The organism is Labrenzia sp. ATLA3 (genome assembly GCF_057180185.1).
Map to the genome: position 1 here is coordinate 229,864 of NZ_JBXUKV010000010.1, position 48,807 is coordinate 278,670.

The following is a 48,807-nucleotide window of genomic DNA, read 5'->3' on the forward strand; positions in this document are numbered from 1 at the left end:
GCGGCCAAACAATTCTCAAGCGTGCTGGTCACGCAGTTCGGCGAGCCCAGGGGTGTGCCGCCCCTCTCGTTGCATTGCATTCGCAAAATATTGCCGGGCAGTGGACAAGCTGCACAACCGCACCAGACCGGAACACGTCCTGGCTTCGGGCATCGCGCTCAAAAAGGATTGAAGTAAAGGATTGAGAATTGCCATCGCCAGACTGGAAAGCAGCTTGAGTGTCTGACAAGACGTGATTTTTGAGGGGAGAGTTTGCATCTCCCCTCCCCTTAGTGAACGAACTACCGATCCTTTGGCATATAGAGGTCACCGCCGTCTCGATATCTGACCGCCATTTTCTCCATGCCCTCTTTCTGTGCCTCGGCACGGATGTCGTGTGAAATCCGCATGGAGCAGAACTTCGGGCCGCACATGGAGCAGAAGTGAGCGACCTTGTGGGCTTCCTTCGGCAAGGTCTCGTCGTGCATCGAGCGGGCCGTTTCCGGGTCGAGTGACAGGTTGAACTGATCCTCCCAGCGGAATTCGAAGCGGGCGCGCGAGAGCGCGTCGTCGCGGATCTTCGCCGCCGGATGGCCCTTGGCGAGATCAGCAGCATGAGCGGCGATCTTGTAGGTGATCACGCCTGTCTTCACGTCGTCGCGATCTGGAAGGCCGAGATGCTCCTTGGGCGTGACATAGCAGAGCATCGCCGTTCCAAACCAGCCGATCATCGCCGCGCCGATGCCAGACGTGATGTGATCGTAGCCGGGAGCGATGTCGGTCGTCAGCGGGCCGAGCGTGTAGAATGGCGCTTCACCGCACACGTCGAGCTGCTTGTCCATGTTCTCCTTGATCTTGTGCATCGGTACATGCCCGGGACCTTCGATCATGACCTGGCAATCCTTCGCCCAGGCCGTTTTCGTCAGTTCACCAAGCGTTTCCAGCTCGGCGAATTGCGCGGCGTCGTTGGCATCGGCAATCGAGCCCGGCCGCAGACCGTCGCCGAGCGAGAAGGAAACATCATAGGCCCTGGCGATGTCGCAGATTTCTTCGAAATGCTCGTAGAGGAAGCTCTCCTTGTGATGATGCAGGCACCATTTGGCCATGATCGAACCGCCGCGCGAGACGATGCCGGTGACCCGGTTGACGGTCAGCGGAATGTAGTGAAGCCGCACGCCGGCGTGGATGGTGAAATAATCGACTCCCTGCTCTGCCTGTTCGATCAGCGTGTCGCGGAAGATCTCCCAGGTCAGATCCTCGGCAACGCCGCCGACTTTCTCTAGTGCCTGATAGAGCGGCACCGTGCCAATCGGAACCGGCGAATTGCGGATGATCCATTCACGGATGTTGTGGATGTTGCGGCCGGTCGACAGGTCCATGACGGTATCGGCGCCCCAGCGGGTCGCCCAGACCATCTTCTCGACCTCCTCGGCCATCGACGAGGTGACCGCGGAATTGCCGATATTGGCGTTGATCTTCACCAAAAAATTCCGGCCGATGATCATCGGCTCTGCTTCCGGGTGGTTGATGTTCGACGGGATGATCGCCCGGCCGCGGGCAACTTCCTCGCGGACGAAGTCAGGCGTGACGAAATCCGGGATAGCGGCGCCAAAGCTCTCGCCATCACGGCCAGCCTCACCCCTCAGTGCCTTGCGCCCGAGGTTCTCGCGAATAGCGATGAATTCCATTTCCGGGGTAATGATGCCGGCACGTGCATAGGCCATCTGGGTGACCGCCTTTCCGGCCCTGGCGCGGCGTGGTGTCTTGAGGTTCGGGAATCCCGGGGTCAGACGCTCTCCGCTGGCAAAGCCGTTGTCCTCGGGCTTGACCATGCGGCCCTCGTATTCCTCCGTGTCACTGCGGGCGGCGATCCACTCAGTGCGAAGCCGCGGCAGGCCCTTTTCGATGTCGATGGATTGGGCCGGATCGGTGTAGGGACCGGAGGCATCGTAGACTGCCACCGGCGGCTCGCCCGCAGTCGGATGAACCGCGATCTCACGCATGGGCACGCGGATAAACGGATGGATTTCACCCGGTTTGTAAACCTTGGTCGAGGCCGGCAGCGGCTCTTTGGTGATCTCGGACGTGATCGCCTTGACGGGAAAATTCATTTGAGGCTCCAATCTTCAGGTTGGAGACCCAGTTCGAAGCCGGAAAGATGGAAAGACGCCACAACAGCCCGCATCCGGGGCAACGTCAGACTTGCAGCGCTCGCACCGTCCCTACGCCAGTATGAACTGGATCAGGTTCAACGGGTCACTGCGCTGCCGTCTTGAACGGCCCAGCAGAATCTCAGCCCCTTGGCGGGACCCCCCTGGTAACGTTGCCATCGACCGTCAAAATGGGGCCATTGTCAATGCAAAGTGGGACGGTTCGAAGCATTTTTAACAAGACTGGCTACCTCCCTAGAGGTTAGCCAAGCCTGGTGCCGCCACTCGACTTCCTTGGTCAATTCGCGCGATTCAGCCCTTAATCATCTCGGCGTATCTCTTTGAAAAATGTCAAAGGTTCGGCTGGTCACCGCTCACTCAAAAGAGAATGCGGCATCGGCACTTTGTTGAAGAAGCCAGTCTCGAAACAGCAAAGCACCTGGCTTCGGTGGCCTTTGCGCCGGCATGACGAGGAAAATCGTTTCGCCTGATCGATAGACCGACTTTAGCGGATAAACGAGGCGCCCGGCGCGCACATGGTCTTGCACCAGGTGTTTCCATCCAAGCGCAATCCCATGGCCGTGAACTGCCGCTTCAATAGAGGCCAGCGCATCGGTGAAGACGGCATCGAGATCCAATTTTGTCACCGGGACGGAGTGATGCATCATCCACTCTTTCCAACCCAGACGCGTTCGGTGTCGCTCCTCAAAATGCAGAAGCGGGTGCTTGAGAAGCTGTGCCGGCGTTGAAATGGGGCCTCGCTCGCGCAGATACTCCGGGCTGCAAACCGGGAGGATCTCCTCGGTGACGAATTCCCAGGCATGGACGCCGGGCCACTCCCCGCGCCCGAGCCGCGCCGAAAGATCGATATCCTCGACAATGAGATCCTGATCGTCCCGGCTGCTTTCGGCAATGTGGAGCGAAACGTCGGGATACTTTGCCTTGAAACCTTTCAGCCGCGGCAACAGCCAAAGCTGAATGAACGAGGTCGAGAAGGAAACTCGCACCGTGTCCTTTGAAAGCTGACGTCTCAGCGAGGTCAGCACCATATGCAAATGGTCAAACGACTGCTGGATTTCCTTGTAGAACCGCAACCCCTCCGCCGTCAGTTCCAGGCGCTTGTGTTCGCGCCGGAAGAGCTGAAGTCCGGTCGCCTCTTCCAAAAGCTTGATCGTTTTACTGACCGCTGGCTGACTGACATTCAATTCTTCGGCCGCAGCCGTGAAACTGCCACGCCGCGCGGCAGCTTCAAAAACGAAAAGATAATTGGCCGAAGGAACAAGCGAGCGTAACCGATGCATAATTTCAGGTTATGCCAGTTTGCATTTTTTGCAACGTTACAAGCCGGTTTTGCGGTCGGTAATCTCACGTTGAAGCAACCAAAGGAATGACCCCATGCGAACTCATGCTCGTGCTGTCGTAATCGGTGGCGGCTGCGTCGGCGCAGCAATTCTTTATGGCTTGGCAAAACGCGGTTGGACGGATGTGGCTCTTCTCGAAAGAACCCAGTTAACCGCAGGTTCGACCTGGCACGCGGCTGGCCTTATTCCCTCTTACGCGCGCAATATCAATGTCGGCCTGATGATTGCGAAAACGATCGAGATCTATGAGGGTCTTGAAGCCGAAACCGGTCAGCATGTCGGCTGGCACAAGTGCGGCCAGCTTCGCATTGCCAATACAAGCGACCGGCTCGATGAATACAAGAGCTACATGAGCGTCGCCGCCGTACAGGGAATTCGCGCCGAGTTGGTAACCCCTTCCGAAGCCCGCGAACTCTGGCCGCTTCTGGAAAACAACACCGATATGCTGGCCGCGCTTTATCACCCCGATGATGGTCATATCGCGCCGGCTGACGTCACGCAGGCCATGGCGAAAGGGGCACGCGACCTTGGCGCCAAGGTGCATCTCAAAACAGAGGTAAAGAGCTTCGAGCGAACCTCCGGCGGGGAATGGAAAATCCACACAAATAACGGCGAGATCATCTGCGAACACATTATTTGCGCGACCGGGAACTACGCCCGTCAGACAGGTGCCATGCTTGGTCTCGAAATCCCCGCCATTCCCATTCTGCATCAATACTGGATCACGGATAAGGTGCCGGAAATCGTCGAGCGCAAGCGTCAGGGCCTGCCGGAAATGCCAATCCTCCGCGACGAGGGTTTTGAGGGCTATCTCCGGGAAGAAGGCGACGGGCTCATGTTCGGCCCTTACGAAAGAACCGAACACCTGAAGCTCTTTGCCGAAAACGGCGTTCCAGAGTGGTTCGGCGCAGATCTCGTGGAAGAAGACTTCGACGCCGTTGCCTGGAACTGGGAAACAGCCATCGAGATGGTTCCTGCCCTTGGCCGGGTCGGCATCAAGGCCAATGTCCGTGGTCCGTTCCAGATGACTGCTGACGAACTACCGCTGGTCGGGCCCGCCTGGGGCCTTGAGAATGTCTGGCTTGCCGAAGGCGTGCCCGGCGGCATCCTGTGGGGTGGGGCGATCGGCTACTATCTGTCGGAACGCATTGTGGAAGGCGCCAACAGCCTCAACACGTCAGATCTCGATCCACGCCGTTTCGGCGATTACGCCAACAAGGAGTGGACGCGCCAGAAGGTGAAACAAAGCTGGGGCACCCATGCAGAACTTCACTTTCCGGGCCAGGACATGCCGGCCGCGCGCCCTCAAAAGACTGCGCCATCCTATGACATCCTATCGAAAAAGGGCGCGGTCTGGGGAGTTCTTGACGGTTGGGAAATACCGAACTGGTTTGCGCCTGAGGGCGTGGAAGCCAAGGACCAGTATAGCTGGCGCTGGACTGAAAAAGGCAATTTCGTCGGCGAAGAAGTCCACGCCGTTCGTACTGCGGTCGGTCTCGTCGAGATGACACCCATGACGAAATTCGAAGTTTCCGGCCCCGGGGCGGAAATCTGGCTCGACGGTATCCTTGCCAATCGGCTGCCGAAAGCCGGTCGCGTCAACCTCAGCCACCACTTGACCAAGACTGGTGGGGTCCAGGCTGAATATGTGGTTTCGCGTCTCGAAGACGGCAGCTTCTACATGATTTCCACACCGAGTGCCGAGCGCTGGAATTTCGATGAGCTCTCGAAGCTTCTGCCAAACGATGGAAGTGTGCAGTTGCGAAACGTGAGCAACGAGCGCGGATGTTTCACTGTTGTTGGCCCCAAGGCACGCGAGGTTCTGCAAGAACTGACAGAAATGGACCTGTCGAATGATGCCTTTCCGTGGTTCTCGGTCAAATCGGGTACGGTTGGACTTGCAACAGACGTGCGTATGCTCCGCGTGAATTACGAAGGCGAGTTGGGTTGGGAACTTTATCACCCACTTCCCTATCAGCGGCACCTACTGGAAGCGATCCTGACGGCGGGCGAGCCGCACGGCCTGCGGCTGATCGGCTATCATGCGCTGGAATCGCTCAGGCTCGAGAAGTCCTATCGCGCCTTGTATCGCGACATGAACCCCGAACTGACGGCCTGGGAAAGCAACCTTGACCGCTTCATTCGGCTGGAAAAGGCAGACTTCATCGGCAAGGCGGCCCTCGTCCGTCAGAAAGAAGCGGGCATAAGGCAGCGTTCCTTCACCATTGCGATCGATACAGAAGGGGCAAGCGCACTCACCCACGAGGCCGTTTACCACACAGGCAAACTTGTCGGTCGCATCACGTCCGGGAGCTATGCCTATACACTCGGCCATGATGTCGCCTTCGCCCTTCTGCCCGTTGAGCTGGGCGTTATCGGAACAGAACTGGACGTTCCCATTCTGGGTGAAATGCGCAAAGCACGGGTAATTTCTGAGTCCCCTTATGATCCCGGGAACCTTCGCGGCCGCATGTAAGCCTTTTCAACGGAAACAAGAAACTGATGAAGCTTCCAGTGACAGTGAGGCCGTGTCTTTAGATTTGGCTGCTGATGGTAACGTTCAATCGAAGTAGTTGACCCAGCCGATCACTTTGCCGCTGCTGCCCTTTATCTCGTCGTTGAATCGAATTCCCTGCAGCGATCCGATGTTCGGCGCGGCGGACCGTGGAAACCGGTTCTCGACGACATTTTTCACCTGCGCACCGAAGGAGTGCCAGGCCAGTCGACTGATGCATTTGGGTTTGGCGACCTTGGCGCCGCCGGTGCCGCCAATCGCTAATTTCATCAATTTGAAGGTTTGCTTGGCTTCTTCGGCCAACGCTCTTTTCGCTGCACTTCGTGCATTCTTCAGGCATTGGCCGTCGTTGAGTGTCTTTTCGAAAATGATGAGGTTGAGGCCGAAATTCATCAGGGCGATTCCTTTGACGCCCGCGTCATTTCCCAGATACGTAATCCAGTTTACCTCAAGCTTGTGTTCTTTCCTGATCGCATTGTAATTGAGCGGCTGCTCGATCCAGGAATGGATCGCTCCACTTGCTGTGGCGTTGTGATGATTTACGCAATGGTTTGCGGGGTCGTTCGTCTTCCAAACGATAAAGATCAGCTTGCGGTCTCCGTCTGTCTTGTTGCTTATGAAGGCTGCAGCCTCGCGCTTGTGTTTCGGTGGCTTCGATGCCCATGACTTGACGTCAGAGCTGATGAACGCGTTGCCATCAAGCTTCGACATTTTGTAGGGCCGCCACACTGCCTCTTCGCCAGGGTCAACCGGCGCCGGTGAAGGGTTCCCATAGGCACTGACGAACATGTCGTGATAGCTGAGCCATTCCTTCGAAAGTTCGTCAAAATTCTTCATGCCTTTTCTGATCCCGGACGCGCGAAGTTCGGGGTGGTGCCAGTAGAAGACCAGGTCGGCGAGTTTGGAGGGATCGTCGATACCTTGTGAAAGAGCCTGCGAAATTGTCGCAACGATTGCGCTGGGAAAATCAAATAGATTCATGAGAGATCCTTCATGCTCCGCTTCAATCACTTTTCGATTTCTGAATAAATTATTGAAGAAAAGTCCATTACTTAAAAAAGGACGTATTTTTCTATTTTGTATTTTAAGTAAGCGAAAATATCAGCTACTGATACTTTGTAGCGTGCTGGCTTCAGCCTTGGCCATCACGACGGCCCACGCGCGGCGTTGTAGCCGTCGATGATTGCGTCTCTCAGCCCGGCACCGGTATTCCCTTTGCGCGAGTTTGCGATTGCTGCCGCGACATAGCCATTCGGAAAGACGACGACCTCGGCCGTGGCTTGTCCGCCCCAGCGGCTTCCATTGTGGGAGATAGCCCGTCCATCGTTCGTTCGCGGACGACTTGCAAAGACCAGCCGGTCATCACCTGCGGAAAACATGAGCTCGTGGTTGTCGTTGATGACTTCACGGGTTGAAACGATGCGGTGCACGACCTTCGACAAGGCGCGCGTCGAGAGGAACCATCCCCCGATCGCACAAGGGCGGCCGGCCTCGGTCCGGTCGATTCCCGTTTCGTCCATCGGTCCGTCATAGTAATAGGCGCCACGCTCGGGATCGGCGAAGACGTTGCAGCCTCCGATCACGCCAACAGGCTCGAACAGGGTCTTTGCCACGATATCCCGGTATCGATTGTAAGCATGAACCTGGAGATAGCTCTCATAGGTGATCTCTCCTGGGGAGTACGCGTCCTCGATCTGTGCCCATTTTGCCGGAACGAGCGAAGCGGCACTCACGTTCCAGAGCGCAAACGATGTATTGGCGTAGCATCGCTTGGTCACCGGTTCGGGCACACAGGCATTTGACTGTGTTGCGATGTTCTGGGCACGCACGATGTAGGTTTCTGCACCAAGCTGATACCGTTCCCGCAGCGTGTATTTATGGTCCCAGAGTGTCTTGCCGGACTTGGCAAACCCCGCACGATGCTGCAGCAGGTTCCGGATGGTGACGGGTTGCAGGGAGGCATCGAGTTCGCTCTGCCAGCGCCGCGGCAGGTAGTCCTGGAACCGGTCCTCTAGCGAAACACCCTGAAGCGTTTCGGCCCGATGGATGACGGTTGCCGCTGTCAGGACCTTCGACACGGAACCGATGGCTGCCTGGGTACGACCGTTGAACCGCTGTTCTCCGCCGTTTTCGCAAGGTGACCGCGCATAACCGTGGTTGACCTGCGCAATGACGTTGCCGTTCTTTCCACGTAGCGTTACGGCGTAGCCCATATAGCGATCGCTAAGCGCCTGAGCCACAACTGTCGCGAAGGCCGCCGTGTCGAAATTCTGCCTTTCCTGAACCTTGGTGAAAGCCGGTCTTTCTGCGGGAAGGTCACAAGCGCTGGCCGCGACCGGAAGTCCAATGGCAATCGTAGACATCAAAATGAGTTTGAACATGACAATATCCGTTTCCTGAAACATAACGAAACAGGAAAACTGTACGGCCGGCGGCCGGACGGATCATGGGTGAGCACACCTAATTTTCGCGTGCAGACTACTCAATTTCCATGTCAGGTTGATCTTCCGCCGCAACAATCCAGGGTTCGCTTTGAACGCGGAGAAGCACTTCCACCCTGTCCTTCGCCTGAAGTTTGGACAGGATTGACGACACGTGATTTTCGACGGTTCGCCGGGACCGGTTCATCGCATCTGCGATTGCCGCATTGCTGTTGCCCTTAACGAGAAGGCGGAGCACCAGCTGCTCCTTGGCCGTGAGCCCGTATGGGTGTTTGCGCGCAATTCTGTAGGGGCCGCGCCGCAGGGCCGAGAGGCCGCAGGCCCCGTTCCGGGCGCGCATCCAGCGGCGGGCCGCGAGTGCACCCAGGGATTGCAAGAGCGCGTCCGCCTCCTGATGCAAGTGCGCCTCTCCGCTTACCGCAAGCGAACAGGCCGCCAGGTAGTCGGAATTTTCCAACTGGAAGGCCCGGCCGGCATCTTCGGCATTCCCGTCCAGAAACAGTCTGACAGGCTCGGGAAGTTCAAGATCTGCTGTCGTCTCCTCCTCCGGCAGCCCGGCAATCCGGGCCCAAAACATCGCCTCACCGCGCTTGCGGGGGCTCAACAACCTGCGGTCCAGGCCGTTCAGCCAGCTCCAGGCAGATACCGCGGCTTCCGGTGTGCCTTCAAGCACGGCCTGTTCGATCTCGGTGATCTTCATGACGGTCAGATACTGGGGTTCGCCGATCTTCTCCGCAGAGGCAAGCGCATCTGCCAGGGCCTTGCCTGCATCGGCATCTCCCAGTCGCACAAGAGAGCGGGCGAGGACGATCTGCGCCGGCATGCGCATAAGCAATGTCTGGTTTTCCTGCCGAAGCACTCCGCGCGCAATGGTCACGGCCTCTTCAAAGCGCCCCTGTTCCAGGCGCAAATGCGCCTTCCGGCCGACAAGATAATAGGTCCAGGCATCAAGGTCGTGCGCACTGTCGAAACTGATGCCGGCATCGATCAGGTCTTCGGCTCGCTCCAGGGCGCGCATTTCGATGAGGCATTCGGAGAGATTCGTATAAACCCGAGCCGCCTGCTCATCGAACCCGTTCTCCAGCGAGATGCCCAGGCTCTTCCGCAGCAGTTCCTCGCCCTCCGGATTTCCACGGAACAACAGAGCAGAACCGACGGTGTTCAGGGCATGCGCACAGGTTTCGACCTCTTTCAGGGGTTCGGCAAGCATTAAAGCTTCTTGCCCCCACTTCACAGCCTCTGTCATTTCGTCCTGGAGCATATGATATTGAGCGCGCAGGGCATAAGCCTTGGCCCGGGTCCCGTCCACGCTGGAAACGCTGTTTTCGAGGGTCTCGATTGCCTCTTCGATGTAGCGCCGGGCATCCTCGGCTTCGCCCCTGTACCAGTGAAGCCGAGACAGCCACCGGAGGTTTTCCCCGACCCGGTCCTCCCGTCCGGCCTCGCGCCAGAGTTCTACCGCCTTGCGGCGCGCGGCAATCACGTCGGCATCGATACCGAGCGACAGCCCGGCTTCATATGCCCAACGCTCGTTGATCTCGGCAGCCTGCTCAACACCCAGCCGGTCCGCAAGCTTCAGCGCGTGTTCAAGAAAGCGTGCGGCTTCTCTATGCGCCCCGAGATTCGCTGCGTTGTCCGCGGCAAGTGGTGCGTAACGCAGCAGAAGTTCCTCGTTTTCAGCACCGCGGGCGTGATGCACGATCATGTCGAGGTGCGGGGCCAGGTCCGCCTGCTTGCTCAAATGGTCCAGGAAAAACCTGTGGGCCTCGATCCGCCTCGGGTGGCCGAGGCGGTCGTAGAGGGCAAGGCGCGCAATCTCGTGGCGAAAGGAGAGTTTGCGCCCGCTTTCCGTGAGCAAGCCTTTTCCGACGGCCTCTGTCAGCGCGTCGTATCCATCCTCCGGCGGCAAGGCGAGGAGAACATCCAACGGAATGGCACCCGGCCAGCAAGACGCAAATTCCAGCAAACGGAGAACTTCCGCGGATGTGCCAGCAAGTCGTGCGTCGATCGCGTCGCCGATGGTCTGGGGAATATTGCCGCCATCGGTCGACTGCACCAGAAGTTCCGTCAGGAAGAACGGATTACCGCCGGTAATTTCCAGCAGCCGCTCAGGGTCAAGGGATGTCGACCCCGCAAGAGCCTCAACCGCATCGAGGGACAGCGGGGCAAGATTTATCTGTTTTTTCCATGCCGGTCCTATTTCGCCCATCGCCGAGCGAAGAGGGTGGTAACCGGCTACCTGATCGTCGCGAAAGCTGCAAATCAGCAGCAAAGGCAGCATGGCGATCCTGCGGCCGATGAACTTCAGCCAGTCGAGTGTCCGCTCGTCCGCCCAATGCAGATCCTCGATGACAAGCACCACCGGTTCGCCGGCATGCGACAGATGCTCCACAAGTCCCCCGAAAAGCAGTGCTTCCTCATCGGGGGATTGCGCTGCTCCCATGAGACCGGCAGAAATATCGCGAACGGGTCCGAGCGGTCGTGGGGTGACCAGTGGATCGCAAAGGCCGACAGCCTTCCGAGTTGCCGGCCCCAGAGACTGCAGGAACTCGGATATCAGGGATGACTTGCCGACCCCTGCCTCACCGGCGACGAAGACGAGCCGTCCCCCGGACCTCGAAATGGAGTTCCGAGCCTCATCCAGAAACTTCAAATGCTCTTCACGCTCGAGAAGCAACCGACCTACCGGGAGACAGTTTGAAATGCAGGAAGAAATCTAGGCTATCTATATCAAGTCCATCAACGTCAATGTTGCGGAACCTGTAATAAATACCTGAAAATCCGACGTCTTCCTCTTCGTGTCGCCGAGGCCGCCCTGATAGGAGAGACCTTGGAAATCCTTCAATCAGGAGTTCATGACCTCCTCCGGATAGACATCCGGTTTCAACCTCGCAGGAACACAAAGCGGCCAGATAAAAACTTCCAGCTCCCTCACTGGGCCAGTCCATGCAGGGATTTGTGGAGGTGCAACTTGCCCTCCCCTGCCCTGTCGATCATGGCGCGGAAATATCCACCTGGGGACACGATTTGCTCCGGATCGCGCAAGGCTTTCTCCGCGACGACGACAAGACAGGCGGCGGCCAGATATTTCCCTTGCCGCTCCACGGCATTTTGATAGCCGGCAGGACTGAGACCAATCAAAATCCGCAACGCATCTGCGGCTTGGCAAAGCCCTGACCAGTCACAGAACGAGAGCCCGGTTTCATTTTGCACCTGGGTACAGGCTGCCTGAATGAGACCAATTGAAACACCATCGAGGTTAGTCTCGGGAAGTTTGCCTCCCGCTCGCCTTACCGCTTGTTGTTTCGGTGGTTGCTGTTCCGTGCGCTCGCCGCAAGGCTCTTTTTCTAGAGCCATTTCAACGGCAAAGCCGTTGTCAGCAGGAATTTTATTGTCTTGCTCGTTAGAGCAAGTCCGTTCGTTATTACTTCTTAGAGAGTCGGTTTGGGTTGTAATAAATAAAGGGGCGACATGAATGTCACCCGTGCATGACATTTTTGTTTCATTGAGAGATTGTTGGACGGCTATGGCATCCAGATAGATTTGCTCGATTCGTCCCGCACGCTCAAACACATCCCCCTCTGCCCACTCCAGTACGGACTCAATACGCTCAAGGAAGGTGTCGAATTCCGAACCAAAGGCAGCCACCAGGTCGACCACGGCGCGAGAACAGCGCGTGATTGTGCGTTTGGCTTCCTGCTCGGCTTTGAGGCGCCGCTGAAAGGCATCTGCCTGCTGCTTGAAGGCTTCCAGATTGAAACATGCCGGCGTGAAGTCCAGGCCATAGGCCTGCTCGGCTTCCCCTGACCTGCCGCGATAGACAAAACGGCGGCCGGTGGGGCTATCGCGATAGGCGAGAATGCCTGCCTCGACGAGTTTTTTCAGGCAGCGCGTAACGGTGCGCGTCGTTTTTCGAGTGTAGTCCGCAAGACGCTGATTGGAGATGGCGACAACCGGACGTCTGCCGGCCTTGAAATCGTCGCCCTGGACGAGCCCCAGAAGAATATCAAGCACATGATACGCCGTTCCCTCAATGCCAAGAGCAGGCGCAACACGTTTGAGGACAAGAGAAATGTCCTTTTTCAAAACGGCAGGGCGGTCATCCTGGGCGGCCAGATGCGCGCTCGCAAGAACCCCTGCAGAAACCTTGCGAAAACTCGCAATCTGCTGAGCAGTGGACATAAGTCCCCCTTCTCCGGAAGCGACCCAACGCGACCGGACCTATGAATTTTGAATGGGAGACAGGCAAAAGGGCGCAACAAATCGTGTTCTGTTCACAGACAGAACTTGCCACGCGGCCAAAGTGATTCTAGAATCTCAGGTGTGCAGTTGAGATTTTAGGCACTTAGCCTATCTCGAATGAGGACCCGCCCTTGTGGCGGGTTCTTTTCGTTTCAGTCTTCCTCGTTGCTTTCCCCTCCCCTTTCCAGATTCTCGAATTCGGTGATCAACGCCGACATCCGCTCCGCGACGAAATTCGCGAATTTCGGCTCACTCTTGACGTTGATGGTGATTTTCATCGCACTCGGAGATCGCTCGATATTCCCGTAGGAACGCGTGCTCGACTGGATCGGCATTTTCGATGGTTTCGGATTCGCTGTTCTGGCTTTGTCTGCCTTTTCTGCAGCGCGCATCGCCAGCTCGAAGCGCTTGTTCGAATCCGCGTTCGTCCAAATTTCGTGACCAGGCAACCCCCGCACAGCCTCGACAATGGATGCCTTACGGCTGCCTTTCTCAATAAGCTGTCCAAAAGCTTCCCACCTGGTTCGCCCGATTTTTGGCGCCGGTCCGATGGAAATGCAGATATCTCTCGGAACTTGTCCGGCAATCGCAGTCATCTTGGAGATGATCGTCTCGTTCCCCACACCGACGGATTCAGCAATCACCTTTCGGCTGTAACCAGCCTGCGTCAGGGCCTGCGCATACATCGCTTGTTCAATGAAGCTGAGGTTCTTTCGCTCATTGTTCTCCAACCCCTGCGCGACGACGAGCTGCTCGTCCGAAAGGTCTTCAACAAACGCCCTGACCTTGCGGCCCAGAACCTTGGCCGCTTTGTTCCGTCTTGCACCATATGCAAGCTGGTAGGCACCATCGACGTCGGGGTGTGGCCGAACCAGGATTGGCAGTTTCTGTCCGGAAGCCTCCATCGAAGCCACCAAACTTTGAAACTGGGGATCATCCTCCGTCCATTCCATGCGATCCGGAATCAAGGACGCGAGTACGAGATCAGGGTCGAGCTCATGTACCTTTGATTTTTTGAGTTCTTCCCTGAGGCTGAGATTGTCCTTCTCAATGCTTGCAAAGCTTGCCTGCAGCGCCTTGGTTGGAGCCGTTGTCATCGACTTTTCGGTCGATTTTTCGTTCGCCGCCTGCTTGGCAAGCGCTTCGGGATCAACCTGGCCGAACATGCCGGCCAGCTTCTTCGCCCTGGTGGAAGCTTTTGAGCTGGTCATTTGCGGCCCCAGACTTTCAGGATTTCACCGTAAATCTCTTTATTCGCCGCGTTCACAGCTTCGATCGCACGAATATAGGTATCTCGGCTAACGGCCCCGCGTTCCAATTCATACAGTGTCTTGTTCTCAAGACCTGCGTTTGTGATGGCGGTCGTCTCCAGCACGGCAGACGTCAGAACGCTTTCGCCAAACAGTGAACGAAGCAAGGCGGCAATGTTCACCTGAGGCACGTCGTGAGGAACGTGTCGCGTCAGTAGAAAACGGAGGAAGTCATGATCAACTGACGCACCGAAGTGAGCCATCTGTTCGAGCATTTCGTCCAGCATATAGAGAAACTGGTTCATGCTCGCGACGTCTATCATCGCTGACTGAACCGGTATGATGAGACCGGTCGCTGCATACACCGCATTCAACGTCAAATACGACAACTGCGGCGGAGCATCGATCACCACAACATCATACTTGTCCTCCACGCTGCGAAGCGATGTCGCAAGGCGGCGTATGAAGTACTCATCGCCCAGGAAGTTGTTGCTGACAATTGCTGCAGGCGTCTCATAGTCAAAGTACTGAAGCTCGCTCTGACCAGGAACGATATCCAATCCAGCGAAATACGTAGGGCGGATCACTTCCGGGAGAGTGCGCCGCTCTTCATCATACCGCAGCACCGCAAAGACCGTTTCGTTGTCGCCCACCTCCAGAACAGGCTGCACGCCAAGCATCTCAGTCAGGCTGGCCTGCGTGTCCAGATCGATCGCCAACACTCTGAGGCCTTGCAACGCAAGAAACTGAGCCAGGTGCAGTGCGGTTGTCGTCTTGGCGCATCCACCCTTGAAGTTAGCAATAGCGACAACCTGCATCTTGTCGCCATCGCGGCGCTGCGGATCGAAAGACGTCGCCTGCGAAGGACGCCGCTCCGCCAGGAACTTCCGCAATTCATTGATCTGCTCAAGAGAGTATATGCGCCTGTTGCCTTCGGAGCGGTCCGGCATGGGCCCCTCCCCGTCCAAAGACATCTGTCGCAGCGTAGCAGGTGAAATGCCGACAAGATCGGCAACTTCAGATGAAGAAAACGACCGAAGCTGCTTTCGCGCTTCTGGCGGATAGTTCACTTGCCAGTTATTTTTGATTTGCGTGCTGAGCAACGCGGAAAAACGAGAGATTTGCCCTCGCGTGCTGCTGGGATCCAAAGTCTCCTCAACCTCGACGGTTTCGGTCATGTCTTCTAGCTCCGACGCAAAAAACTGCGTTTTAAGGAAAAAAGTGTCGGTTACGAAAAAGAATGAAATAACGATTCCTGTCAATGCGTTTTTGGTTAACCCCTGTTAACTTTCTGAGTCAATTCAGACGGTTAGACTGCACAGCATTTCCAGAAACGGCTTTTCGACGAGCCTGCATCCGGAACACCAATGCGATCTCACAGGATTTGGTCGACACCGCGTGACAGATGTCACGGCCTTAACAAGCTGACAAACAACACTTTTTTTCACGCACCTCGTTACGAGGCCATTTTTGTTGGCCGAAACCCTGCAGATGAAACCTGTCTGAACGCAACAATATCCGGCAGAAAGGCTCGCCCGCTTGTGCACCGATTTGCGTTTGAGGGAACGCGGCTCTTCTCTCAAAATACATGGCGTCAACAAACGATGGCCGTCACGACATCGCCTGACCGGAAGTGATTCTCTCTATTTTAGCCGTCGCCCGGCAGGTGGAGGCAGTCTCATCCAGCAAAGCTTCAATCACTTCCACGTCGCCATATTCAAAGGCGATCGGAACCAGGGCGGCAGGATTTGCAGCTTCTGTGCGTCCATGTCGCCCGAGAAGACCAACGCTGCCTTCTGATGTTTCCGGACCTGAAAGAACGGCGGGTTCAGGATGACGCTTGGAAACTCCAGCTAGTCCCTGACGCGCTCCGTACATATTCCAGAAGACATTCCGCAACCACGGCAACGCCAAGACGGCTCTTGACGTCGCTCCCTTTATGCCGACACTCGACCATGCAAATCTCATTCTGACCACGCCTGTTTTCAAGCAGAGCAGACACTTGAACCGCCTCCCCCCTACCCGGTTCAAATGTGCTGTCGTCCTCAGGCCGGACGAGATGGTCGAGACCATACGAGCCGCGACGTCTGCGGTCGTCACATGGCATTTCCTGGCTCGGCCGAACAGGCGTGTTTTACCGGGTTCGTATAACGCCACTTTTCAAACTTGCTGCTGGTGCCTTTACGGGGGCGCAATCGGCCAGTGTTTGACGCGGGCGAAGTTGCGCTTCGGTGGTCGGCTGGAAGTAATCGGCTACGTCGAGGTCGAGGGGCTCGGCAATCCTGTTGTAGTGCTCCACGCCCGCACCGCAGAAGCCCTGGCTATTGCCGATTGCATTCATCGACTGATCAACAGGGAAGGCTTGCAGGTGAAGCAACTCAGCCTGGAAGCCGCCCATACACCAGTCCCAAAGCACAACGGGCCGCCGGGAAGGACGGAACTCTCGCATATCAGAATGGGGTCAATTGCAACGTGATCTGGGCCCTGGCCCCCGTCCTTGAAGGACCTGTCAAGGCAAGCGCTGTCGAGCGACACTAAACCCGCGCCATGAGTCCATGTTCCTGATGCTTGCAGAGAACCTTGATAGCCACGGAGTGAGCGCTAACGCCAAGGGGAAGGTCGGGGGTCTTGGCAAGTTCATAACGAAGTGCTGTGGACTTGCGGGCGGTCAACTCGGCAAAGAAAGCTTTGGAATGATCCGAACGTCGCCCTTCGTTCGGCGCTGTATCAAGCCACGCTTTGACCGTCGTCTTTGCATCCTTCGGATCGATCCGTTTGTATCGCAATGTTTCCCGGATCAAAATCGGCGGTGTCTATCAGGCCCGCTCAGCCGGTTGTTCCTGGGACACCCGTAAAGGAGCGATTTCTGTTCTAGTCGAACGCACTCGAAACCGGGGCCGCCTTCGAAGGAAAGCGGCCCCGTGTTGTCCGGATACATATTCAGATTCAGCCGGTCCCTCGCCGAGACCTGCTGCTTCTCATCCCACTCAGATATATTCGTCACCGGGAACGCAGACTGCTCTCTCGTCGTCAAACAGAAACTCCGAAATGTGCTTCATCACGTTGACGCGCCCATCATTTGTATGGAACCCCAACTCATTCAGGCCGTCGGTATACTTCTCGAACGTGGGGTCCGGCGTGTGGGGATTGGGCGTAAAAAAGAGCTCCTGATAGCGGAAAACCGGCTTGTATCCGGCAAGCGACAGTCCGATCAGCTCCCGGGCCAGCACCTTCGGAACTTGGTGGTGCTGGTTCCACAGCATTCCAATATTCCGGTTCATGAATTCCTGCCAGGCCCATGTGGGATAATCGATCCGGATGCCCTGGTTCTGGGCCTCCCATTGCCTGGCTTCTTCCTCGCACTCACGCCAGATCGCGGCTTCGCGTGCTTCAAGCGCAATGTGGACTGTCTGATGGCCCGTCGCCGCACCGATGATCAGAGCGTCGTTCAGAATCGGAGTCCAGGCCTTTTCGCTCAGAATGCTTCCGACGCCTTGCACCGCTACCGGGTTTCTTCTTGCCACCTTTTTGTCTGCCCCGTTCTGGCCCTCGCCCCTGCCTCTCCTGCGACGGTATTCTTCCTGCTGTGCAATCCAGACCGTTTGCTGATCCTGAATGCCGTTTGCCGCGGTTATCCCGAAATTGGCGATCAGTTCCTTGCAAGTCCGGATACTGGCCCCCCCGAGAATCGTCATCTTCAACTGATTCCGTGCGGTCGTCTGGTAAAGCCGGAAAGCGGCATCGATATAATAGTCCATGTGATTGGGTTGGTCCCAGCGCGTCCAATGGGCAATCCAGGCATTATCCGCCCTGTAGACGCCTACGAGCGCATTGATCTCTTGTCTGAATTGCTGAAAGTTAAGTGGCATGATCAGGTCTCTTCGAAAAGTTCGGGATGTCCTTGAACCACATGTAAGCCTATGAAGGGAAGGAACCTGTGATCTGCAACACAGCAGACGCAGGCTGTTGGATTATTTAAACAAAACGCCGTTGATGCGCTTTTCATACGTCGAACTTGATGGGCATCACGACGAAGAAGGGAAGGGTGGCCGAACCAATCGTCGCGACGGCAGTTCGGAGAAGTTGGGGCAGACCGGCACGTCGAAAATCAGCTGTGATATCCCACGTGATCATTCTAGGTGGTCGACCCGAAGCTGATCGCCAAACACCCGCACCGTTTCCCGGCTTTTGTCGGCAAGATCTTCTCTACCTTGGCGCGGAGCAAGAGGGAGCGCGAGGTCCGGGACCATCTATGGATCCGACGACACGATACCGGGTGAGGGGCCATGGAACCGTTCGAAACCTGCGATGGGAGCAGCCTAACCCGGCGATCGCGCCGAGCTGGTAGAGAAAATAGATCGATCTGATCCCGTTCTTCGCCTCTCCCGAAAGCGTACGGCGGATCCTCTAAACCCAGAACGCCATCGAGGCGCTGAACTCGAAGCTGCTGTATCTGGTTTTCAATCAGACCGCCGCGGAATGTAAGTAGCTGCATCACAAGTGGTTGGGGGCCGAGACCAAATTCGCCGTCAAATTCGGCAAACGGTTCGTCAGATGGTGAGGGAGACAGGCCTCAAGCACAAATTATCCGACAGTCCGTCACACGACCCGCTCGAGAAATAAAGTCGAAATATACTCTTTGTCTTGGTCTCATTGCACAAATAATAAATGGAATGTAAAACGTTTCATTATGTTTCAGCCGGAATAACTATTGGCGCCTGTCTCAAGAGACACCCTGCCCATAAGGAAAATCATGACCAATACACCAGAAGATGACTTCGTTCAGGATGCTGCCTTTATCGAGCTAACAAGCGATATCGTTTCGGCCTATGTGGCCAACAACACGGTTGCCGCTCCCGAATTGGCAGACCTGATAGCTTCCGTGCACAAGGCGCTGACCTCGTCCGCACAGAAAGCCCAGGAGCCGGAAGTTGTGGAACTCGTTCCCGCGGTGCCGGTCAAGAAATCTGTCGGAAATGATTTCATTATCTGCCTGGAAGACGGAAAGAAATTCAAGTCGCTGAAACGGCACCTTCGGACCCACTACGACCTGACCCCTGAAGACTACCGGGCAAAGTGGAACCTTCCGGCGGATTATCCGATGGTCGCTCCCAACTATGCCGCAGCTCGCTCCGAACTCGCCAAGAAGATGGGCCTCGGGCAACAACGGGCCAAACAGACGCGCAAGCCGCGCAAGAAGTAGCTTTTGGCTTCGAACCGAGGCGCCTGAAGTCGATCCAGGTTCGGTCAAACAAGGGATAGTTCGAGGATCTTGACGTTAATGCTACTGAGTAGCACCTTCTTGCGGAACGAGAACACCCGTGAGCGTTAAGTCCTCCATTTCGTTGACTGAACAGCAGGATGCTTTTGCGCGCGCTCTTGTTGAGTTCCGCGAAACTTCAAGCCTGAGTTCGGCTCTGTAACAGGGGCTGGAGCGTTTGCGCCAGAAAACCGAGCTTGAGTCTCTCGAAACACAAGCTCTCCGTGAGCTCATCGGGCAGAGGATGAATGGTCCTTCTGTCTCTGCTGCAGAAATGGGAAACCGCGTGGAAGCCATGATCGAGCGAAAGCGGCGTGGCCTCCGTGTGGACCCTTGAGTAGTCGACCACCGCTGAGCGCGACTTTGAACTGATCTTCGATCACCTGCTTGATACCATTCCGATCTCGGGGAAGACCGAGAGGAAGCCTTCGAACGCGCGGCCTAGCGCGTCAGATCCATTCGGTTCGCCATCGATCAATACACGGAAACTCCGCTCACAGGCACGCTTCGGACCGCCTTGTGCCATGACCAGCGCTGCGGCATTTGCGGGAGGTCTGGGCGAGGGACCGAACCAGGAGACCGTCCACATCCTTAAGCCCACTCAAAGCAGTGAGTGAAGCAATTCGGCTGTGGCCGGCATGCGCTTCAGACTTGCCAGGATTCTCGTTCGCCACGCCGGACCGGACCCGATCGCCAACTCGTAAGCTTCAATCAGATCGTCGGGTCTGGTTTCGCTCAAGGCTTCGATCAGAAATGCCGCCTGTGCACGGTCCTTGTGGGCTTTAAGGGCATCCGGTCCGCCTTGTCTTCTGTCGGCGACAATCAACTTGTGAACTGCAAAGCGTTCCGGCCGCGGGACTTGCACCAACACTCCGGATCTATACAGAAAGGGAACACGAACTGGCTCGGCAATCAGGTAATTGAGGAAGTGTAAGCTCTGTGCATTGACCCCAAGCGCAGGAAGATCTCGGATCCCCTCATCCTCTTCAAAGGAAGGCGTCAGGAATTCCACCAGAGTCTGGCGGGTTGACTGCCGCCAACGCCAGGTTTTGTCGCTCTCAAGTGTTGGCAGCGGATCAAATTGAAGTTCGGAAAAGACCTCTGCAAGCGGAGGTTCAACCGTATCCGCGAGAGCGAGGGACAAGCGCTCAAAACTCGCAATATCAACATCGTCCGTAGTTGCCGATTGATCAAAGCCAATCCGGAAGCCAAGCTCGCCTTCATAGCAGCGAAAGGCGTGCGTTCCGACGATCGTTCCCCCCAGACGAAAGACACCGGCTTTGGCCATTGCCGAGACAACCTGACCGGACCCTACATCCGCGAACAGATACCCTTCGGCCCGCAGCACACGCATCAACCTGGCGCGCTCGCGATCTGCCTGCTTGGCAGCATCTGCGATTTCTGTTTGCCGGTCCAATCGGTTGCGCAGCTCCGGTGTGTCTTCGCCGATGTATCGATCTACAGTTTTGTTGCCGACGCGGAAGTGATCATACCAGTAGGTTTTCGTACCAACCACTTTGGATCGTGGCACGCCCCGGAGATCCGAAACGGTGCTGTCGATCAACGAACGACGCAGGTCGGTCCAGGCTGCAGTTCCAATTGCACTATGATAAGAGATCGGCATCTTACCCCACATACTTTTTTTCGTGGGGTATAAATAGCATACTTGCTACACCACAGACTATTTTTTGTGGGGTAAATCGCACAGCATGGCCCCCATCAAGATCTGTCCGGATCTTACGGACCTGATGACCTGCCCTCCAAAATCACCCCAGCATTCTGGCCGACCGTCTCCGGCTGCGTCCCGCATCGTTATAGTAGCTTGAGGCCTGGGCGAGGGACCGGTGGCGGGACTGCTGCATGGCGTCCTGAATGGGGATATCGCGATTGGCGGCCTCTGTCAGAAACCCGGAGCGCAGACCATGGGCGGAAAACTCCGCCGGGTCGAGCCCGGCCAGAACGCAGCGGCTTTTCACGATGGCGTTGACCGATTGTGGCGTGAGACCGCGCGCCTTGACATTGCCCCAGCGATCAATCGCCCGGAAAACCGCGCCTTCGCGAAGATCTGCAGCCTCCAGCCAGGTTTTCAGCGCCTCGACCGGACGCCCGATCAGCAGCACCGCATTGTCGTCGGAAGCGTCTTCGGTCTTGGTGCGGCCAAGCCGCAGGCTCGCCGCCGGCAGCAGAGGGCTGTCAGGATCGGCAGGATCCGCAGGCAGGGGTTCTTCCCAGATGATCTGGCTGAGGCGCAAACCGGACAGTTCGGATCGCCGCCGGCCACCGGAGGCGAAGCCTGCCAGCAAAAGCGCCTTGTCGCGCAGATCAGCCAGAGAGGGTGCGGCAAGATCCGAACCGTTGCAGGTCGCAAGCAATCGCTCCAGCAGATCCGCGGTCACTGCCCGCCGGCTTTTTCTAACCTTCGGCCTGCCGGCAACGCGGCTGGCCAGACGCAGGGCCGAGCGCACGTCGGGAGCCGAGAACGCCCCTTCGAGACCGCGCCAGCGATGCAGCGTCGACCAGGAGGCAAGCCGTCTCTGAACGGTCGAATGCGCATGAGGCTGACGGTGCGCGCCGCCTCCCTTTGCCTTCCTGAGAAGCTTCAGATCCTCCAGCGCAAGGGCGACGTCCTCGGGGATACCATGCGCTGGATCAGCTTTTCGCCGCTCCGGATCCCACAGGTGATGGGCAACGAATTTCAGGATCAGCGGCACCGGCGCCGGCCAGGGCAGGGGCTCTCCCGTCGCTGCCAGGCACCAGCCTTCCAGATAGGAACAATCGGAGGTGAGGGCCCTGAGGGAATTTTCGCCAATCCCTTCGCTTGCCAGGTGCCGCAGGGTGGCAATGTCCTCCTCACTGAGCAAGGCGACCAGCTGATCGGTACGATCCGGCCCGGCAAGGGCCGGCAAGATGGCGGCCAGCGCATCCAGGTTTTCGATCTTCCGGCTCAAAGGCTGATCTGAAGCCTCGTCAATGGCGGGCCGCGACGTGAGACGGGAAGCGGGGAGGGGGCTTTCGGGCATCGCTGACAGCTTCATGAGAGGTGGGCACTGACCCGTTTTCTAGCATGGGACGGCCAAGATGTCTAACATTCGATAAGCATTACTTATCACTACTGTATTCACTGTCTTGCCATACATCCATGTAATGATATCTTTTTGCTTGTTGTTTATCGTTAATGAAATATTATCAGCCAATGTCAAGCGCTTACGATCTCCGCAAGTCCCTGACATAACTGGACTGGCCGACCCGCCTGACCGCGCCAGGCACGCGCTGACGCGGGCGGACGAACGGCTGGTTGGCACGCCTGCAAACTGTGTGAGAGGAAGCGACGCGCGACAGCTTTGGCCGCAGCCCTTTCACTTTAAGGCACCGCGATCATCTCTTTCATAGCGTAGGGAAGAATGCCCCCTGCTGCGTAGATCTCCGTCTCGCGTGCGGTTTCCAGACGGCAGAGCAACGGGATCTCCCGTGCAGGGTGGCCATCGGTGGAAGCGATCCTCAAATATCCTCTTGCTTTGGGAGCAAGCCCCTCTTCAAAGACGATATCGAAGATTTCCTCTCCAGTGAGGCCCAGGGTTTCTGTGGTGTATCCATCGGTCAGTTGAAGCGGCAGCACGCCCATGCCAACGAGATTGGACCGATGGATGCGTTCGAAGCTCTCGGCAATTACAGTTTGTACGCCAAGTATGCGGGTTCCCTTTGCCGCCCAGTCTCGAGAGGAGCCATTGCCGTAGTTGCGTCCGGCGATCACGATTTGCGGAACGCCTTCTGCTCGATACTTGGCGGCAGCCTCATGTACAGAGCAAGTGTCGCCGCTTGGAAGATGCCGGGTTATGCCGCCTTCGGTGCCTGGAACCATCAGGTTGCGTATGCGGATATTGGCGAAGGTGCCTCGCATCATGACGTTGTGGTTACCGCGCCGCCCGATGTAGGAGCTGAACCGGTTCTCAGGAACACCAAGCGAAAGAAGATATTGCCCGGCCGCGCTGCTCGCCGGAATGGCAGATCCGGGCGATATGTGGTCGGTCGTAATATCATTCCCGAGAATCAGCAGGGGGCGGGCATTTTCCAGCCTGTAGAAGCTGATATCGCGGACCTCGCCTGTGACGTCATCAAGGAAGGGTGGGCGCAAAAGGTAAGTGCTTTGGTTATCCCAGCGAAAGTCTTCGCCTTCAGGCGCTGTCAGTGCTTCCCAGAATTCGTCTGCTTCCTGCATCCGACCGTATTGTTCCCGGAACTGGTCTGCGGTCACGATCGTCTGCGTCAGTCGGTCAACTTCCTCAGGATCCGGCCATAGATCGGCGAGATAGACCGGGGAACCGTCAGCCCGCTTTCCAAGTGGATCGTTCGCGAGATCTAACCGCACCGTGCCGGCCAGCGAGTAGGCAACAATGAGCGGTGGTGACGCGAGATAAGCTGCCCGAACTAAAGGGTGTGTTCTGCCTTCAAAATTGCGGTTACCGGAGAGAACTGCAGTCACACTAAGGTTCCGGGTGCGAATTTCTTCCTCGATGTCAGCCGCAAGCTGTCCGGAACCACCGGCACAGGTCATGCAGCCATAACCTGTCACCTGAAATCCGAGACGGTCGAGATAGTCCTGCAACCCGGACTTAGCGAGATAGGCGGAAACAACACGCGATCCTGGAGAAAGCGACGTTTTCACCTTGGGGTCAACCGTCAGTCCCGCCGCCACGGCATTTCGAGCAACGAGCCCGGCAGCGACCATCAGTGAAGGGTTTGATGTATTGGTGCAGGATGTGATCGCAGCGATTACGATATCCCCGTCGGACAGTGCGCCAGGTCCGGGTTTTGAACCGTCGGTGCGCGCATCAAGAAAGTCGTCGAAACTGCCGGGAACGTCTTCCAGGTCGAGCCTGTCCTGTGGCCGACGCGGACCAGCCGCGGACGGCTTGATCTGGTCCAGCTCGATTGTGATCACCTGCGCATATTGTGGCGTATCAGCCCCATCCGCCCACATCATCTGAGCTTTTGCATATTTTTCTGCAAGCGCGATATCGTGTTCGTCACGTCCGGTCTGGCGCAGATATTCCATGGTTTTGGCATCGAGCGGCGAGAACCCCATGTTCGCCCCGTATTCCGGTGCCATGTTCCCAAGGGTCGCTCGGTCCGGCACGCTCAGCGAATCCAGCCCGTTGCCATGAAACTCGATGATCTTGCCCACCAGATCGTGCTTGCGCAGTGCCTCTGTCACCGTCAGTACCAGATCCGTGCTCGTGACACCTGGTTGCACGGCGCCGGTCAAGCGGCACCCCACAACATCCGGGAAAGCCATCGAGATCGGCAAGCCAAGCAAGGCGCCGCCGGCTTCAATGCCGCCGACCCCCCAGCCCATGACACCGAGCCCGTTGATCGTCGGTGTGTGGCTGTCCATGCCGACGAGCGTATCCGGATAGGCCCAGAGCGTGTTTTCGACTTTTGCGCTTCGAACAGGCCTTGCCAAGTATTCGAGATTGACTTGATGGACGATGCCCTTGCCGGGTGAAAACAGGCGAAAATTGCGGAAATTGGCTTCCGCCCACTTCAGGAAAGTATAGCGCTCAGCGTTCAGTTCATATTCGAGGACTATGTTGCGTCGCTCGGCATCCGCGGTTCCGGCAAACTGGGTGACCACGGAATGGTCCACCACTAGTTCGGCGGGAATCTTCGGGTTCACTTTGCTCGGGTCACCGCCTCTTTCGGCTACTGCTGACCGCATGGCCGTCAGGTCGGCAAGGAGCGGTACACCTGAAGAGTCCGGCATCAGCACCCGGGCAGGAAAGAACTCGATGTCGCCGACGTCTTCACCTCTTGCAACAGCCGCAACCCGTTCGGCAGCATCCTTAGTTCCATCCATATGACGCAAAAGGTTTTCCAGGAGGACTCGCGTCACGAAAGGAAGGCGCTCAATTACCGCGCCGGGTACGGCTTCCTGAAGACGGGCGAGAGACGCATATCGGTATGTCTTGCCGGCGACGGTCAAGTCTGCGCCGGTGTTCCAGTCTGATGTCATTTGATTATTCCTGGGTATCGGGAGACAGGGCGGCACGGCGTGCGTAACGTGCCTTCAGGACAGCTGCGACGATCGAAAAGACCATCATTGCGAGCAGCAGCATGGAAATCGGTCGCTCCAGCAGATAGCTGCCGAGATGCCCGCCGGAAATCTGAAGGCTGCGCACCATCTCGCCCTCAGCCATCCTTCCCAGAAGCAACCCGATAACCGTTGCCGCCACGGGGTAGGAATGCCGGCGCATCAACCACCCGAGGCAAGCGAAGACTGCAACGGTCAGAACACCGGCAATCGTGCCAGTCACGCCGAAGCCGCCCCAGGCGCACAGGGCAAGGACCGAGGGGACCAGATACCGAAGCGGCACCTTGATCACCATGCCCAGCAGACGCAGCACTAGCAGGCCGACAATGCCGAGAAGCAGAACCTGAACCAGATTGCCGACAATGATGGCGTAGACCAGGTCGCCCTGGTCCCGGATGAAAGCCGGACCACCGACGATGTTGTGGAAAGAGAAGGCCGCCATGAGCACTGCCGTGGCCGCTCCGCCGGGAATGCCAAGCGCCAGAAGCGCCGCCATCGATCCGCCTTCGGAGGATGAATTGGCGGATTCCGCAGCAATCACTCCCTCAGGAAGGCCTGTGCCGAATTCTTCTGTACGTGAAGATGTTCGCCGAACCTCGCCATAGGCAACGAGATTGGCAACGGAAGATCCAACTCCCGGCACTGCACCGATAAGGACGCCAATGGCGCTGCCGCGCAGCAGGACAGAGGGATATTTGAAGGTCGAAAGCATTGCACGAATGATCGGCCTGAAGGCGACAGGCGGAACGTCGTCTCGTGTGCTCAGCGTCTGTCTTTCCCGTATGCGCAGGAGCTCAGAAGCGGCGAAAATGCCGATCATCGCGGGCACCACCTGCACGCCGTCGAGCAGATACGAACTGCCGAAAGTCGCGCGCAGAACACCTGTCGTGGACATGCCGACCTGGCTCAGAATGAGGCCGAGCATCCCCGCAAACAGTCCTTTTGCCATGGACCCTCCGCTCAGCGCCGCGATCAATGTGAGACCCCAGGCGATCACCAGGACCATTTCAAGCGGACCAAGCTTCAGAACCACCACAGCGAGCGGCTGGATGAGAAGGAAAAGAACAACGTAGCCAATGAAGGCTCCGATTACCGACGCGCCGAGGCTGAGACCGAGGGCCTCGTTCTGGCGGCCATTGCAGGCCATTGGGTAACCGTCGAACGCGGTTGCCACGGAAGACGACGAGCCCGGAATGTTCATCAGGATTGCCGTGACCCCACCGCCATAAACCCCGCCGGTGAAAATGGAGGTCAGGAACATGATCGACTGGATAAAGTCCATCGTGAAGGTGAGTGGCAGGAAAAGCGCCATCGCCATTGATACCTGAAGACCCGGGACGGCACCGAAGATCAACCCAATGAGCAGACCTGGGATCACAAAGATCCAGGGACCAATGCCGCTGAACATCAGGTCAAATGCGGATGTAAGTGCGGAGAAGTCGACCATCAGAACACCAGCGTGGGCATGGGGAAGGGAAAAAGTGCGCCAAAGGCACTGGTGACTGTTGCGGTGAAGACCAGGGAAAAGAGCGGTGGCTTCCACAGGGACCGCTCGCCGCAGATCACGATTCCGGGCCAGACGAAGAAGAAGGTCGCGACGTCGAACCCGATGTAGAACATCAATCCGCAAAATCCGCAAAAGAGAGCGAGCAGCAGGAGATCCCCTGCCGTCTTGCGCAGGCTCTCGCCCTGATCCTCTTCTCGTCCCCACTGAGAGAACACGATGACTCCGACCAGAACAATCGCCAGGAGGCTGGCCGGCGCGAGGATGATCAAGTTGTTGAGAGAGAACTTCGCGGCAATTGCACTGCGGTTCATGGCGAACGTGAGGGCCAGCGCAAGGGCAAGAAAGATCGCGTGGGAAGGGGCTAATCGAATGGACATGGGCGACCTGTGGCTGTCGGATGGCTCAGGAGCGGGACGCCGAGGGGGTTCTCCCCCCGGCATCCCTTGATGTTGTCCGAAGTGGCAGATCACTTATTGATCGGCGGAGAAGCGCTTCAGGATTTCGAAGTTGGACTTGACGATTTCCGTCGTGCGTTCGGGGCCGACCCAGTCCGCTCCGATGTCCTGTTCCTTGAGCAGTGCGACAAAGTCCTCGTCCTGCAGGACTTCTTCATAAGCCGCAACAAAGCGGTCGAAGTCTTCCGGATGCTCGGCAGCGAACTTCGCATTGGCCGCGATACCGCGAATGGATCCGAGAAGAGGTCTCAACGTTACGCCTTCGTCCTTGAGCGTTTCATTCAGGGTCGGTGCGTCCCAATCTTCCAGCCGCGTTTCAGAGGCAACCGCCAGAGGACGGATGAACTCGGCAACGGGAAGGCTGCCGGAAGCGCTGATCACGACCAGGTCGACCTGTCCGCCGGCAACCGCGGTCCGCGCCGTGCCGCCACCTTCATACGTGACAACGTTGACGGCGTCGCCCGAAAGGCCAAAGGCTTCAAGCGCAAGCCGAAGATTGATTTCACCGGTTGAGCCGGTAACAACCGATGCACGGTAGCGACCCGGCTCCTCTTTCACGGCCTGCATGAATTCTTGCAGCGTTTTGAACGGCAGATCCTTGTTGACCGCGAACAGATCCACATCCGTCCATTGGCCGTTGATGAAGGCCAGGTCGTCGAGGGTGTAGTCAGGGTCGAATTTCAAAATCGCATTCGAGATGTAAGGGTGAATGGCGGTTGCGAGGAAGGACGACCCGTCGGTCGGCTGGCTCAGGAAATAGGTTGTTCCGACGTGGCCGCCGCCGCCCTTCTGGTTCACCACTCGGATTGGCACTCCGAGTTTGTCTTGCAGCCGCTCGGCTACGAGTCGCATCGAACGGTCGACAGATCCGCCCGCACCGAAGGGGATGACAAACGTGATCTGTCGTGTCGGCCAGGCTTCTTCTGCCTGCGCCATTGTGCCAGTCGCAATCGCCATTGCGAGGGTAAGTGCTCTTAAGGCCGAGCGAAAAGTCTTGGTCATTTTTTGATCCTCCCAGTCACCAGGCCCCGACAATACGAACCCAGATTGTTAACAATAATGACCTTAGCCTCATTTATTTGTGTTTGCAACTAGCTAAAAATGGCACATGAAGCCCCAAAAAACATAGACAATACAAGCCTATTGTGACTAAAATGCAATATCGTCTAGATTTTTCTATCCATCGCCAACGTCAGATTGTTAACAATGAACCAGCAAAGAGACACGGCGTCCTTCATTGCCGATACTTTGAAGTCCGAGATGCTCTCCGGCGAGCTGACGCCGGGTCAAAGACTTGGGGAAGCAGCGCTCGCGGAGAGATTTCGCGTAAGCCGCGGCCCGGTCCGCGATGCGCTTTCGCGTCTCGTCGAAATCGGCATCGCTATTTCGGTGCCCAATGTCGGCACGCGGGTCAGGGAATTCTCTCAGGAAGAAGCAAGGGCTTTGTACGAACTGCGGGAGGCGCTTGAAGCCGAAGCGGCCCGTCTCGCGGCCATCCGCGCCGACGAAACCGGCAAAGCAGCGCTTGTCGCGCTGACAAACATCACGGAAGACCGCTTCACATCCGAGGAAATGCAGGGCACGGACAATGACTTTCATCTAGAGCTTGCCCGACTGTCAGAGAACGGATTGTTGCTACGCCTGTTGTCCGAACAGCTCTATCCGCAGCTCATGCTGCTTCGCATTCACAGCCGCAATGCAAGTGGGCGCCTTCGTAAGGCGATCGGTGAACATCACGGCATTTGCCAGGCCGTGGTGGAGAGCGATCCGGAACTGGCGGACATCCTCATGCGCCGTCACATTCGCAACAGCTGGAAATCCTTCTGTGAGCGGATGGGCTACGCCGACGACACTTCAAACAATACCAAAAAGGGGAATCCGACCAGATGATGAATCACGAGATCAACGCTGCATTTCGCGCGCGCCTGGTGGAAGATCGAGCTCTCCTGCTGCCGGGCGCCGCGAATGCGCTTGCGGCGCGAGTTATCGAGGATTGCGGATTCGAAGCGATTTTCCTGACAGGAGCGGGGCTCACGAACAGCTACTATGGCAAGCCGGATCTCGGCTTCATGGGGCTAAGTGACATCGCGGCGCATACAGCGGCCATCCGTAACGTTTCAACGCTTCCCGTGATCGCCGACGCCGACACGGGATTTGGCAATGCGGTGAATTTGTATCACACCGTCCGGACGCTGGAACTGGCCGGAGCTTCGGCTATCCAGATCGAGGACCAACTCAACCCGAAACGGTGCGGTCATTTTTCGGGTAAGGATGTGGTTGATTTGTCGGAAGCCCGCGACAGGATTCGTGCAGCCGTAGACGCGCGTACAGACCCGAACCTCATGATCCTTGCACGTACCGACGCTCGTGCGACGCTTGGCCTTAACGCCGCTCTGGAGCGTGCCGAGGCATTCATTGAAGACGGTGCGGACATCACGTTTGTCGAGGCGCCCGAAACCATAGAAGAAATACGCGCCATTCCCGCCCGGCTGAAGGATACACCACAGATGCTTAACATCGTGGTTGGCGGCCGGACTCCGGTCCTCGAGTTCGAGGAACTGGAAGCCATGGGCTTTTCTCTTGTTCTGTATGCGAATGTCGCGCTGCAGGCTGCAATACGAGGAATGTGCATGGCTCTTTCTGACCTGAAGAAAAACCGTAAGTTTGAAGACACAGGCGTTATCGCAGGCTTCGAAGAGCGCCAACGCGTGGTGAACAAGGATTACTATGACGCTCTGGAGGCTCGTTACGGGGAATAAGTCTTGCCACTTGTTAGGCAAGCAAAAAGGGGCGTCTACATCATCACGCCCTTCCCATGGCCCGCCAGACCCTCGGCGTCACTGCCGCCGCCGTCGACCGCATGATCCGCCAACTCGGCCCCGCGCTCCCGCGCGAACTCACCGCCCGTGACCGCTACAGGGCCTGGGGTACTCTGTGACTTTTGATTGAGCGAACTGTCTGAGGCCGATCCCAGGGGACTGGGATCAGGCACAGCACCACAGCCTCATTCAGGGCGATACCCGAGCCTGTGTTTTTGCGTTGCCAATTTCTGCTGATGATCCAGAGCCGAAGAAACATCTGCGAAGAGATCAAGCCGAGTTTGCCCCCAACTGCCCAGACGTCCCCAGGTCCGGCGAACGCCAAATCCCCGAACAGGGTTTGCTCAACCGACAGGTGGTAGAACCTGTTAAGGCGATGTCACGGTAACGTCTCGTGAGGAGTGGCTGCGATAGACGCAGGATCATGAGCACTTCGCCAGTCAGTTACAAGCGCCACCGCTTCCACCCCAGATCATCGCCCACGCAGTTTGGCTCTACTTTCGGTTTCCGCTGAGCCTGCGCCTTGTAGAGGAATTGCTCCTGGAGCGGGGCATTGCCGTCTCCTATGAAACGATCCGCCGCTGGGGAAAGAAGTTCGGCCCCGATTATGCGGGTCGCCTTCGCCGCAAGACACCCGGCGGGAACGATGTGTGGCATCTGGACGAGGTGGTCATCACCATTGCTGGCAGAAAACGCTGGCTATGGCAGGCCGTCGATCAGGACGGATATGTGCTTGACGAAATCGTCCAGACGCGCCGCAGCACCAAGGCTGCCAGGCGATTGCTGACCCGACTTCTGAGGAAGCAGGGCATCGCACCGAAGAGGATGATTACGGACAAGTTGCGCTCCTATGGAGCAGCCCGGCGACAGGTCATGCCACACGTCGAACACCGATCTCACAAGGGTCTGAACAACCGAGCCGAGAATTCTCATGTGCCGCCGCGAAAGCGAGAGCCGATGATGCAAGGCTTCCGATCACCGGGAGGCCTTCAGCGCTTCGTCTCTGTCTTCTCCGCTGTCCGTAACCTCTTCGTCCCACCCCGCTCACAACGCTTCGCATTCCAAAACCGCGTTCACCGTATCCAGGCGATCGCAGAGTGGAACGCTGCGGCCGGAGCCATGAGCTGAGATCAATCCTCGAGGCAGAAATCCAACATCCATCCGAATTCAAGTTTAGGTGACATCGCCCAAGCGTGTGCAAACGCTTGGGCAGGCCTCAAACCCGGCCGCCGTTGTCCACCGGTACCAGCATGCAGAAGCACGCTCTCATGAGATCCGGGAAGGCGGCACGTTTACGCCTACGATGCTTACCTTGTCATACGTAGCCCAGAGGCAGAGCGATGGCGCTATTGCGGCGCCACCTCGTTCCTGCGGCGAATACGGATTTCAGTGCGCCGCCGCGTTTCAATGTCTCCTGCTTGACCATACGTCAGTTACTCGCCCGGCAATACCAGCGGAGCACCGGACGTTGGCAATATCGCCGCCGCTATCAATTTGTCTTCGCTTTTGAGGACGTTGACTGTGAACCGGCGAGGGGATCCAACGCCGATCGACGTCGTAAATTATTGAAATTGCATCTGCCAACAGAGTCATTCGGCGGAGCCTAACCACATTTGTGTCAGTGCCGACGAGGTCCAGTTCCCTGGATCGGCAATCGAGCACAGCAAGCCAAGACCACTCCATTATCGTATGCGATATTTGAAAATTGTATGCAAAAACTATTTACAGAATGCAATTCTCTAATCTAGCGTACTGAGCAAAGGAGATCAGATGGCGCATACGCTTCGACAAAAACTCGCGGATCTCATCTTGAACGGGGAACTGAAACCCGGAGACCGTCTCGATGAACACACCCTTGCCGAACGTTTCGGTGTGTCGCGCACACCAATTCGGGAGGCGATTCGCCAACTCGGTGTTTCCGGGTTGATCGAAATCCGACCCCGACGGTCCGCCGTGGTTCGCAGCTTTGATCGTGCTGAACTCAGCGAGGCATTCGAGGCAATGGGGGAAATCGAAGCGCTTTGCGCCTCCCTTGCAGCAGTACGGATGAACGAAGCCGAACGTCTGCGCCTGCGCGCCCTTATCACCGTATCCCAAGACATCAGCGCGCGAACAGACAGGTCCGCCGCCCTGGAGATGGATTTCGAGTTTCACGGACTGCTTCACGATGGCGCGCGCAACTGGATGCTCAAGACCGTGGCAGAGGAAACTCGACTAAGGATCACACCATACAGCGCTGCGCTTTACACCATGGAAAGCTACGGCGCGGACCTGGGACGTCCCCATCGCCAACACACGGCCATCGCCGAGGCGGTGCTTGAACGCGATCCTGAACGGGCGGCCGCTCTGATGCGCGAACATATCGCGCAGTCTCTGATCGCACTCCAGACATTCTTCGACAAGACAGCCACTTTGCCTGCCGGTGAAAAAGAGAAAGACAGTGTTCTATGAGCCATACTTATCAAGGTCCCGGACGCGCGCCAGCACTGGCAACGGGAGCCATGTGTGCCACGTCGCACCCTTTCGGCGCGCGCGCTGCGATGGAGATCCTGGCGCAAGGCGGGAATGCGGTGGATGCGGCTGTCGCTGGTGCAATAGTTCTGGGGTTTTGCGAACCTGCGATGACCGGCTTAGGCGGTGACGTTTTTGCCCTGATTCACGACCCCTCGACTGGTGAAAGCCGTGGTTTAAACGGGTCGGGTCGGGCGCCGGCCGGGCTTCATGCGAAAGAGCTTCGGGCGCAGGGCATGACGGCCATTTCGCTCGACTCTGTCCATTCCGTGACAGTTCCCGGCGCGGTCAATGCCTTTGACCGCCTGATTGCCGAAGAAGGCCAACTCGATCTGGCGACGGTATTAGCGCCGGCGATTCACTATGCCGAAACCGGCGTGCCAGTGTATCGCCGAACAGCCATTGACGGAGCGCAATTCGGCGACCGGCTAAAGGGGGCGGGAAAGCGTCATTTCCTCAACGGCGATCGCAGCTACCGTGAGAGCGAAGTTTTCGCTGCACCGGGCCAAGCCGAAGCGCTGAAGCTGATCGCCAAAGAAGGTGCCAAGGCCTTCTACGAAGGTCCGATCATGGAGGATATCCTCTCAACGCTGCGGGCCGAAGGCGGTCTTCATACGGCAGAAGATTTCGCGAGCACAAAGGCCACTGCCGTCACCCCGATCACCCGGGCCTATCGCGGTCACAACCTTGTCGAGCTGCCACCGAACGGGCAGGGTGCGACTGCCTTGTTGATCGCCGCACTTCTGGAGCGGTTCGATATCGCTGCCCTCGACCCCAACAGCGCGGAGCGCGTCCACCTCGAGGCCGAAGCGACACGGCTCGCCTACGGAGCGCGCAATGTTTTCGTTGGCGACCCGGCGGAAGGCACAATCGACCTCGACGGCATGTTGTCGGACGCAGCCATCAATGCCTTGGCAAACCAGATCAACCCAAAGCGGGCCGGAACGCTGATCCAGCCCCGGACCGAGGCACTTCACAAAGATACGATCTATATCACCGTCGTTGATCACGAGGCACTATGCGTGTCGCTGATCTACTCGATCTTCTGGCCCTACGGATCGGGCTTCGCTTCAGAACGTTTTGGCATTGGTCTGCATAACCGCGGCGCGGGATTCACGCTGGAAGAAGGGCATGTCAACGAACTGGCAGGGGGCAAGCGACCGCTACATACATTGATCCCGGGGCTTTTGGAACAGCCCGGCGTATACGCGATGCCCTTTGGCGTCATGGGCGGCGCATATCAAGCAACGGGCCATGCTCATCTGGTGTCAAACCTGGTCGATTTTGGCATGGACATCCAGGCCGCCATCGACGCGCCTCGGAGCTTTTTGGACATTACGACCGGCACGCTGGAAATCGAAAGCAGTTTTGATCCGGCAGTTGCCGCCAAACTTTCGGAAATGGGCCACACCGTAATCCGCGCCCCGATTGGAATGGGCGGGGCCCAGGCCATTCGCCGCGATGTTGCGACCGGAATGCTGACCGGAGGCAGTGACCCTCGCAAAGACGGTATCGCATTGGGGGTATGAGATGAGTGGACCAAACAGTTCAAATCCTCTCCTTTTCAAAATCGCTGAAATACTCCGCGGTATTGCCGGTTTCGCTGTGCTCTGTCTGCTCGCTGCCCAGATCGTGATCGTCGCCTTGCGCTACGTCTTTTCATTGGGTGCGCCGTGGGCCACGGATCTGCTCACCTATCTGTTCTTCGTCGTCGTTTCGTTCCCCCTCGCGGCTGTGCTTTTGCGGAACGAAAGCGTGCGTGTTGACGTGTTCAGCCCGCGCTTTCCGCCGGCGATGCGCCAGGTGATCGACCGTTTCGCCCTGCTATGCCTCCAGTTTCCGGCAATGGCCTGGGCTTCGTGGAAGGCGGTGCCTATGGTCCAAACCTCATGGCGGGTGTTGGAAAGCTCACCCACACTCGGTGGGTTGCCCGGTTATTTCATCCTCAAGACGATCACCGCGTTAATCTTTGTGACGCTTGCAGTGGTCTCGCTTTTCCTCGGGCTCAGACCGAGGCTTTACCGGGGAGGAGAAGAGACATGAGCGAATCTCTCCTTCTTCTGCTGGGGGTTCTGCTCCTGGGCGGTATCCTGTCCGGTGCACCGGTATCATTTGTCCTGATCGGAGTTCCCACGCTGGTCGCGTTCTTCGGGACAGCGATTGGCGTCTTTGATATCGGGTTTCTAGCAGCATTTCCTTCGCGGGCCTTCAGCATCCTGACCAATGACATCTTCCTGTCGGTGCCGCTTTTCGTCCTCATGGGCGGACTTCTCGAGCGCTCCAATATAGCGAAACGGATGATGCTTACGGCGGGTGCGCTGTTCGGGGACCGCGAAGGCGGGATGGCGTATGCTGTCGTGATCGTCGGTATGCTTCTTGCCGCTTCGACGGGTGTCATCGGTGCGACCATCTTCATGCTCGGCATGATTGCGATGCCGGCAATGCTATCGGCGGGATATTCAAAGTCGTTGGCATCCGGCGTGATCTGTGCCTCCGGATCGCTCGGGCAGATTATCCCGCCCTCGGTCCTGCTCATTCTTTTGACGGATCAGGTATCGTCGGCTTATCAGGCCGGGCGACGGGCGGCAGGCGAATGGGCGGTCGAACCCGTCACCGTCGGGGATCTTTTTGCGGGCGCTTTCATTCCCGGATTGCTCCTGGTCTTCCTCTATATCCTCTATATCTTCGTCAACTCCCTGCGTCGGCCCGAAAGCTGCCCGCCAATTGTGTTGCGCGATGAACAGGGCAACAAGACGCGCCCCAGCTGGCGCGAAGTCATCGACACTCTCGTCCTACCACTGCTGCTGATCGTGATCGTGTTGGGGTCGATCCTTGGCGGTATCGCGACCGCGACAGAAAGCGCCGCACTCGGCGCGGCTGGTGCGCTGGTGATGACCGCAACAAGTCGCGAAGGTCTGGCTCCCTGGCGACAAGCGCTGATGATTTCAGTTCTTCCCGCGGCCATCGCGCTGGTCATGGTCAAGCTGATCGGTGGCACACAGGGGCATCCTCTCGCCGCAGGCGTTGGCGTAGTGGCGTTAGTGCTCCTATGTCTCGGCACTCTCACCGCGCTCCTTCAGGAGTTGCGGCGTGGAGGCATGTGGAAAGTCGCCGTCAACACAGCCACAATGGTGTCGATGCTCACACTCATCGTGTTGGGTGCCACAATGCTGTCATTGGTCTTCCGCGGACTTCACGGCGAAGTGCTGGTCGAGGAATTCCTGCACGGTCTGCCTGGCGGTAATCTGACGGCGGTCCTGGTCGTCATGGCGATTATCTTCTTGCTCGGCTTCGTGATCGAATACGTGGAGATCATCTTTATCGTGGTGCCGGTTGCCGGCCCCCCCCTGATGGCGGCGGGCGTCGATCCAGTGTGGTTCGCGATCCTCATCAGCCTCAACCTTCAAATAAGCTTCCTTACGCCCCCCTTCGGCTACGCGTTGTTTTACTTCCGCCGCGTCGCACCGAAGGACGTGAGGACAATTGATATCTACAAGGGGATCTTGCCGTTCATCTTCTTGCAGATCCTCGCGCTGGTGTTCGTCATCCTGGCCCCTGGTCTAGCGACGTGGTTGCCTAACGCGATCTATCACTGAACGGCACAAGCAACCATCAGGGGATAAACCAAAAATGAAAAGAAGAACCTTTCTAACCGCCGCTGCGGTCGCACCTGCGGCCCTTGCGGCACCCTCCATCGCACGCGCTCAGGCACAGCATAACTGGAAGCTGGTGACTTCGGTGCCGCGAGGCCTGCCGGGACCGGGCGTGTCAGCGCAACGTTGGGCTGACCGCGTCACGCAGATTTCAGAAGGCGCGATCAACGTCCAGGTGTTCGGCGCAGGGGAGCTTGTCGCGCCGTTCGGCACCCAGGAAGCAGTCGAAAGTGGCACTGCCGAGGTCTATCATGGCTCTGGTACGTGGTTCTCGGGCCGCGACATTGCACATGCTTTTTTCACTGCAGCGCCTTATGGCCTGACCTACGATGAGATGCATGCCTGGATGTATTTCGGCGGTGGGCAGGAATTGCTCGACGAATTCACTAATCCTCGCAATCTGAAGATTTTCATCGGCGGCGGTTCCGGCATTCAGACCGCCGGGTGGTTCAAGAAAGAGATCGCCTCCGTCGACGACCTCAAAGGTTTGAACTTCCGCGCAGCCGGGCTTTATGGCGAAGTGCTGCGTAAACTGGGGGTGAACCCGACATCCATCCCACCAGGAGACATCTTTGCCTCCCTGCAAGCGGGAACTCTTGATGGGGCCGAATGGGTCGGACCATCGAACGACCTCGCCTTCGGCCTTCAGAATGTTGCGGGATATATGTATGCGCCGTCGCCAGTCGAAATCTATGGTGGAATCGAATTCGGGATCGGGATGGACGCCTGGAACGCCCTGTCCGACTCGCAACGGCTGATGATCGAAACCGTGACCGAGGCCGAGGCGAACCGCTCCTCCGCCTACACCCTGCATGCAAATCTGCAAGCGTACGAGAAACTGCGCGCCATGCCCCAGTTGTCCATCGGCACCTTCCCTGATGACGTATGGTCGGCGATCGAAGTCGCGTCGAAAGAGGTGATCGAAGAGGTGAAGCAGACCAGCGCATTCCACCGGCGTTTCGTTGACGCTTACTACGCTTATGTCAAGCAGGCGACGGAATACAAACGCTACTATGACACCGACTTCCTGACCAAGCGTCAGAACTTCTTCAGTTGAACACGACGGCCGACCCGCCAGAGAGCGGGTCGGCCCCATAGAATAAAAGAACGGCGCGTATGACAGCCGATCCGATTACTATGCTGCAAGTGTTTTTCTTCCTGCTGGTGGCGAGTGCCTTTGCCGACGTGTTGACCGTGCCCATGGGCATCGGCGGCGGGTCGTTCGGCGTTTCGTTCATGACGCGGCATAGCGTGACAATCCAGCGGGCGGTGGCAAACCGCCACCGGTTTTCGCCTCTCGATCGGCGTACCTGCGGTGATCGGTTTCACTTTCTTTCAGATTGCAGCCCGTCCGCTCTACTCGTTCAGGCTGATCGATATCCCAACCTTTATCATAATCGTCTCGATGACGCTGCTCACAGCACCGAACGGCGCCCACTTGGCCCATTCGCTGCAGCCCGGCTGATTGAAAGGCGTTTGAGGGACGCTCCTCATCGTGGTCGCCCTGAATATGGTCTGCAAAGCGGTCGGTTTCTGATTCCAGAAAGCCTGCCATTGCTACGGAGAAATTTACATGACTACCAACGCCCCCACCTACTCCGGCCCTGATCTTTGCGCCAAGAGCGCCGTCGAGGTGGTCGATCTCCTAAGGCGCGGAGAGGTTTCTCCGGCCGAGCTTATCGACGTCGCCAAGACCCGGCACGCTGAGACTGACGCGGCCATCAACGCAATGCCTACAACCTGTTTTGATCGCGCGCACGCGGCGGCGGAACGGCTGGACAAAACGACAGCGGACCAACGCGGCGCACTGCGAGGCCTGCCGGTCGGCATCAAAGATATGGCCGCGGTGGCGGGTGTGCGCACCACATGGGGGACGCCGGGGCTGACTGACTTCGTGCCGGAAGCCTCCGATCCGCTTGTCGAGCTAATCGAGGTGCGGGGCGGCGTCGTTCTGGGCAAGACCAATACGCCAGAGTTCGGTGCCGGTGCGAACACGTTCAACGCCATTTTCGGTGCGACCCGCAATCCACGGGACACGCGGCTGAACGCCGGCGGTTCGTCCGGTGGCGCGGCCGCGCAACTGGCGGTGGGGCAGTGCTGGCTCAGCCACGGCTCGGACCACGGCGGCAGCCTACGGACCCCCGCTGCATATTGCGGTGTGGTCGGCTTGCGGCCCAGTCCAGGTCTCGTCGCAGGCGGTCCTGCATCTGCCGGATATATCACCGAGGGGGTACAGGGACCAATGGCCCGGTCGGTCACGGATTGTGCGCTCTTTCTGGACACAATGACGGGGTTCGATCCGCTCTACCCGATCTCTTTCCCGCGCGACCCGGCACCCTATCAGAACGCGGTTGCGGGCGCGAACCCCAAAGGCCTACGCATCGGTTACATGGCTGACATGTCCGGGGAAAGTGCCGTCGACCCGGACATGCGGGACCACCTGGGCAATGCCATGGCGCAGATGGCCCGTAGCGGTTCGAAGGTCGACGAAATTCATCTCGATCTATCGGGGATGCGTCGAGCCTATTACGTGCAACGCGGGCTGCTTTGGGCCTGCCTGATGCGTGACATTGACCCCAAATTGAAGGCCGGCTTCAAACCGACGCTCAAGCAGAACATCGAGATCGGACTCAACCTGAAGATGGATGAAATCATCGACGCTCAGCTCATCCGATCGCGGATCTACGACGAACTTCAAACCGCGTTTGCGCAAGTCGATGTTCTGGCCTGCCCCGTCGTGGGCTGCATGCCGCATCCGGTCGAAGAGGAATGGGTGCGCAGAATCGATGGCCAAGATCTTGAATTCTATATGGATTGGCTCGACTGTGCATTCCTGGCGACCGCCGTTGGCCTACCCGCCATTTCGGTTCCCGTGGGTGTCAATCCGCAGGGCATCCCCGTGGGTCTGCAACTTATCGGCAAACCACGTGGCGAAGCCGATCTCCTTGCGGCCGCCCGCGCCGTCGAGCTGGTCTTTGGTGGACCGATGCCCGCTATCGATCCCATGGTGACACACCTTGGATCCAGTTGACGTAGCCAACACCGCGCTATCCGGTGCGAGCTCGTCTGCCGCAGTTTTCAATTTGATTGATGCGGCTAGTAAACAGTCGCTACGTTAATTCAGTCCGGAATTCTTGATGACAAGTCCGTTCACTCGGCAAGGCGTGTCGCGTGGGCGACGTCACCTTAGTGCTTTCGGATAGAGTTTGGTCGGCTCCTGTGATTGTAGCTTCGCGGCGTGTTTTTCACTACCATCGCCGGAAAGTTGAAACGACAATCGACGGATGACTTCAAAGGTAGAACGTTTGAGGCCTGGCTGATCATCCAGGCGGTGTCCTGGTACTTGCGGTATCCGCTGAGCTATCGGGATCTGGAGGAAATGTTTCTGGAACGCGGCTTTGAAGTAGATCACAGCACCATCACCGGTGGGTTCTGACCTATGCTCCTCTGATGGAAAAACGGCTGCTGCGTTTCCGCAAACCACATTGTGGCTCGGTTCGCATCGATGAGACCTATGTGCGCGTCAAGGGCCAATGGCACTATCTGTATCGGGCCATCGAAAAGCATGGAAATCCGGTCGATTTCTTGCTCACGGCAAAGCGCAATCTGAATGCGGCCAAGCGGTTCTTTCGAAAAATGTTGCAGGATGCCCCGCTGCTGTCACCGGGCAAAATAGGCACCGATGGTGCCTGCAGGTTTCCTGCGGACATCGGGGACGAGGTTGACGGCGGTTTGCTTGCTTCTGATCCGGTGCACCATGTGACCAAACATTTGCAACAGGGTATCGAGAGCGATCATTTCAGGGTGAAGAAGAACATGCCGAAGGTCGGCGGGTTCCGCTCGTTCAACTCAGCCAGAAAATCCATCGCCGGTTTTGAAGCCATACTGTGGCTCAGGAAGGGCTTCGGCTTGACCGGTCAATGGAGCGTCTGCGAACAGAACGATCTGCTTGCGATGATCTTCGGAATTGAAAAAGGAAATGAAGCCTGAAAGTCGCTCCCAAAACATGAGAAAGCTGCCCGTCGGCGAAAGTTGCGACAAGCCCCCCCGCAACACCAGGCCGGCGAAGCGGTTCCTGGGCAAAGCCTTAAGGGGGCTGAAAGACTGGGAAAAGCCCTATGCGATCAATACCGATAAGGCTCCCACCTATGGCGTGGCCATTTCCGAGCTGAAGGCGGAGGGCAAATGCCCACAGAACACTGAGCATCGCCAGGTCAAATATCTGAACAACGTCGTTGAGGCCGATCACGGCAAGCTGAAACAGCTGATCCGGCCAGTGCGCGGGTTCAAAACCTTGAAGTCTGCCTATGCGACCATCAAAGGATTTGAAGTGATGCGTGCTCTACGCAAGGGGCAGGCCGGCATCTTCAACTTCACAAATGACATTCTCGGCGAGGCTCGCATTGTCGAACGAGCGTTCGGCATCGGTCCCTGTGCTCTGGCTGAAGCGATGACCATGCTCGAAAACCATCTTCAAGATGCTGAAGCTTGAACTGGATTGCCGGAATAGGCCGAAATCTGTCTGGACGCAAAGTTTGCAACAGAGCCGTTCAACGCACCTGGCAATCTCGGAAAAGGTGGTCAGAAATCTCCGCGATAGATGTAAATTTCAATTCTTGGGAGGCTTGCGAATCCGGTATGGCATTTCGAACATCATAGATCAAATACGGGACTTCGGCGTTTATTGCAGACTGGACACCGGTTTGACTGTCTTCGATGACCACCGCATGTCTTGCAGGCGTCTGCATCGCGTGAAGGGCAAATTTCAGAAGGCCGGGGTCAGGCTTGGCGATGCCGATCGTGTGGGCCGAGAAGCAGCGATCCTTGAAGTCGTCCCAGAGGCCATGTTGTGACAGCATCAGCTGCATCTTCTTTTCGCTTCCGTTCGACGCTACACAAAAGGGAATCCCGGCGCGCTTCAGGCGTTCAACCAGCTCTGGTGCCCCCTGGATCATATCCACCCCCTGCCGCAAACGCTCGAAGACGCGCTCGTACAGGATGCCCCTCCAGTTGTCAGGCAAATCCGCTCCCAGCCGCCGCGCTGTCGCAATTACGTCTTCGATTGACCGGCCCATGAAGTTTGAAATACAGCCTTCGAATGACATCGAGAGGCCACGCAATTCGAGTTCGTCGCGGAGTTCATCGTGCATGGGCGTTTCGCTGTCCACGAGCACGCCGTCGCAGTCAAAGATCACCAGCGCGGGAGGGGAGATATTGGACAGGGTCATGCTGACGTCTGCTATTGCAGTCGCTTCCGGTCGCCGCTTAGGATGTAGTGCGACAGAGCGTCCGCAGTGAGCCCTTTTACATCCAGATCAACCTGGTTCTCTCCGTGGCGCAGAATGCTGACCCTGTCGGCCACGGCCACGACGTCCTTCATTGCATGGCTGATCAGGATGACCGTTTTGCCGGCGGCTTTCAAAGACCGGATCAACTCAAGTACCTGCTCGGTTTCCCGCACCCCCAAGGCGGCTGTCGGCTCGTCCAGGATCACAACGTCGGCGTTCCACCTGAGCGCCCGGGAGATCGCAACGGCCTGTCTCTGGCCGCCGGACAGTTCTTCGACCTTTGCATTCATGTCCGTGATGGTTTTGTTGAGCTGAGACATGTAGTGCAGCGCGTCTTTGCGCATGGCTTTCTTGTCGAGATACTGAATGCCCAGAACCCGTTTTGTCAGCTCGGCACCCATGAAAATGTTCTGATAGATTGACATGCGCGGTGCGACGGCCAGATCCTGGTGGATGGTGGCAACGCCCGACTGCAACGCTGCGGTCGGATTTGCGAAAGAACAAGGGCGACCATCAATGATGATTTCGCCCTTGTCTGGCATTTCGACACCAGAAAGCACTTTGATGAGTGTGGACTTGCCGGCACCATTGTCACCGCAAATGGCATGCACTTCACCTTCGGTCATGTCGACACTGACTCCTTTCAACGCTTCGACCGCACCGTAGTTTTTGAAGATGTCCCTGGCGGAAATCTTTGAAGGCATTACTTGTCCCCCGCGCTTTCTGGCAGTCTGATTATTGGATGAACTGGTCGACGTTGCTCGCATCCACCAGAACGGCGGACATGAACAGGTAAGGCCCCGGAACAACATCTTGCTTGCTCTTCCCGTCCACGACAATTTCCTTCATGGCATCGACCGCGGCGATGGCCATTTCCTCGAACGGAATGGACACGGTTGCCGTCATCATGGACTCGGGATCGGCGATCCGGCGGTATGCCTCTTCCCCGCCGTCGATGGACACAAGCGAGACATCACCCTTGTTCAAACCTGCTTCTTTCAGCAGATCGTCGATGATGAACGCCTGACCATCAAAGGAGGCCCAGACTCCTTTGAAGTTACCATTTTGTTGGAGGATCAAAGCCTGCATTCCGTTACGTACATCCTCGCGCCAGCTTTTGGTCCGCGCCATGGAGTGTTCTCCTACGACTTCTACTGCCGTATTCTCCGCCAACACGGCATTCAGGATCGACCCACGGATGCGCGTCCCTGTGTTGGCTTCGAACCGCTGAACCAGAATGCCACCTTCGAAGTCGATAGTTCCTAGAAGATACAGGGCCGAGTCGGCGCCCACACTGTATTCGTTGACCTGAACGTCGAATAGGGTATGCGGGCTCGAGCCGCTTACGACAGAAATCACCGGGATGCCCGCCTCTTGCGCCGCGGCGAACTGTGCATCTGCCTCGACGGGTTTGGACATGCATAGAATAAGGCCGTCCAGCCCCTTTTGAACCAGGTTGTCGATTTGCTCGGCATGGGTCTGCAGGGTGCCGTTCGAGTTCAGGACCTGCGTATTCCATCCCAGTTCCTTGGCGCGTGCTTCTGCGGCATTTGCGCAGCGCGCGTGGGTCTCGGATGACATCTGGAAAGCAACGATGCCCAGATCAAACGCCATCGCCTGACTGGCCAGCAAGGCACCTCCAAGCAAAGTTGTAATCCCTGTGGCAAGTTTGAAGTTTCTCATTATTTTCCCCTCCTGTTGGTATTGGTCTTACAAGCTGAATGCCGCTTGTTTGAGAACGGATGCCGAAACGGCAACCGAGGCGATGATGATGATACCGAGCATGATATCCTGGACGTAATATTGCGCACCCAGAAGCACCAAGCCGTTGGCAAGCATCACAATGATGATGGATCCGACAAAGGTCCCGAGAATATTGGGTTTCGCGGGCGTGAACATGGTCATGCCCAGAAGGGCGGCCGCGATAGCGAGCAGCAGAAAATCCCCGCCCATTTGCGGCGCCGCGGAAGAAAGGTTGGCAACGAGAAGCACTGAGGTGACGCCTGCGGCGGTGCCCGAGATGACCATGCCCAGAATCTTGCACTTTCTCGTGGAGATCCCTGACCGTCGCGCGGCCTCGCCGTTCTCGCCGGTGGCCTGAAGGTGAACACCAGTCTTGGTCTGAGTCGAGACGAATATCGCAAGGACGACGATTGCAAGCATGACAATGACAAGAATCGGTACGGCGCCAATCTTGCCTCGCGCAATGAAAAGGAAATTCGGATCCCAGCGTCCGACAAAAGCGACCCCGCCGGTGATCATAAAGGCAAGTCCGTTGGCGATGGATGATGTGCCCAAGGTTGCAATCAGTGACGGAACTTTGAGATAGGTGATCAGCAAGCCGTTGATTAGGCCTGCAGCCACGCCCAATAGAATACCCGCCCCCGCCGCCAAGGGCCAAGGGTAGCTATTGTAGATCAGCATTCCGACGATCACACCGGTAAAGCTGCACACCGTGGCAAAGGACAGATCCAGTTCCGAGGTGATCAGCGCAAAGGTGAAGCCCATGGCCAAGATCGCCAGAAAACTGACCTGCTTGAGAATATTCAACAGGTTCGCCGTTGAAGCAAAGTTGTTCGCAAAGATGAGAAGATAGACAAACAGGCCGATTCCAGCCAGGAATGTCCCGTACTTTTCAATTATCTGCATAGATTTCATTGTATCTTTCCGATTGGCGGCACCAGTTCGATCCCTCCCGTGACGTTAATCGCCTGGCCTGTGATGAAGCTTGATTTTTCCGACAAGAGGAACGCGGAGAGTTCGGCAACATCCGCGGGTCGGCCCAGTCGCCGCGCCGGTGTCCTTGAGGACGCCGCCTCTTTCAGAAGTTCGTATTTCTCTCCGGGAAACGCGCTGCGGACCATCTGGGTGTCAATGATTCCAGGAACCACGGCATTGGCCCGGATCTGTTCGTCGGCATAGCTCTGGGCCATGTTGTAGCACATGGTGCAGACACCGGCCTTGGCCGCGCCATATGCCGGGTTGGCCCCGCCTGCCAAGGCGGCCAGCGACGAGATCAACACGATAGATCTGTCCGTTTTTCGCAGTTGCAGCGCTGCTTCTATGAAGGCTTTGCTGACGTAGAATGCCGCGTTGAGGTTGATATCGACAAAACGGTGCCAGTCGTCGAGTGTCTGCTCGTGATAGAGGGATACGCCAGAGGCACCCGCACAGTTCACGAGGCCATCCAGACGGCCAAACCGGTCGACGCATTCCGACACGACGCGACCGACGGCGGCCGCATCGGTGGCATCCGCCTGTATCGCAGTGTCGCTCTGTAACAACACATCTCTCAGCCCGTCCGTGATCTGCAGGGAAGTTGCGCAAATAGACCAGCCGTCGCGCTGAAGGCATCGGATAGTGTCCAATCCGATGTCTCCGGCAGCGCCCGTGACCAGGGCCACCTTTTTTTCGGAGTCTCCGCTTCTCATCCGTAAACCGAATTAAACGTTTTCATCAGCGCTTCTGCGCGCTTCGGATCGACTTCGTTCAATGTCTGCCCATCAACCTTGATGGAACTTCCGATGATGAAACCGTCAGAGACTTCGGCCATCTTGAGAATATTGGCCTCTGACACGCCTGTTCCGACCATGACCGGTGTATCGGGAACAGCAGCGGCGGTGTCGGAGATCTTCGACAGATCGGCTTCCTTGGCGGCCGCCGGACCAGACACGCAGACGCTGTCTGCCAATCCAAGAAAGACAGCGCCGGACGCGACCTGGGGCGTCGGGCGATTGTCCAGCGTGATCGAGAACCCGGGTGTGACGTTGCAAATAAGCGCGATATCCTGCGCATCCAGTTCCGCGCGCAACCGCAGCGTGCGGGCACCATCGGGAACCACATGTCCGATGTCGCCGACATAGGACCCGGTCAGAAAACAGCGAATGAATTCGGCGCCCGTCGCATGCGCAATCGAAAGAGACGAGATTGGGTCGATCAGCATGTTGATCCCGAACGGAATGTCGAGGTCAGCCTGACACTCGGCGACAAGGTCTGTCATCGCAGCCGTGGTTTCGGGAGCCATGACGGGAAGGTAGGGCATGTCGGACTCGTTGCAGTACATGATCGAATGATAGCCATTCTCAACAAGAATGCGGGCTTCTTTCTTTGCTTGTTGCACGATCTTCTTCATGCCGCCGGTGCGGTCATAAAGCGGAGCACCCGGGAGCGCCAAGGTATGGACCATGCCGACAATAAATTTGTCCTGATTGTAACGGTCCTTGAAAAGCGTCTTCATCTTTTCGGTAAACTCCTTAATTGTGGTGTAGCGTGTTAAGTCGGGAAAGACGGTGCGAGAGTTCGGCAATGGCTGCACAGGCGTCTTCGAAGATCGAGTACCGCTCATCGTAGAATTCGCGGATCTTTGGGGAAGGATGGTACCAGCTCCCCTTCTTTAAGAACGCATTGGTGATGTCCGGGATGCGATCAGAGGTGACAAAGGCCATGCTGGCCGCGCCCACTAGACCGGATTCCTTTATTTCCGGAACAAACACGGCCCGGTTCAGGCAATCGGCCTTCAACTGGCAAAGGGCCGGATTGTTCGACAGGCCGCCAGAGAAACAAATATGGGCGACGCGCTCGCCCGTTGCGGCCTCGGCCCTTTGCAGAATTGTCCGGCTCAGGAAATTGATCCCTTCCGATACGGATTGAATGAAGTCCAGTTTCGTATGGCTGCTGTCAATCCCAACAAATGCGCCCCTGAGGTCTGCGTCCCAGAAGGGTGTTCTCTCCCCTTCCAGAAACGGAAGGAACACGGGCGGATTACATGCCGCTGCGTTTGCCTGTTGGATAGCGAAGGTCAAGGACAGATCGGGCCGGAATTTTTCAACAGCCCAGAGCAGCCGCGACGCCGCGCCTTGGCTTGGCCCGCCCAGTTGCCAAAGGTCCGGACCCCACTGCACCGTCATCAGGCCTTCGGCGTTCGATTTCTTCTTTGAGATTATCCCAAAGACATCACTGGTGCCTGAAATATTGTAGGCTGCCCCGGGGTTCAAACCGCCGCTGCCTAGGACGCAAGTCCAGGTATCGGCCGACCCGCAGAAGACCGGCTTGTCGACAAGGCACGCCAACTCCGGCGGCATGTCGTCGCGGACGCGGCCAACCTCGTCAAACGGCGAAACAGCCCTTGGAAAGACGTTGCGCGTGAAGCCGAGGGCCTCTTTCGAGCGTTGATCGTCCCCGATGGCATCGAAAAATGATCTTGGCGCGTTGATTGAAATTCTGTCGGTGACCGAGGTGCCGGTCAGTTTGAAGTTCACGAAATCCTTCGGCTCCAGGATAGTCGCGACCTGAGCCCATACGTCGGGCTTGTTCTTTTTCAACCAAAGCAGCCGCGCCACCGGATGATAGGGACTGAGGTTAGGCGCGCGGTCTCTCAGATCCGGGGACGCTGATCTCAGATATTCTTCCAGGGCATTGGCCCCTCGAGAGTCCTGAAAGGTGATCGCCGGATGAACGACGTCGCCCTTGGCCCCGATCATGACTTGGGTGCGTGTGAATCCACAGCCGACAATCGCGCCAACCTCGGAGAAATCAGCACCCTTGCCAGCGAGTTCGCTGACCCCCAGCTTGAATTTGTCCCACCAGAGCGCTGGATCTACTTCATACTCGCCGCTGTTCCCCTTCGGGGTGCTAATGGGCAGGCGCACAAACTGCAGGATCTCTCCCGAAGGGCTGATCACCGCCAGACGAAGACTGCTGCCACCCAGGTCGTAGGCCAGAACATTCTTCATTCGGCACCCCCGAGGATGGAGGAATCCTGAACAAAGCAATATCGGTCGGACCGGATGTAGTTACGTGAGATTTCCAAAACCTGTCCCGTTATGTCTCGCACAATTCGATGCGAGACAAAGACGGCAGCACCCGCCTCGAGAGCGAGGAAGTCCGCTATTTCTGCGGGCGCGTTGCAACAGGTGAGTGTTTCCTTCACCGGCCCGACGAAGATGCCGAAATCCTGTTCAAGAATTTTGTATAGAGACCGTTTTTCGAAATCAGCGCCGGCATAGGCGACGAGTCCGACAATGGGCAGGACTGATGTTTGAAGAACGCAAACCTCACCCTTCATGAGTCTTAGTCGATTGATCTCGAAGACCTGATCGTTCGAAGGCGCGTTAAAAAGGGATGTCTCTGCGATGCTCTTGGGGCGCAGACCACGCGCCAGAACTTTCGTTGTCGGTCTGCCTCCTGATCGCTGGCCATGAGAGACGAAGTCCAGTCTACTGGAAACATGGCGCGTATACCTTCCGTGACTCAGGAAGGTTCCCTGACCCTGACGCCGCTCCAGAAAACCTTCGTCTTCCAGCCTGCTCAGCGCCTTCCGGACTGTTGTTCTACTGACCTCGAATGCCGTGACAAGATCGTTTTCTGAGGGAAGCAGAGCGCCGGGAGAGAACCTCCCATCGCTGAACTCCGACTTTATCTTTTCTGCCACTTCGAGATAGAGCATCTTATCCTCCGTTTCTCGATGCTAGTAGGCTGAAAGAAGCCAAGTCAATCAACTCGAGAATAATTTTATCCCGCAATTCCAGTACCTTGTAATCTGTATGAGCGGCCACTTGTATTCGATTTGTACCCGACTTGGTGTCTGAACGTAGCGCCTATGGGTCAGACTAGATATTTTTGTAACGGAGGGTTTCTGGTCATCGCAGCTAGCAAGGAGCGAGGGTGAACAAGAAATCCGGAAAATCGAAGAACGCGGCCGACAATCTGTTCAAAGGCATCCGCCGCAAGACGCGTAGACGTAACCGGTGTTCCGATCACACCTTGGCGGCGTAGTTCCAGGGCATGAGGTCCGCGATATTGTTCTGCATGTGCCCTCCAGCGATGGATGACAGCGTCGTTGCCAGCCAAGCATGCGGATCGACGGCGTTCAACTGGGCCTGTCGCAAAGTTTATCGAGTTAACCCTGCCTTGTGCCTTGAGATTTGACTGTTGAAAGGGCGCTCCAGTATTTGGAGTTCTGCGTCATGTTTCTCACTACCATCGTTGAAAAACTGAAACTCCAGTCGACGGATGACTTCAAAGGTAGAAAGTTTGAGGCCTGGCTGATCATCCAGGCGGTGTCCTGGTAATTGCGGTATCCGCTGAGCTATCGGGATCTGGAGGAAATGTTCCTGGAACGCGGCTTTGAAGTAGATCACAGCACCATCACCCGGTGGGTTCTGACCTATGCTCCTCTGATGGAGAAACGGCTGCTGCGTTTCCGCAAACCACATTGTGGCTCGGTTCGCATCGATGAGACCTATGTGCGCGTCAAGGGCCAATGGCACTATCTGTATCGGGCCATCGA

At 57.1% G+C, this 48,807-nt stretch carries 38 protein-coding genes, 7 pseudogenes and 1 riboswitch; of the genes and pseudogenes, 18 read left to right on the plus strand and 27 right to left on the minus strand.

What is annotated here, in order from left to right; all coding sequences use genetic code 11:
* Positions 1 to 281: 281 nt before the first annotated feature.
* Together thiC and AC2A6O_RS26355 are read right to left on the minus strand one after the other, a co-directional pair.
* Positions 282 to 2,090 carry a phosphomethylpyrimidine synthase ThiC gene (gene thiC / locus AC2A6O_RS26350; RefSeq protein ID WP_498931568.1) on the minus strand — a complete coding sequence of 603 codons (1,809 nt, stop codon included), beginning with the start codon at positions 2,088 to 2,090 and terminating at the stop codon, positions 282 to 284.
* 90 nt (positions 2,091 to 2,180) lie between these two features.
* Positions 2,181 to 2,305, minus strand: a riboswitch (TPP riboswitch).
* Positions 2,306 to 2,503: 198 nt separating this feature from the next.
* Positions 2,504 to 3,430: a LysR substrate-binding domain-containing protein gene (locus AC2A6O_RS26355; RefSeq protein ID WP_498931570.1), complete on the minus strand. Its 927-nt coding sequence runs from the start codon at positions 3,428 to 3,430 to the stop codon at positions 2,504 to 2,506.
* Between the two features lie 94 nt (positions 3,431 to 3,524).
* Between AC2A6O_RS26355 and AC2A6O_RS26360 the strand changes: the two genes are divergently transcribed.
* Positions 3,525 to 5,966 (plus strand): GcvT family protein, encoded by a 2,442-nt coding sequence (locus AC2A6O_RS26360; protein WP_498931571.1) that lies wholly within the window; start codon positions 3,525 to 3,527, stop codon positions 5,964 to 5,966.
* Between the two features lie 84 nt (positions 5,967 to 6,050).
* Here AC2A6O_RS26360 and AC2A6O_RS26365 read toward each other — a convergent pair whose 3' ends face one another.
* From AC2A6O_RS26365 to AC2A6O_RS26405, 9 genes are all read right to left on the minus strand, one after another.
* A complete protein-coding gene (locus AC2A6O_RS26365; protein ID WP_498931573.1) occupies positions 6,051 to 6,986 on the minus strand; it encodes a hypothetical protein in 936 nt (311 codons plus the stop codon).
* A gap of 164 nt (positions 6,987 to 7,150) precedes the next feature.
* Positions 7,151 to 8,386, minus strand: coding sequence for a serine hydrolase (locus tag AC2A6O_RS26370; protein WP_498931575.1), 1,236 nt, complete (start codon positions 8,384 to 8,386; stop codon positions 7,151 to 7,153).
* A 97-nt stretch (positions 8,387 to 8,483) separates the two neighbouring features.
* Positions 8,484 to 11,123 carry an ATP-binding protein gene (locus AC2A6O_RS26375; protein ID WP_498931577.1) on the minus strand — a complete coding sequence of 880 codons (2,640 nt, stop codon included), beginning with the start codon at positions 11,121 to 11,123 and terminating at the stop codon, positions 8,484 to 8,486.
* A gap of 254 nt (positions 11,124 to 11,377) precedes the next feature.
* Entirely contained in the window at positions 11,378 to 12,628 is a 1,251-nt protein-coding gene (gene repC, locus AC2A6O_RS26380) for a plasmid replication protein RepC (protein ID WP_498931579.1), read from the minus strand.
* Between the two features lie 212 nt (positions 12,629 to 12,840).
* On the minus strand, positions 12,841 to 13,854 hold the full coding sequence (gene repB / locus AC2A6O_RS26385) for a plasmid partitioning protein RepB (protein ID WP_498931581.1): 1,014 nt from the start codon (positions 13,852 to 13,854) through the stop codon (positions 12,841 to 12,843).
* A 41-nt stretch (positions 13,855 to 13,895) separates the two neighbouring features.
* Positions 13,896 to 15,116 carry a plasmid partitioning protein RepA gene (repA, locus tag AC2A6O_RS26390; protein ID WP_148585658.1) on the minus strand — a complete coding sequence of 407 codons (1,221 nt, stop codon included), beginning with the start codon at positions 15,114 to 15,116 and terminating at the stop codon, positions 13,896 to 13,898.
* Between the two features lie 433 nt (positions 15,117 to 15,549).
* Complete coding sequence (locus tag AC2A6O_RS26395) at positions 15,550 to 15,852, minus strand: hypothetical protein (RefSeq protein ID WP_498931583.1); 303 nt, start codon at positions 15,850 to 15,852, stop codon at positions 15,550 to 15,552.
* A 220-nt stretch (positions 15,853 to 16,072) separates the two neighbouring features.
* Positions 16,073 to 16,336 (minus strand): hypothetical protein, encoded by a 264-nt coding sequence (locus AC2A6O_RS26400; protein ID WP_498931585.1) that lies wholly within the window; start codon positions 16,334 to 16,336, stop codon positions 16,073 to 16,075.
* A gap of 589 nt (positions 16,337 to 16,925) precedes the next feature.
* A complete protein-coding gene (locus AC2A6O_RS26405) occupies positions 16,926 to 17,807 on the minus strand; it encodes a hypothetical protein (RefSeq protein WP_498931587.1) in 882 nt (293 codons plus the stop codon).
* A gap of 414 nt (positions 17,808 to 18,221) precedes the next feature.
* On the opposite strand from AC2A6O_RS26405, the pseudogene AC2A6O_RS26410 reads away from it, so the two are divergent.
* The 3 genes and pseudogenes from AC2A6O_RS26410 to AC2A6O_RS26420 form a co-directional block, all read left to right on the plus strand.
* Positions 18,222 to 18,499 (plus strand): annotated as a pseudogene (locus tag AC2A6O_RS26410) (transposase); the annotation flags it as partial.
* A gap of 192 nt (positions 18,500 to 18,691) precedes the next feature.
* Positions 18,692 to 19,141: a Ros/MucR family transcriptional regulator gene (locus AC2A6O_RS26415; RefSeq protein ID WP_148585654.1), complete on the plus strand. Its 450-nt coding sequence runs from the start codon at positions 18,692 to 18,694 to the stop codon at positions 19,139 to 19,141.
* A 118-nt stretch (positions 19,142 to 19,259) separates the two neighbouring features.
* A pseudogene (locus AC2A6O_RS26420) lies at positions 19,260 to 19,535 on the plus strand (type II toxin-antitoxin system ParD family antitoxin).
* A 264-nt stretch (positions 19,536 to 19,799) separates the two neighbouring features.
* Here AC2A6O_RS26420 and AC2A6O_RS26425 read toward each other — a convergent pair.
* From AC2A6O_RS26425 to AC2A6O_RS26450, 6 genes are all read right to left on the minus strand, one after another.
* Positions 19,800 to 20,834, minus strand: a complete 1,035-nt coding sequence (locus tag AC2A6O_RS26425) for a nucleotidyltransferase family protein (protein WP_498931589.1) — start codon at positions 20,832 to 20,834, stop codon at positions 19,800 to 19,802.
* A 130-nt stretch (positions 20,835 to 20,964) separates the two neighbouring features.
* Positions 20,965 to 22,218 (minus strand): tyrosine-type recombinase/integrase, encoded by a 1,254-nt coding sequence (locus tag AC2A6O_RS26430; protein ID WP_498931591.1) that lies wholly within the window; start codon positions 22,216 to 22,218, stop codon positions 20,965 to 20,967.
* A gap of 341 nt (positions 22,219 to 22,559) precedes the next feature.
* Positions 22,560 to 25,208, minus strand: a complete 2,649-nt coding sequence (acnA, locus tag AC2A6O_RS26435; protein WP_498931593.1) for an aconitate hydratase AcnA — start codon at positions 25,206 to 25,208, stop codon at positions 22,560 to 22,562.
* A gap of 4 nt (positions 25,209 to 25,212) precedes the next feature.
* Positions 25,213 to 26,733, minus strand: coding sequence for a tripartite tricarboxylate transporter permease (locus tag AC2A6O_RS26440; protein WP_498931595.1), 1,521 nt, complete (start codon positions 26,731 to 26,733; stop codon positions 25,213 to 25,215).
* A complete protein-coding gene (locus tag AC2A6O_RS26445; RefSeq protein WP_498931597.1) occupies positions 26,733 to 27,170 on the minus strand; it encodes a tripartite tricarboxylate transporter TctB family protein in 438 nt (145 codons plus the stop codon). Before AC2A6O_RS26445 ends, AC2A6O_RS26440 begins: the two co-directional genes overlap by 1 nt.
* 93 nt (positions 27,171 to 27,263) lie before the next feature.
* Complete coding sequence (locus AC2A6O_RS26450) at positions 27,264 to 28,250, minus strand: Bug family tripartite tricarboxylate transporter substrate binding protein (protein ID WP_498931598.1); 987 nt, start codon at positions 28,248 to 28,250, stop codon at positions 27,264 to 27,266.
* Between the two features lie 204 nt (positions 28,251 to 28,454).
* On the opposite strand from AC2A6O_RS26450, the gene AC2A6O_RS26455 reads away from it, so the two are divergent.
* From AC2A6O_RS26455 to AC2A6O_RS26465, 3 genes are read left to right on the plus strand one after another with little or no spacing between them, the layout of a single operon-like run.
* Positions 28,455 to 29,138, plus strand: coding sequence for a GntR family transcriptional regulator (locus AC2A6O_RS26455; protein ID WP_498931600.1), 684 nt, complete (start codon positions 28,455 to 28,457; stop codon positions 29,136 to 29,138).
* Positions 29,135 to 30,007, plus strand: a complete 873-nt coding sequence (locus AC2A6O_RS26460) for an isocitrate lyase/PEP mutase family protein (protein WP_498931602.1) — start codon at positions 29,135 to 29,137, stop codon at positions 30,005 to 30,007. Before AC2A6O_RS26455 ends, AC2A6O_RS26460 begins: the two co-directional genes overlap by 4 nt.
* A gap of 56 nt (positions 30,008 to 30,063) precedes the next feature.
* A complete protein-coding gene (locus tag AC2A6O_RS26465; protein WP_498931604.1) occupies positions 30,064 to 30,186 on the plus strand; it encodes a helix-turn-helix domain-containing protein in 123 nt (40 codons plus the stop codon).
* Between the two features lie 66 nt (positions 30,187 to 30,252).
* Here AC2A6O_RS26465 and AC2A6O_RS26470 read toward each other — a convergent pair whose 3' ends face one another.
* Complete coding sequence (locus tag AC2A6O_RS26470; protein ID WP_498931640.1) at positions 30,253 to 30,366, minus strand: WGR domain-containing protein; 114 nt, start codon at positions 30,364 to 30,366, stop codon at positions 30,253 to 30,255.
* Between the two features lie 125 nt (positions 30,367 to 30,491).
* On the opposite strand from AC2A6O_RS26470, the pseudogene AC2A6O_RS26475 reads away from it, so the two are divergent.
* The 10 genes and pseudogenes from AC2A6O_RS26475 to AC2A6O_RS26520 all read left to right on the plus strand — a co-directional run.
* Positions 30,492 to 31,195: pseudogene (locus AC2A6O_RS26475) on the plus strand (IS6 family transposase).
* A gap of 642 nt (positions 31,196 to 31,837) precedes the next feature.
* Positions 31,838 to 32,518 carry a GntR family transcriptional regulator gene (locus AC2A6O_RS26480; RefSeq protein WP_346891120.1) on the plus strand — a complete coding sequence of 227 codons (681 nt, stop codon included), beginning with the start codon at positions 31,838 to 31,840 and terminating at the stop codon, positions 32,516 to 32,518.
* The gene (locus tag AC2A6O_RS26485) at positions 32,515 to 34,107 is read left to right on the plus strand and encodes a gamma-glutamyltransferase family protein (RefSeq protein WP_498931606.1); all 1,593 of its coding nucleotides are present in this window, start codon (positions 32,515 to 32,517) and stop codon (positions 34,105 to 34,107) included. Before AC2A6O_RS26480 ends, AC2A6O_RS26485 begins: the two co-directional genes overlap by 4 nt.
* 1 nt (position 34,108) lies before the next feature.
* The gene (locus AC2A6O_RS26490; RefSeq protein ID WP_498931608.1) at positions 34,109 to 34,621 is read left to right on the plus strand and encodes a TRAP transporter small permease subunit; all 513 of its coding nucleotides are present in this window, start codon (positions 34,109 to 34,111) and stop codon (positions 34,619 to 34,621) included.
* Positions 34,618 to 36,174 carry a TRAP transporter large permease gene (locus tag AC2A6O_RS26495; protein ID WP_498931610.1) on the plus strand — a complete coding sequence of 519 codons (1,557 nt, stop codon included), beginning with the start codon at positions 34,618 to 34,620 and terminating at the stop codon, positions 36,172 to 36,174. Before AC2A6O_RS26490 ends, AC2A6O_RS26495 begins: the two co-directional genes overlap by 4 nt.
* Before the next feature lie 34 nt (positions 36,175 to 36,208).
* Entirely contained in the window at positions 36,209 to 37,288 is a 1,080-nt protein-coding gene (locus tag AC2A6O_RS26500; RefSeq protein ID WP_498931612.1) for a TRAP transporter substrate-binding protein, read from the plus strand.
* Between the two features lie 59 nt (positions 37,289 to 37,347).
* Positions 37,348 to 37,839 (plus strand): hypothetical protein, encoded by a 492-nt coding sequence (locus AC2A6O_RS26505; protein ID WP_498931614.1) that lies wholly within the window; start codon positions 37,348 to 37,350, stop codon positions 37,837 to 37,839.
* Positions 37,805 to 39,262: an amidase gene (locus AC2A6O_RS26510; protein ID WP_498931616.1), complete on the plus strand. Its 1,458-nt coding sequence runs from the start codon at positions 37,805 to 37,807 to the stop codon at positions 39,260 to 39,262. The genes AC2A6O_RS26505 and AC2A6O_RS26510 overlap by 35 nt, the downstream gene beginning before the upstream one ends.
* A 207-nt stretch (positions 39,263 to 39,469) precedes the next feature.
* Positions 39,470 to 40,221, plus strand: a pseudogene (locus AC2A6O_RS26515) (IS6 family transposase).
* Positions 40,222 to 40,279: 58 nt separating this feature from the next.
* Positions 40,280 to 40,723, plus strand: a pseudogene (locus AC2A6O_RS26520) (DDE-type integrase/transposase/recombinase); the annotation flags it as partial.
* Between the two features lie 58 nt (positions 40,724 to 40,781).
* Here AC2A6O_RS26520 and AC2A6O_RS26525 read toward each other — a convergent pair.
* The 9 genes and pseudogenes from AC2A6O_RS26525 to AC2A6O_RS26565 all read right to left on the minus strand — a co-directional run.
* Entirely contained in the window at positions 40,782 to 41,459 is a 678-nt protein-coding gene (locus tag AC2A6O_RS26525) for an HAD family hydrolase (RefSeq protein WP_498931618.1), read from the minus strand.
* An 11-nt stretch (positions 41,460 to 41,470) separates the two neighbouring features.
* A complete protein-coding gene (locus tag AC2A6O_RS26530) occupies positions 41,471 to 42,223 on the minus strand; it encodes an ATP-binding cassette domain-containing protein (protein ID WP_498931620.1) in 753 nt (250 codons plus the stop codon).
* 31 nt (positions 42,224 to 42,254) lie between these two features.
* Positions 42,255 to 43,202 (minus strand): sugar ABC transporter substrate-binding protein, encoded by a 948-nt coding sequence (locus tag AC2A6O_RS26535; RefSeq protein ID WP_498931622.1) that lies wholly within the window; start codon positions 43,200 to 43,202, stop codon positions 42,255 to 42,257.
* A gap of 27 nt (positions 43,203 to 43,229) precedes the next feature.
* On the minus strand, positions 43,230 to 44,177 hold the full coding sequence (locus AC2A6O_RS26540) for an ABC transporter permease (protein ID WP_498931624.1): 948 nt from the start codon (positions 44,175 to 44,177) through the stop codon (positions 43,230 to 43,232).
* Positions 44,174 to 44,950 carry an SDR family NAD(P)-dependent oxidoreductase gene (locus AC2A6O_RS26545; RefSeq protein ID WP_498931626.1) on the minus strand — a complete coding sequence of 259 codons (777 nt, stop codon included), beginning with the start codon at positions 44,948 to 44,950 and terminating at the stop codon, positions 44,174 to 44,176. Before AC2A6O_RS26545 ends, AC2A6O_RS26540 begins: the two co-directional genes overlap by 4 nt.
* Positions 44,947 to 45,756 (minus strand): BtpA/SgcQ family protein, encoded by an 810-nt coding sequence (locus AC2A6O_RS26550; protein ID WP_498931628.1) that lies wholly within the window; start codon positions 45,754 to 45,756, stop codon positions 44,947 to 44,949. The genes AC2A6O_RS26545 and AC2A6O_RS26550 overlap by 4 nt, the downstream gene beginning before the upstream one ends.
* 16 nt (positions 45,757 to 45,772) lie before the next feature.
* A complete protein-coding gene (locus tag AC2A6O_RS26555; RefSeq protein ID WP_498931630.1) occupies positions 45,773 to 47,251 on the minus strand; it encodes a xylulokinase in 1,479 nt (492 codons plus the stop codon).
* Positions 47,248 to 47,964: a GntR family transcriptional regulator gene (locus AC2A6O_RS26560; RefSeq protein WP_498931632.1), complete on the minus strand. Its 717-nt coding sequence runs from the start codon at positions 47,962 to 47,964 to the stop codon at positions 47,248 to 47,250. The genes AC2A6O_RS26555 and AC2A6O_RS26560 overlap by 4 nt, the downstream gene beginning before the upstream one ends.
* 310 nt (positions 47,965 to 48,274) lie before the next feature.
* Positions 48,275 to 48,391, minus strand: a pseudogene (locus AC2A6O_RS26565) (transposase domain-containing protein); the annotation flags it as partial.
* A gap of 93 nt (positions 48,392 to 48,484) precedes the next feature.
* Between AC2A6O_RS26565 and AC2A6O_RS26570 the strand changes: the two are divergent.
* A pseudogene (locus AC2A6O_RS26570) lies at positions 48,485 to 48,807 on the plus strand (DDE-type integrase/transposase/recombinase); the annotation flags it as partial.

Excerpts from the sequence above, each read along its gene's own strand:
- thiC (WP_498931568.1), bottom strand. The coding sequence starts at position 2,090 with ATGAATTTTCCCGTCAAGGCGATCACGTCCGAGATCACCAAAGAGCCG.
- AC2A6O_RS26355 (WP_498931570.1), bottom strand. The coding sequence starts at position 3,430 with ATGCATCGGTTACGCTCGCTTGTTCCTTCGGCCAATTATCTTTTCGTT.
- AC2A6O_RS26360 (WP_498931571.1), top strand. The coding sequence starts at position 3,525 with ATGCGAACTCATGCTCGTGCTGTCGTAATCGGTGGCGGCTGCGTCGGC.
- AC2A6O_RS26365 (WP_498931573.1), bottom strand. The coding sequence starts at position 6,986 with ATGAATCTATTTGATTTTCCCAGCGCAATCGTTGCGACAATTTCGCAG.
- AC2A6O_RS26370 (WP_498931575.1), bottom strand. The coding sequence starts at position 8,386 with ATGTTCAAACTCATTTTGATGTCTACGATTGCCATTGGACTTCCGGTC.
- repC (WP_498931579.1), bottom strand. The coding sequence starts at position 12,628 with ATGTCCACTGCTCAGCAGATTGCGAGTTTTCGCAAGGTTTCTGCAGGG.
- repB (WP_498931581.1), bottom strand. The coding sequence starts at position 13,854 with ATGTTCGGCCAGGTTGATCCCGAAGCGCTTGCCAAGCAGGCGGCGAAC.
- repA (WP_148585658.1), bottom strand. The coding sequence starts at position 15,116 with ATGACCGAAACCGTCGAGGTTGAGGAGACTTTGGATCCCAGCAGCACG.
- AC2A6O_RS26400 (WP_498931585.1), bottom strand. The coding sequence starts at position 16,336 with ATGGGCGGCTTCCAGGCTGAGTTGCTTCACCTGCAAGCCTTCCCTGTT.
- AC2A6O_RS26405 (WP_498931587.1), bottom strand. The coding sequence starts at position 17,807 with ATGCCACTTAACTTTCAGCAATTCAGACAAGAGATCAATGCGCTCGTA.
- AC2A6O_RS26415 (WP_148585654.1), top strand. The coding sequence starts at position 18,692 with ATGACCAATACACCAGAAGATGACTTCGTTCAGGATGCTGCCTTTATC.
- AC2A6O_RS26425 (WP_498931589.1), bottom strand. The coding sequence starts at position 20,834 with ATGTGGGGTAAGATGCCGATCTCTTATCATAGTGCAATTGGAACTGCA.
- AC2A6O_RS26430 (WP_498931591.1), bottom strand. The coding sequence starts at position 22,218 with ATGCCCGAAAGCCCCCTCCCCGCTTCCCGTCTCACGTCGCGGCCCGCC.
- acnA (WP_498931593.1), bottom strand. The coding sequence starts at position 25,208 with ATGACATCAGACTGGAACACCGGCGCAGACTTGACCGTCGCCGGCAAG.
- AC2A6O_RS26440 (WP_498931595.1), bottom strand. The coding sequence starts at position 26,733 with ATGGTCGACTTCTCCGCACTTACATCCGCATTTGACCTGATGTTCAGC.
- AC2A6O_RS26445 (WP_498931597.1), bottom strand. The coding sequence starts at position 27,170 with ATGTCCATTCGATTAGCCCCTTCCCACGCGATCTTTCTTGCCCTTGCG.
- AC2A6O_RS26450 (WP_498931598.1), bottom strand. The coding sequence starts at position 28,250 with ATGACCAAGACTTTTCGCTCGGCCTTAAGAGCACTTACCCTCGCAATG.
- AC2A6O_RS26455 (WP_498931600.1), top strand. The coding sequence starts at position 28,455 with ATGAACCAGCAAAGAGACACGGCGTCCTTCATTGCCGATACTTTGAAG.
- AC2A6O_RS26460 (WP_498931602.1), top strand. The coding sequence starts at position 29,135 with ATGATGAATCACGAGATCAACGCTGCATTTCGCGCGCGCCTGGTGGAA.
- AC2A6O_RS26465 (WP_498931604.1), top strand. The coding sequence starts at position 30,064 with ATGGCCCGCCAGACCCTCGGCGTCACTGCCGCCGCCGTCGACCGCATG.
- AC2A6O_RS26480 (WP_346891120.1), top strand. The coding sequence starts at position 31,838 with ATGGCGCATACGCTTCGACAAAAACTCGCGGATCTCATCTTGAACGGG.
- AC2A6O_RS26485 (WP_498931606.1), top strand. The coding sequence starts at position 32,515 with ATGAGCCATACTTATCAAGGTCCCGGACGCGCGCCAGCACTGGCAACG.
- AC2A6O_RS26490 (WP_498931608.1), top strand. The coding sequence starts at position 34,109 with ATGAGTGGACCAAACAGTTCAAATCCTCTCCTTTTCAAAATCGCTGAA.
- AC2A6O_RS26495 (WP_498931610.1), top strand. The coding sequence starts at position 34,618 with ATGAGCGAATCTCTCCTTCTTCTGCTGGGGGTTCTGCTCCTGGGCGGT.
- AC2A6O_RS26500 (WP_498931612.1), top strand. The coding sequence starts at position 36,209 with ATGAAAAGAAGAACCTTTCTAACCGCCGCTGCGGTCGCACCTGCGGCC.
- AC2A6O_RS26505 (WP_498931614.1), top strand. The coding sequence starts at position 37,348 with ATGACAGCCGATCCGATTACTATGCTGCAAGTGTTTTTCTTCCTGCTG.
- AC2A6O_RS26510 (WP_498931616.1), top strand. The coding sequence starts at position 37,805 with ATGACTACCAACGCCCCCACCTACTCCGGCCCTGATCTTTGCGCCAAG.
- AC2A6O_RS26525 (WP_498931618.1), bottom strand. The coding sequence starts at position 41,459 with ATGACCCTGTCCAATATCTCCCCTCCCGCGCTGGTGATCTTTGACTGC.
- AC2A6O_RS26530 (WP_498931620.1), bottom strand. The coding sequence starts at position 42,223 with ATGCCTTCAAAGATTTCCGCCAGGGACATCTTCAAAAACTACGGTGCG.
- AC2A6O_RS26535 (WP_498931622.1), bottom strand. The coding sequence starts at position 43,202 with ATGAGAAACTTCAAACTTGCCACAGGGATTACAACTTTGCTTGGAGGT.
- AC2A6O_RS26540 (WP_498931624.1), bottom strand. The coding sequence starts at position 44,177 with ATGAAATCTATGCAGATAATTGAAAAGTACGGGACATTCCTGGCTGGA.
- AC2A6O_RS26545 (WP_498931626.1), bottom strand. The coding sequence starts at position 44,950 with ATGAGAAGCGGAGACTCCGAAAAAAAGGTGGCCCTGGTCACGGGCGCT.
- AC2A6O_RS26550 (WP_498931628.1), bottom strand. The coding sequence starts at position 45,756 with ATGAAGACGCTTTTCAAGGACCGTTACAATCAGGACAAATTTATTGTC.
- AC2A6O_RS26555 (WP_498931630.1), bottom strand. The coding sequence starts at position 47,251 with ATGAAGAATGTTCTGGCCTACGACCTGGGTGGCAGCAGTCTTCGTCTG.
- AC2A6O_RS26560 (WP_498931632.1), bottom strand. The coding sequence starts at position 47,964 with ATGCTCTATCTCGAAGTGGCAGAAAAGATAAAGTCGGAGTTCAGCGAT.